This is a genomic window from Amycolatopsis sp. TNS106 (assembly GCF_019330265.1).
In the GTDB taxonomy this organism is placed as follows: domain Bacteria; phylum Actinomycetota; class Actinomycetes; order Mycobacteriales; family Pseudonocardiaceae; genus Amycolatopsis; species Amycolatopsis lurida.
In genome coordinates this window covers 8,713,168-8,770,838 of sequence record NZ_CP024972.1, presented here as the reverse complement: position 1 = coordinate 8,770,838, position 57,671 = coordinate 8,713,168, and the positions used below count along the sequence as shown (strand labels likewise).

Genomic DNA, 57,671 nt, shown 5'->3' with positions numbered 1-57,671 from the left:
CAGTTCCATCGCGAGGAAGGTCGCCTCGGTACACGAATTCGTCGAAGTGACGTGCGAGCGTCCGACGCCGAGGTGCGCCGCCCAAGCCTCTTCGAACTCCGCGACCTTGCTACCGCGCCCGATCCAGGAGGTCTTGAACACCTCGCCGACGGCGGCCAGTTCGTCGTCCCCCAGCGACGGCTGGAAGACGTTGATCATCTTCGGCTCCATCACGCCGCCCTGGTGACGGTGGCGTCGGCCTTCAGCGGCTCCCACCAGCTCCGGTTGTCGCGGTACCACTCGATCGTCGTCGCGAGGCCGTTCTCGAACCGGACCCGCGGCTCGTAGCCGAGTTCGTCGCGGATCTTGGTGATGTCCAAGGAATAGCGGCGGTCGTGCCCGAGCCGGTCCGGCACGTGCCGCACCCGGTCCCAGCCCGCGCCACAGGCCTCGAGCAGCCGCTCGACCAGACCGTTGTTGTCGAGTTCGGTACCGCCGCCGATGTGGTAGACCTCGCCGGCGCGACCGCTGTTCAGCACCATCGCGAGCGCGCGGCAGTGGTCCGAGACGTGCAGCCAGTCACGGACGTTGCGCCCGTCGCCGTAGAGTGGGATGGACTTCCCGTCGAGGAGATTGGTGATGAACAACGGGATCACCTTCTCTGGATACTGGTAATGCCCGTAGTTGTTCGTGCACCGGGTGACGATGACGTCCAGCCCGCGGGTGCGGTGGAACGCCAGCGCCAGCAGATCCGAACCGGCTTTCGCGGCGGCGTAAGGGACATTCGGGTCCAGCGGTGACTGCTCGGTCCACGAGCCCGAGTCGATCGAGCCGTAGACCTCGTCGGTCGAGACGTGCACGAACCGGCCGACGCCGTGCCGCTGCGCGGCCTCCAGCAGCAGCTGGGTCCCGGCGACGTTGGTCTGCACGAACTGCGCCGCGCTCACGATCGAACGGTCGACGTGGGTCTCGGCGGCGAAGTGCACGATGGCGTCGTGCCCGGCGACGATTTCATCCACCGCGTGCGGATCGGCGGTGTCCCCGCGGACGAACCGGTATCCCGCCGCTTCGGCGACCGGAGCGAGATTGGCCAGATTCCCCGAATAGGTCAGTTTGTCGAAGACGGTGATCTCGGCCTCGGAAAGCCCCGGCAGTTCGCCGCGCAACGCCGCGCGGACGAACTCCGAGCCGATGAATCCGGCCCCTCCGGTCACCAGGATCCTCATGTCGCTTCCTCTCGTCTCAGGCGCGGTTCTCGGCGGTCAGCCGTTCCAGGACACCGACGATCTCCGTCGGCCCGGGCGTGGCCAGCCAGCCCCGCCGCAGAGCCGCCGCGCCTTCGGCGTGGGACGGCTCCTCGATCACGCGGCGGACGCGATCCCGGATCTCCTCCGCGCTCTGCTTCTGGTGATCGATGCGAAAACCGGCGCCGTGCCGGGTGACCACCTCGGCGGTCTCGGTGGCGGTGAGCTGCTTCTGGCAGTCGAACCGCCATTCGATCCCGTCTTCGGTGGGCTTCCCGTAGCACCGGACGGGCTCGTCGGTGTCGCAGATCAGTTGCGGCACCCCGAACGCCGTCGCCGAGGCGAAGGTGCCGGTCGAGCCGTGATGGATCAGCGCGGCACAGGTCGGCAGCAACTGGTTGAGCGGGATGTAGTCCACGGTGCGGACGTTCGACGGCACGCCTGCCGGGCGGTCGGCGAGCTGGTTCTTGTCGAGGGTGGCGATCACGTCGACGTCGAGATCGGCGACGGCGTCGAGCAGCTTCGCCGTCCGGCCCCAGTCGCCCTTCATGAACTTGCGGACCGAAACCCCCAGCGACAGGCCGATCCTCGGCCGATCGGAAGGAGTGTGCAGCCAGTCCGGCGCCGGCGCCGCGCCGTTGAACGGCACGTTGCGCACCGACACCGACGGGACCCGGCTCGGCAGCCGCAGGCCGTCGGGGAAGGGATCGACCGTCCACTGGCCGAGCAGCAGCTCCTCGTCCAGGGTGAGGCCGAAGTGCTCGGCGAGCGGCCGGACGGTCGCGGTCAGCGGATCCTCCGGCACGTCGACGCCTTCGGCCCGCCTCCGCGCGATCCGGTCGAGCACGAAACCGGAGTAGTCGGGGGCGTTCAGCACCCGTGCGTGCGCCGCGCCGGAAACCCGCGCCGCCACGGCACCGCCCGGGAGCCACGGATCCCACAGCACCAGATCCGGCCGCCACTCGACGGCGAAGTCCACCAGCGCCAGCACGTCCTGCCGGGGCTTCGGCGGATGGTAGTCACGAGCCGCGAGCACCTGGAAGCAGTGGAACATCTCCCAGACGTGGAGGCCGGCGGCGTCGAGGTCGAGCACCTCGGAGAACCGCTCGGTCTCCGCCTCGGTCGGCAGCAGGTCAAGCCAGCCCGGATGGCCGCGGTCGTGCACCGCGAGCGGCTCCGGCTCCCCGCACACCGCCGGGATCAACCCGGTGGCCGTGACCACCCGGTCGAAATCGACCGAGGTGATCCCGGTGTCCTGCCCCGACGGTGCGGCGATGCGCACCTCGTGTCCCGCCGCCTGGAGCGCCCAGGCGTAGGAGACCAGCGGCAGGAAATGCGCCGGTGCGGGGAAAACGCAGAACATCACCCGCATCGTGTTCCCTTTCCGTGTCAGAACTGTTGTCGCACAAGCATTCCTGCTCTATCCTCGGACAGGAGCACCCGTCGGGACGTCTCCACGTTTGCGGCGGAGACTCAGACCGGTTTCGTCGCGTAGATCATGAAGATGTCGGACGCCGAAAGCTCGGTCTCCTGCTCCGTCTCGCAGGTGAAACCGCGTTCCTTCAACAGGGTCAGGACCTGATGCAGCCGATCGTCGAAGTCGTGGATCTCCATGACGACGTTGCGGATGCGGCCCCAGTCCGGCTCCTCGATCCCCGCCAGTACTTCGATCTCGCTCTTCTCCACGTCGATCTTCAGCAGATCGACGTGGTCGACCGCGTGCTCGCGGATCAGCGCGGACACCGTGGTCGTCCGGCAGTCGATGTAGGACAGCTTGTGCCGGGACTCGGCGACCGCCTCGGCCTGAGCCGGGGAAAGCCCCCGCTCCACCAGGAGACGGCGCGCGAGTTCCGTCTCGCTGTCCTGGTCGGCGTAGAACCCCGACTCGGCCGTGGCGTTCGGGTAGTAGCCGAGCCGCCGCGTGCCCTCCCGGTCGGCCAGCGCGACGTTGTGCGTGACCCCGCCGCGCACGTGCCTGCGGAAGTTCTCCGTCAGCGCGGCGAACGGCTCCGGCGCGGGCTCCGCCGCGACGATGAACGCGTCCGGGAAGGTCTCCGCGAAGAACATCGAAGCCATGCCGATGTTGGCCCCGATGTCGAAGATCACTTCCGGCGTGGGATTCGGGAACCCGTCACGGAGATAGGACCGCTCGACGAAGATCTCCCGGTAGAGGAACGCGGCCTCGCCCGGATCGACCTGCGCGATTTCCCACCCGTTGGGCAGCCTTCGCAGCGGCATGCCGTCACGCCGCTTTACGGCTGCGGGAAAGCACGTCCTGGGTGAACGTGGCGAGATCCGGGTCCTCGAAGAGATCGCCGATGTCGAGGGAGACACCGAACTCCGCCTCGATCCGCTCGACGACGAAGACCGCGGTGACCGACTGCCCGCCCAATTCGAAGAACGTGTCCTCCTGGCGGATCTCCTGGACGTCCAGCACGTCCTTCCAGATCGCCTCGATCCGACCGGCTGCGCTGACGTTCTCACTGGTCATTTCTGCTCCCACTTTCGACGTGTACCTGCTCGGAGACGGGCGACCGCCCGGTATCGGCGGCCGGCTTGGAATTGCGAAGGACACGGAGGATCATCGACGGGCGCATCAGCGCCTGCGGCGGATCCACCAGACCGGCGACCCGGAAGAAGGCCTCGGTGACCCGGGGATCGCGCGTCGCCGCGGTGTGCAGCTTGCCCATGAACGCGTTGCCCATGCGGACCTTCAGCGTGCGCGGTCCTTCCACACCGGGGAAGTTGAGGTCACCGCCCGCCGAGATGTCCCACGGGGAGTCGATCAGCGGCGCGATCGCGCGGAAGAACTGGATCGCGTCCGGCTCGATCCCCTGGCCGAGCTGCTCCCGCAGCACCGTCGCCTCCAGCGCGGCGACCGTCATCCCCTGCCCGTAAACGGGGTTGAAGCTGCACACGCCGTCGCCGATCACCAGGAACCCGCGCGGGAACTCGACCAGCCGTTCGTAGCGGCGTCGCACGCTGGCCGGGTACTTGAAGGTGACCGGGTCGTCCAGCGGTTCCGCGTGCTTGACGGCTTCGTAGATCTCAGGCGCGGCAAGGGTTTTCGCGAAGGCGAGGAACCCTTCGGGGTCGGTGGGCGGGTGGTCGCCGAGCATCCCGGTCAGCGACAGCATCGAGCTGCCGTCGTGGAGCTTCGGGAAGAACCCGCCACGCGGATTGTCGAGCGAGGCCACCGGGTTGATGGAAAGGTCCGCGCCGTACGGATCGGAGTTCAGCAGGAACCGCCGGGTCGTGTACGCGAGGTTGATGACGATGCGATCCTCTTCGGGCGGGGCGAAACCCAGTTCCTTCAACCAGACCGGCGACCGTGAGCCGCGGCCGGTCGCGTCCACCACGAGGTCGGCGGCGAGTTCCTCGATCTCGCCGTCATCGCCGGCGATCGTCACCCCGATGATCCGCCCCTGGCCGCCGGTGCGCAGGCCGCGCACGGCGAACGGCGTCTTGAAGCTGACCTGGGGCAGCGCCGCGACCCGGGTACGCACGTGGGACTCCAGCACCGGACGGGTCGACGAGACGCTCATCAGCCCGGACCGCGCCGGCGCCAGCCGCTGCCCGTTGAAGTACCACCGGAGATCACCCGCGAGGTCACCGGCGGGCACGTTGGACGCGGCCAGTTCCCCGTCCAGGCCGGGAAAGAGCTCCTGCAGGATCTGCTGTCCCTTGGCGAGCAACGCGTGCGCGTGCCGCCCCTGGGGCACACCGCGGCGTGCCCCTTCGACTCCCTCGACGTCGTCCCGGTCGACGATGACGACACTCCGGTAGGACTCCGACAGCACCCGCGCCGTCAGCAGTCCAGCCATGCCAGCGCCGAGCACGACGGCCCGGTCTCCGATCAGTTGCCCCATCCGGATTCGCCTCCACCCTTGGCCGTTCGACCGGCCGTTCCTTGGTCCGGGCAGACTTCACCCGCGATACCGTGCCCACTTGGTCGTGCTGTCGCCGTCGGCTCAGCCGCGGGTCGGCACCGAGTCGGGCGACTGGCCCGCCTCCACCTCGTCCCCCGCTTCGGTCCCCGCCTCTTCGTGGTCGACGGGCCGGACGTTCCGAAGCAGGAAGGCGGCGAGCGCCCCCAGCGCGAGGAAGAGGAAAACACTCAGCCCGGCGATGGTCGTCAGGCCGCTGGTAAAGGCTTCTCGCGCGGAATCGAGCAGCGAAGCCCCGACGGCGGGCTCGAGCTCGCCCGCGACGGTGACGGCACCGCTGATGCTTTCTTCCGCCGCACCCGCGGCCGGCGCGGGAACGCCGTCCGGGATGAGCAGGGTGCTGCCGTACACGGCCGCGCCGATGCTGCCGAACACGGCGATCCCGCCCGCGACACCCAATTCGCCACCGGTGGCCGAAAGCGATGCCGCGGAACCCGCCTTCTCCGGCGGGGTCGAATCCATCACGAGGTGGTTCAAGAGCGCGGAAGCCGGCCCGACACCGAGGTAGCCGACGCTCACGCCGATCACGAGCAGCGCCAGCCCGTCGGCACTGTCCACTTGGGTCAGCAGGAACTGTCCCACCGCCGAGACCGCGAGCCCGGCGGCGAGCACGTAGCCCGGCCGGAAGCGCTGGGCGAGCTTCGGCGAGACGTTGATGCCGATGACGAGCGCCGCGTTCGGGACGAGCAGCCACAGCCCGGCCTGCAAGGGTCCGAATCCCTCGACGGTCTGCAGATACAGCGCGATGTACAGCCCGGTGCCGCTCTGGACGGCGCCCACGATCAGCCCGATCAGCACCGCCGCGCTCAGCTGGCGGTTGCGGAAGAGTTTGAGATCCAGCAAGGGATCTTCGAGCCTGCGCTGGCGGAGCACGAACAGGGTCGCGGCGGTCGCGCCGATGACGATGGCGACGATCGGCAGCACGACACCTGCGCCCGTCCTGGTCAGCTCCTTCAGGCCGTAAACCAGCGGCAGGATCGCCAGCAGGGACAGCGCCACGCTGCCGAGGTCGATCCGTCCCGACTCCGGTGCGCGGCTTTCCGGCAGCAGCAGCGGTCCGGAGATCAGCAGGATCGCCAGCAGCGGCACGGCCATCAGGAACACCGAACCCCACCAGAAGACCGAAAGCAGGATGCCGCCGACGACCGGGCCGAGCGCGACGCCCGCCATGAAGGCCGTCCCCCAGATGGCCATCGCGACGCCCATCTGCCGCGGCACCTGGAACATCGTGCTGATCAAGGCCAGCGTCGACGGCAGCAGGGTCGCGCCGGCGAAACCGAGGATCGCCCTGGACACGATCAGCATCTCGGGGCTGCCGGAGAAGGCGGCGAGCACCGACGCGGCACCGAACCCGGTCGCGCCGATCAGCAGGAGCTTGCGCCTGCCGATGCGGTCACCGAGCGTGCCCATGGTGACCAGGAAACCCGCGATCAGGAAGCCGTAGATGTCGGTGATCCACAGCTGTTCCGTGGCGCTGGCGCCGAGATCGGCGGCCAGATGCGGGAGCGCGAGGAAGAGGACGCTGATGTCCAGCGAAACGAGCATGGTCGGCAAGGCCAGGACGGCGAGGCCTATCCACTCGCGGCGCCCGGCGGCTCGGGGGGCAGCTGTATCCATAGTCACTCCCCCACTATGGGCGCGTCGTCCGGCCGCCCGCACCTTCAGACTTGCGGCTCCGTCCGGCCTGGTCCGCAAAGGAAAAGTAGCCCCGAACAGGTGAGAACGTATGTGCTGGAGCGGCAGCGTAATCGCACTTGGAGGGATACATGCGCCCGATCCGCAGAACGCCGGACGGCCGCGTCGTCGTGCGCGTCTGGTTCGCGGACTACCCGTTCCAGACCTACGACGGCAGGCCGTTCCTCGATCCCGTCCGGGATCGAGCCGAGGAATTCGGCCGGGCGCACCCGGACTACCTGATCGAGGTGACCGGGCATCCCTTCCCCGCGATGGCGGAGGAGGTCGCCCGCGCCGCCGAACCACCCGACGTGGCCGGCTATTACGCCAGCGCGAGCAGGCTCGCCCTCGACACGCTCGACCGGGATGGCCTGCCGATGTTCACCTCGGTGGAGCGCGCGGTCGCCGGACGCGAGGAGATCCTCGGCGAACCGGTCGTGCTGAACGACCTCGAACCGGCCTTGCGCGATGCCTACACCGGGAGCGGCGGGGAACTCGTGTCCCAGCCGTTCAGCGTGACCACTTTCCTGTTGTACGCCAACATGGATCTCTTGCGCGCGGCGGGCATCACGGAGATTCCGCGCACCTGGGCCGAAATCGCGGCCGCCTGCCAGAAGATCGGCCCCGGTTCGATCACCTGGCCGATCCACGGCTGGCTGATGCAGCAGGCCGTCTCCGCCCAGGGCGGGGTGTTCGCCGACAACGGGAACGGCCGCGACGGCCGCGCGAGCCGGGTCGGACTGGACTCACCGGAGATGCTGGCGTGGGTGGACTGGTGCCGCCGCCTGCACAAGGACGGGCTCTATCACTACACCGGGACCCAGGGCGACTGGATGGGGAACTTCCAGGCGTTCGCGAGCGGCCGGACGGCGTTCGTCGTCGATTCGTCGAAGGCGGCGTGGGATCTCGTGCGGACGGGACGCGACCAGGGCTTCGAGGTCGGCGTCGGCCCGATGCCGCGCAACGAAAACGCGCCTTACGCCGGGAATCCGGTCTCGGGTGATTCCCTGTGGCTCGCCAGGGACATCGACCCGGTCACCCGGGACGGCGCGCTGGCCTTCCTGCAGTATCTCGCCAATCCGGTCAACGCCGCCGCCTGGCATCGCGCGCACGGTTTCGTGCCGGTCACCGAGACCGCGGACTTCCTGCTGGCGGACGAAGGCTGGTTCACCGAACACCCGTACCAGCGCGCGGGCACCGAGCAGCTCCGGGCCGGCGACGGCTCGGCCGCCGCACGAGGACCGATCATCGGCCCGTCGGCCGGGGTGAACGCGGCGATGACGCAGGCGCTGGAGGACGTGCTCGTCCGGGACGCCGTTCCGGCCGAACGGTTCCGGCAGGCCACCGAAGAGGCACAACGGCTGCTCGACGACTACAACGCCGACTGCGACGTGCCGCGTACCCCTAGTTCCCTTTCGATCGGCTGAGAGCGGGCGAAATGGTGTCCGAACTGGTCCACGAGCTCGTCCGCGCCCACGCCGACCGGACCCCGGCGGCCGCGGCGATCCACTGGGAGGGCGGGAATCTGTCCTATCAGGAACTGGTGGACCGCGCCGACGCGGTGACCGCCGCCCTCGGCGGCACCGACGAAGCGGTCGCGGTCCGCCTGCCGCAGGGGGAGACGCGGATCGCGGCGCTGCTCGGCGTGCTCGGCGCCGGCGCGCACCTGTCCTGGCTCGGCACCGGCGACCTCGGCGAGCGGGGCCGGGTGATCCTCGGCGATCTCCGCCCGGCGTACCTGCTGATCGACGGCGACGGCGCGGACGACGCGCTGGCGTCGTGGTACCGGGACGAGTGCGGCGGCAAGCTCGTCGACGCCGGCGGGCTCGGCACCGAAGGGCTCGCCGCACCATCCACAGTGGAACCATCCGGGCGGGCCTACGTCGCGCACACCTCCGGGTCGACCGGCGTGCCCAAGGGCGTACCGCAGACGCACGCCGCGTTCGCGCAGTTCACCACCTGGTTCGCCGCGGAGTTCGGCATCGGTCCGGGCTCCCGGGTCGCGCAATGGGTCACCCCGGAACACGACCCGGCGCTGATCGAACTCTTCGCCACCTTGGTCGCGGGCGGAACCGTCCATCCGGTCCCGGAGGGCGTCCGGGCACATCCGGTGAAACTGGCGGAATGGCTGGGAGACAACGGGATCACGCATCTCCAGACGATTCCCAGCTTCGCCGCCGAGATCGTGCGCGCGATCGAAAAGCACGACCTCGCCGCCCGGCTGACGTCGCTCGGGCAGTTCGTGCTCATGGGCGAAGCCGTGTCCGGCGACCTCGTGCGCGGGCTCCGCGCGGCACTGCCCGCCGCCCGGCTGGTCAACCTCTACGGACCGACCGAGACGATCGCGGCGACCTGGCATCCGATCACCGAGCCGGACACCGAGGCCGTCCCGATCGGGCGGGCCATCCCCGGACGGCGGATCCTCGTCGTCGACGAGCACGACCGGCCCTGCCCCGACGGCGTCACCGGCGAGATCGTCGTGCTGAGCCCCTACGTCTCCCCCGGCTACACCGGCGCCGCCGCCGACCGGGACGCCGCCTTCCGGCCGCTGCGCACGGAATCCGGGCTCGACGAAGGCATCCGCACCTACCGGACGGGGGACCTCGCCCGCCGCCGCGCCGACGGCGCACTGGAGTTCCGCGGCCGCAGCGACAACCAGGTCAAGGTCGCGGGCCATCGCATCGAGCTCACCGACATCGAACTGACCCTTTCGGCGCAGGCGACGATCGTCGAATGCGCCGTCGTCGCCAAGACCGACCACCACGGCCTGGCGGCCCAGCTGGTCGCCTATGTGGTGCCCGCGCCCGGCGCGGCACCGGACGGGCGGCCACCGCGGGCTTGGCGGACGGCACTGCGTGAACGGCTCGGGCGGGACATGCCGCCGATCCTGTTCACGGTCCTGCGGGAACGGCTCCCGCGCAACGCCATCGGCAAAGTCGACCGGCGGCGACTCCCGGCACCAGAAAGGCGATGAACATGGCTGAGCTGCAGCACGTGGGTCCGGACGCGGATCTCGATCACGTCACCGAGATCATGGAACGCGACGGCGCGATCATCATCGAGAACTTCGCGGATTCCGAGACACTGGCGGGATTGTGGGAGGACCTCGGCCCCGATCTGCAGGACTCGGACTACTGCGAGGTCGGCTACGACGGCCACCGCACGCGCCGTATCTCCTCGCTGTTCGCGCGCACCACGCGGCTGACGCCGATCGTGACCCAGCCGCTCTACCTCGGCGCGTCCCGCCGCCTGATCCAGAAGCCCGTGCCGATCTGGATCGGCCGGTCGCAGATCGAGATGACGCCGAGCATCCAGATCAGCGCCAGCCAGGCGATCCAGATCGACCCCGGCCAGGGCAAGCAGCCGCTGCACCGCGAGGACACCCTGTACCTGCGCCCGCATCCCGGCCCGGTGATCCGGATGCAGCTCATGCTCGCGATGAGCGACTTCACCGCGGAGAACGGCGCCACGCTGGTCATCCCGGGCAGCCACCTCTGGGACGACACCCGCGCCCCGCGCTACGCCGAGTGCGTGCCCGCCGCGATGCCCGCGGGATCGGGCCTGATCTTCCAGGGCGGCACCTACCACAGCGGTGGCCGCAACGACACCGACAAGCCGCGCACCGGGCTGACGCTTTCGCTGGACCTCGGCAGCCTGCGGCAGGAGGAGAACCAGTATCTCGCGGTGCCGAAGGAAAAGGTGCTGGCGTACCCGGAAGAGGTGCGGCGGCTGCTGGGTTACGACCGGTGCGCACCGGGCGTCGGCTGGTTCGAACTGCAGGACCCGCACATGGTCCTCGAACACGACGACATCGACGCCGCCCGCGCCGCCGCCGACCAACTCGGCCTCAACGCCGCGGCCTGAGTCACCGTGGTCGTGAGTGGTAAGTGTCGTTAGAACGACACTTACTACTCACGACCACCTGGACCCTGCGCAAGACCGGCGGCCGTGTCGTTCGACTTTCCTCCCAACGCAATCGGCAATCAGGAAGTCGTGATCCGGGCTGACCGCCAGCGACGATGGTGGTCAGGCCGTCCCCTGAACGGAAAGAGGTGGAGAACCGGTGAGTTCGCCGCAGTACGACGTCATCGTGGTTGGAGGAGGGCCGGCCGGTTCGACCGTGTCCACCCTCGTGAGCAAGGCCGGACACCGGGTTCTCCTGCTGGAGAAGGAAAAGTTCCCCCGCTACCAGATCGGCGAGTCGCTGCTGCCCGCGACGGTCCACGGCGTGATCCCGATTCTCGGCGTCGAGAAGGAAGTCGCCGAAGCCGGTTTCACCGTCAAACGCGGTGGCACGTTCAAATGGGGCAAGCGCCCGGAGCCGTGGACCTTCGAGTTCGCGGTCTCCAGCAAGATGCCCGGCCCGACGTCGTTCGCGTATCAGGTCGAGCGGATGAAGTTCGACGACATCCTGCTGCGCAACGCGCGCAAGCACGGTGTCGAGGTCCGCGAGGAAAGCTCCGTGGTCAAGGCGATCACCGACGAGACCGGCCGGGTCCACGGCGTCCACTACAAGGATTCCGACGGCAAGGTGCACGAGGTGTTCGCGCGCTACGTCGTCGACTCCTCGGGCAACACGAGCCGTCTTTTCAAGGCCTCCGGGGCGGAACGCCACTACTCGCCGTTCTTCCGGAACCTCGCGCTCTTCACCTATTTCGAGGGCGCCGGGCGGCTTCCGGCGCCGAACGCGGGCAACATCTTCAGCGTCGCCTTCGAGCACGGCTGGTTCTGGTTCATCCCGCTGAGCCCGGACCTGACCAGCGTCGGCGCCGTGGTCCACCAGGACTCCGCCGAACTGGTGCAGGGCGACCCCGACGAGGCGATGCGGCGGTTCATCGACGCCTGCCCGCGGATCAAGGACATCCTCGGCGACGCCAAGCGGATCACCGAGGGACCGTACGGTTCGTACCGCGTCCGCAAGGACTGGTCGTACTGCAACTCCCGCTTCTCCGGCCCGGGCATGGTGCTGGTCGGCGACTCGGCGTGCTTCGTCGACCCCGTGTTCTCCTCCGGCGTGCACCTGGCCACCTACGGCGGTCTGCTCGCGGCCCGGTCGATCAACGGCTGCCTCGCCGGAACGGTCGACGAGGACGCGGCCTTCGCCGAGTTCGAAAAGCGATACCGGCGCGAGTACGGCCTTTTCCACGAGTTCCTCATCGGGTTCTACGACATGAACAAGTCCGAGGACTCCTACTTCTGGCAGGCGCGCAAGGTCTCCGAAAGCGCTTCGAACGACGTCGAGGCCTTCGTGGAACTGGTGGGCGGCGTCGCTTCGAACGATCTCCGGCTCACCGCCGACGACCTCGCCGCGACCGTCGAATCGGTGGAGCACAAGCCCGGCGGGGCCGCGAACGGAACGGTCCTCACCCGGATGCTCAAAGCGGGCGCCGGCCTGCAGGGCAGGGCTTTGCTCGGTTCCAGGTCCGGCGAAGGCGCGGCGCTCGAACCCGGTGGCCTCCGTGCCTCGGACGACGGGCTGAGCTGGGTCCGTTCCTGACGTCCGGAAAAAGCATTCTCATCCACCGCGGCCGCCAAGGAAAGGTGCAGCCATGTCCGTCACGGACGCTCCCACGGACCGAATTCCGCTCACCGCAGCCCAGGAATTCCTGCGCATGTTCGACGCGGGTCCCACCGACGGACCGTTCGGCCCGCTCTACCACGTCGTCGGCGCGTGGCAGGTCGAGGGAAGTCTCGACCTCGACCTGCTGCGCCGGGCGCTGTACGACGTCGTCGCCCGGCACGAGGCGCTGCGCACGGTGGTCGTCCGTGATCAGGATCCACCGCACCAGTCGATCCAGCCGCCGACGCAACCCCGCCTCACGGTGCGTGAGCTTTCGCCCACCGGGGACCGGCAGCGGCAGATCGAAGAACTGCTCAACGAGGTCGAGGCCGAGGGCAACGACGTCAACGAACTCCCGTTGGTCCAAGCGGTCCTCGGCCGGTTCGGCGAGCACGACTCGGTCCTGATGCTCAACGCGCACCACACCGCGGCCGACGCGTGGGCGATGGACCGGATCGCGGGCGACATCGGCGCCTGCTACCGGGACCGGAGCGCGGGCAAACTGCCCGAGCTGCCGGAAACCCTGCAGTATCAGGACTACGCGCGCTGGGAAAGCGAGCACCTGGCGAGCCCGGCGGCGGACAAGGCGCGCGCCTACTGGCGCAGGACGCTGGACGGCGCCGGGGTCACCACGCTGCCCACCGACCTGCCGAGGTCGAGCGGGATCCCGAAAGAGACGGCGTGGCACCGGTTCCGGATCGACGCCGATCTCGTCGCCGCGACCACGGAGCTGGCGAGCAAGACGAAGTCGTCGCCGTTCATGGTCCTGTTCACCGCGCACCAGCTCCTGCTCCGGAAGCTGACCGGGGTGACCGACGTGGTCACCCCGACCTTCACGCCGGGCCGCGGGCACAGCAGGTTCCGCGACACCGTCGGCTCGTTCGTCAACTTCATGCCGCTGCGCACGGATCTGCGGGACTGCGCCACGGTCGGCGACGCGATCGCGCTGACCCGGCGGGTCTGCGTCGAGGCGTACTCGCACGACATCCCGTTCATGCACCTGATGGCGGAGGCACCGCAGCTGATGGTGCCGGCGATGGACGAGCACCGTCAGGTCGGCGCGTTCCAGGCGCTTCGGTCGCCGCACATGATGAAAGCGGTCGAGGTGGGCGACCTCAAGTTCACGAAGCTGTGGCGCCGCGAGTTGTCGCAGCCGGCGGGCTCCGACGTCCCGGACGGCATCCTCTGGACGCTGCACCTCGGCCCCGGCACGGACGCGGTCGGCAGTCTCGGGTTCAACACCAACCGGTTCACCGCGGACACGATGTCGGATCTGCTGGCCGACTACCTGACCGTGCTGCGCAAGGTCGTCACGAACCCCGACGCGACGCTGGGTTCGCTGTGACCGCGCCCGGCACGCGGCCCTTCACCGGGGACGAGTACATCCAGAGCCTCCAGGACGGCCGGGAGATCTACCTCTACGGCGAGCGGGTCAAGGACGTGACGGCCCATCCCGCGTTCCACAATCCCGTGCGGATGATCGCCCGGCTCTACGATTCCTTGCACGCGCCGGAAACGCACGACGTGCTGACCCGGCCGACCGACTCCGGCGACGGCTACACGCACCGGTTCTTCACCACGCCGCACAGTGCCGAAGACCTCGTCGCCGATCAGCAGGCGATCGCGACCTGGGCCAGGGCGTCCTACGGGTGGATGGGCCGCAGCCCCGACTTCAAGGCCTCGTTCCTGGGCACGCTCGGCGCCAACGCCGACTTCTACGAACCCTTCGCCGACAACGCGCGCCGGTGGTACCGGGAATCGCAGGAGAAGGTGCTCTACTGGAACCACGCGCTGGTGCACCCGCCCGTCGACCGGGACCGCCCGCCGGACGAGGTCGCCGACGTCTTCGTCCATGTCGAGAAGGAGACCGACGCCGGCGTCGTGGTCAGCGGCGCCAAGGTGGTCGCGACCGGGTCCGCGCTCACCCACTACAACTTCCTCGCGCACGTGGGCCTGCCGATCAAGGACCGCAAGTTCGCCATCATGGCCACCGTGCCGATGAACGCGCCCGGCCTGAAGCTGGTCTGCCGTCCTTCCTACAGCGCGTCGGCCGCGGTGATGGGCAGCCCGTTCGACTACCCGCTCTCGTCGCGGATGGACGAGAACGACACGCTCATGGTGCTGGACAAGGTGCTCATCCCCTGGGAGAACGTCTTCGTCCACGGCCACCTCGGCAAGGTCCAGGTGTTCTCCAGCCAGTCGGGGTTCATGGAGCGCGCCGCGTTCCACGGCTGCACCCGGTTCGCGGTCAAACTCGACTTCATCGTCGGGCTGCTGATCAAGGCCCTCGAACTGACCGGCACGCTGAACTTCCGCGGCGTGCAGACCCGCGTGGGCGAGGTTCTGGCCTGGCGCAACCTTTTCTGGGGACTCTCCGACGCGGCCGCGCGCAATCCGGTGCCGTGGAAGAACGGCGCGGTGCTGCCCAACCCCCAGTACGGCCAGGCCTACCGGTGGTTCATGCAGCTCGCGTATCCGAAGATCAAGGAGATCATCCAGCAGGACGTCGCGAGCGGGCTGATCTACGTCAACTCCACCACGGACGATTTCCGCAATCCCGAGATCCGGCCGTACCTCGACAAGTACCTCCGCGGCTCGCACGGCGCCGACGCGGAGGAACGTGTCAAGGTGATGAAACTGCTTTGGGACGCCGTCGGGACCGAATTCGGCGGCAGGCACGAACTGTACGAACGCAACTACTCGGGCAACCACGAGTCGGTCCGGCTCGAGCTGCTCGCCGGCCAGCGCGCGGGCGGGCAACTCGACGAATACCGCGAGTTCGCCGAGAAGTGTCTCGGTGAGTACGACCTGAACGGCTGGACGGTGCCGGACCTCTCGTCCTTCGACGACCTGGCCCGGCTGCGCTCCACGATGTTCAACGGCTGACCCCGCCGCACCGATCCCTCCCCCGATCCCCTCCGGCTCCCCTTCGCCGGAGGGGATCTTTCCTGTCCGCCCCATCACGCGAGTCGTCCGTTCAAGCACGCGAGTCGGCCACCTGATCACGCGTGCCGGCCGAGCCGAACTCGTGACTCACGTGATCAGAGACGTAACTCGCGTGCTTGAACGGCGAACTCGCGTGATCAGACGGCCGACTCGAGAGTTCCGCGCCTGATCACGCAAGTTACGTCTCCCATCACGCGAGTTACGGCCCTGATCACGCGAGTTCGCCCCTCGGCACCACCTCTGAGTACGTGAAGGCCCCCTTCACTGCGCCTGGCGCAGTGAAGGGGGCCTTCACGTACTCAGATCACTCGGCCGAGGCGGCCACCAGCAGCGAAGAACGCGGACCGCGGTGGACCTCCACCAGGTCGAAACCACCCTCGACGAGCAGGCCGCGCCATTCCGCTTCCCCGCGTTCGCGCCCGCCGAGCAGCACGAGCATGTGCAGGTCGAGCAGTTTCTCGGGATGGGGCCGGTCGTCGTCGGGAATGATCTGTTCCAGGATCAGCAGCCTGCCGTGCGGCGGGATCGCCTCCCGGATCCGGCGGAGGATCAGGACGGCGTCCTCGTCGCTCCAGTCGTGCAGGATCTGCGCCAGCAGGTAGACGTCGGCGCCGCCGGGGACCGCGGCGAAGAAGTCCCCGCCGACCACCTCGCAGCGATCGGCGACGCCGGCGCCGTGCGCGGTCAGGTCGGCGTGCTCGACGACGTGCGGCTGGTCGAACAGCCGCCCGGTCAGGTGACCGTGGCGCGCCAGCAGCGCGCCGAGCAGGGTGCCGTTGCCGCCGCCGACATCCACGACCGACGACGTACCGCTCCAATCCCACCAAGCGGAGCCCAGGAGCGGCTCCATCCGCTTCGCCACCAGACCTGCCTGCGCGGCATCGAAGTCGGCCGCCTGCGAAGGGTGCGCGGCCAGCCATTCGAACAGCGGCTTGCCGAACACGGCGTCGAACCCCGCTTGGCCGGTGCGGAGTGAATGCCCGGCGTCCTGCCAGGCCAGGTACGACTCCCCCCGCATCAGCGTGACCAGGTGCCGCAGCGAACCCGGTTGGTCGGATCGCAGGAGTTCGCCGCTCGCGGTCAACCCGAAGGTGCCACGCGGCTCTTCGACGAACAGGTCCTCGGCGACGAGGACGCGCAGGAAGCGGGTCAACGCGTCCGCGTCCACCCTGGCTTCGCCGGCGAGGGTTTCCACCTCGACCGGCCCTTCGGCGAGTAGGTCGACGACGCCGGCTTCGGTCACCGCGAAGATCGCCTGGGAGACGATGTATCCCATGATCTTCCGGCGCAGCGCGCGGTAGTCGTCCTCGTGCTCAGGCAATCCGGTCCCTCCAGTCGTCTTGCCGCGGATGCAGCACGGGGAACAGCGGACGAGCCGCCGCCTGCTCCAGATAGGCCGCACCGGCGGTGCCCCCGGTGCCCGGCACCCTCCCGATGACCTTGAGGGTGATGCCCCAGTGGGTGCGCTTCATCAACCGCCACGCCGAGTCGAGGCCGCGCATCGTCTCGGTGAGATAGCTCAGTGACGCCGGTCCCCCGGTGGCGAGCCGCGCTTCGTACACCTCTTGCAGCGACGGTCCGGGAAGCTCGCTTCCGTCCGACGGAGCGCTGTACTGCTCCACCAGCCGGAACGACCGGGACTGCACGGCGCTGCGGCCGTGTGTGTAGGCGCGGATGATCGCGAACGCGTCCGGCGGCATGGACGTGAGGATCCGGTACAGCATGCTCGTCGCGGTGATCCGCCTGGTCGCGTCCCGCAGTTCGTCCGACGCCGCGGCCGGACGGCCGGCGTCCAGCGCGGCGGTCGCCCGTCCGAGGCAGCGCGCCACCTGCCGGTAGACCACTTCGAACGATTGGATGCTGCGGATGAACATGACTTCGTCGTGCAGCCAGGTCGTCGGGAGCATCGCGAATTCGACCGCGTCCCGCATCGCGGGGGACGCCGCCGACCGCACGGCCCGGGACAGTTCGGCGCCGCGCGCCAGGAGATCGTCCCTGCCGAGATCGCGGATCGCGTTGTCCCCCAACGGATTCGCCGGAACCAGGCCGCGGGCTCGCGGGGCGAGCTCGTCGGCCCGCGCCAAGGCGCGCAGACACGCCTTGACGCGGACCTGCTGACGCAGCAGATCGGGTTCCTCGACGAGGGCCGACGTCTCGTAGCGCAGCAGATCGGCCAGGAGGACGACCTGCATGGCGTCGAGCGTGTCGTCGACGACCTCGCCGGAGCCGTACGAGTCGGCCAGCAGGTTCAGCAGCGAGACACCGGCGTAGGTGTCGTAGTCACCGTCCTCCTGGTCGACCGTGCTGGGCAGCCACTGCCGGAGAACCAGCGCGCGGACGTCGTCATGGCCCGCGGGCAGCACGTCGCGCGCCGCACGCAGGGTGGCGACGAGGCCGGGGTCCGCGTGATTGCGGCCCACCGCCTGGAAGTGCCCGAGGACCGGCCGGTAGGGGAAGGAAGCCGCGGACGCGCCACCCCGCCACCACCGGTGGAGGTGATTGAGCGCCTTGACCGGGGACCGGTGCCTCCCCGGGCGCCTGACGCCCCCCACCCCGACACCGTCCCTTATGGACGACGCATCCACCGCTTCCACCTGACGTCCTCTCCTAGTCCGCCGCCCACCCGGTGTCCCGCACGTGCCACAGCGCGGGAAAGGACGGCTTGAAAACGGATTCACGCAGGTACGCGGCACCGGTGGAGCCACCGGTGCCGGTCTGGTCCCCGATGACCCGCCTGGCGAGCACGGAGTGCCGGAACCGCCATTCCTGCAGCAGCTGGTCCAGATCCACGAATCGCTCGCAGATCTGTGCCGCCACCCCGTCGTCGCGATACGCGGCGCGCAGCGCCTTCTGGATCTCGGGACTGTCCGGAGCCACCCGCGCGCCCCGCGGCGCCGGGAGATAACCCGACGCCGCGAGGTAACGAAGGAGGGAATCGAACAACGCGGGCTCCCCGAGCCTGCCCTCGATCCGCTTGCGATCGGGGCTGCCCGGTGCGAACTGCTCGGCGGCGAACCGGTCGCTTCGGCCGAAGACGACCTCGATCTCCCGGAACTGCGCGGACTGGTGCCCGCTTCCACCGAGCAACTCACGGAACGCGTCGAACTGTTCCGGTGTGATCGACTCGAGTACGTCGATCTGGGTGATCAGGACCCGGATGATGGACCGGGTGCGCCTGAGCGCCCGGAGGGCGGGGCCGTCGGCCGCCGAGGCCAGGCTCCTCTGCGCGTTACCGAGCTCGTGCAGCAACTGCTTGAACCACAACTCGTGGATCTGATGGACGATCACGAAGAGAAGTTCGTCGTGCTGTTCGGTTTTCGGCCGCTGGATCGCGAGGAGCGTGTCCAGCGCCAGATAGGTGCTGTACGCGGTGTCGTGGGACCCCTCGGCGGTCGTCGCCTCGCCCGGAGTGGTGACGGCGACGTCTTCGGCGTCGCCGTCACCACGGGGTTCAGCTGACGTGCTCGCGGACAACTTCCGCAACCTTCTCGAAGAGGCTGTAGTCGCCCATCGTGATGCGGTTCTTGTTGACCGCGATGGCCGTGCCGGTCGCGATGTCGATCGAGGCGGCCGACCCGTTGAGACCACCCGCGCCGAACTCGCTCGGGGTCTCGGCGGCGTTCTTGAACGGCATGCCGAAGTCGTAGCCCAGCGTCTTGGTGGCGGGGAAGCCGAAGATCTGGTCTTCGTCCGTCGCCGCGGGCTTGGCGACCTCGTGGAGACGCTCGTCCGAGATGAGCCGGACGCCGTCGACCTCGCCCGCCAGCGCCGCGAACACGCGGGCGACGCCGCGCGCGGTCATGGTGCCACCACCGGGGACGTTCGCCTTGAGGTAACCGGGACGGTTGTAGATGTCGGCCTGCGGCGCCACGCCCAGCGGGACGGCCTTGAACAGCGGCATGTCGGCGGGCATGGAGGCGAGCGCCTCGGCCGCGCCTTCCACGTCCTCCAGCTTGGCCACGCGGCCCAGCTCCGACTCCGGCACACCGAAGAAGACCTCTTTCGAGATCCCGAGCGGGCCGGCGACGACCTCGTCCAGCACCTCGTCGATCGGCTTGCCGGTCTTGCGCCGCACGACCTCGCCGATGATGTAGCCGAAGCTGAGCGCGTGGTAACCGGTCTTGGTGCCCGGCGTCCACCACGGCTCGGAGTCGGCGATGAAGGAGCAGACCGCGTCCCAGTCGGCGAGGCCCTCGGGGGTGATGTCGCCCGGCATCTCCGGCAGCCCGATGGTGTGGGAGAGCGCCTGGCGCAGCGTCGCGTTCTCCTTGCCGTGCGCCGCGAACTCCGGCCACGACTTCGCGATCGGCTCGTCGTAGTCGAGGACGCCGCGCTCGGCGAGGACGTGGACGATCGTGGAGGTCAGGCCCTTGCCGGTGGAGGTGGCGAAGAACAGCGTGTCCGGCGTGACCGGCGTGTTCGACTCGGCGTCGGTCACGCCGGCCGCGGCGTCGACCACCAGCTTGCCGTTCTGGTAGACGGCCGCCTGCACGCCTCGCTCCGCGCCGGATGCCACGGCTTCGTCGAGTACCTGCTGGACTTTCGCCTGGATGTCACTCATCGGTTTCCTCTCTGAAGATTCCCGAAAATAGGAGTCCGAATCAGGACGACCTCATAGGCCGCCTCGAAGCGAACGATAGGGTCGCCCGATTCGGTGAAGCATCTCCTCGGTTGCTGCATTCCGATCCACGCCTCAGGCGGCACGGGTGTCCGGCTGCGGCTGCTGGTCACCGGTAACACTCAATGGGGTGACAGGCGCCTTGGCGCGACGGTGACGCAACCGCTGCGCCGGACGTTCGATCAGGTAATAGCTGAGCGTCGCGGCGACCACGGTGAAGCCGAGAACGAACGCGAGCATCGGCCAGAATCCGGTCGTACCGCGGAAAACGATGTCGTGCACGGCTTCGACACCGAAAATGCTGCCATTGGCGAACCAATATTCGACGATCACCACGTGCCAGAGGTAGATTCCGAACGAAATCTTGCCCGCGAACCGGATCGGCCGATTGGCCAGCACCCGCTCCTGGAACTTCGACGTGGCACCCGGCACCGAAAGCGGCAGCACGAGCAGCACCGCGAAGGCGAGGCCGAGGAAGAAGCCGAGGAACTCCTGCAGCATGGCGGGAACGTCACCCATACCGGGGATGCCGATGGGCTTCCAGGTGTAGACCGCGAACAGCGCCAGCGCGACGACCCAGAACAGGTTCGGCCGCTTGAGCACCATGCGATAGATCGCGGGCTTCCGCGGCGCGACCTCCGCGTAGGCCGCCAGCACCGCCAGCGCCATGCCGACCGCGAACACCGGGAAGAAGTAGATCGGCCAGAACCACAGCTGGGACGGCGCGGTGAAACCCGGGAAGTTGGTCAGCAGGATCCAGCCGAACCCGATCAGCGAGAATCCGGCGAGCGGGATCAGCATCCGGCGAGCGCGCTGCGCCGGCGTCGCACCGTTCCGCGCGAATCGGTGTGCCATCCACCCGAGAATCGGCATGAGCAGATAGAACGTGAATTCGGCGGGCACCGTCCAGGTGTGCTCGAGCCCGATGACCGGCTGACCTTCCCACCAGAAGAAGTGCAGCATCGTGAGCGGGCGCAGAATGTCACCGGCACTGTCGATCGCCGTGAAGTTGATCGTGAGCAGACCGACGATCACCAGGACCCAATACCCGGGAAGAATGCGCAGCGCCCGTCCCCAGAGAAAGGACTTCGTCGACGGCTTCTTCGTCCCGAGGACGGTGTTCCGCGCATGTGCACGGAAAAGAAACATGCCGGACATCACGAAGAACGGCGGCAAAAGGATCATCAGGCCGTCGATTAAGACACCCCAGAACGGGTGGCCGGGCTGATCGATGAAACTGGCTACTCCGGTCATGAAGGCGACGTGATAGAGCAGAATCCCGAGTGCGAGCACTCCGCGAAGTCCCTCTAATGTCCCGACACGCCCGGCCTTTCCACTGGACATGATTATGGCCCCTCTGCTGATCGGCCCGGTTATTACGCGATTAATCCTGTCCGAATCGCCGGTTTGGTGACGTCTTCTGGACTGCGCCCTTGGCGCCATACCCCATGCGCCGTGCGGACCCTGCGCCACAACCGCTCACGGTCCGCACCGGAAAGGTCACCGAGACCTATTCCGAAGAGGTCACCGAGCGCGTCGAACCATTCCTCGCGACGGGCCAGTTCGAGGGAACCGGCATCGGCGCCGGCCCCGATCCGGGAAAGCACGCAACCGCGGAGCGCGTCCGCCCCGGTCGCGTCCCGGCGATGCGCCGAGAACACCTGGACGAACCGGGAATTCGGCGCGGACGAGAGTTCGATGTGCCGGGCCGCGAAATCCGCGGGCACGGCGGGTTCCCTCAGGAAGTCCATCGCCACGAAGGCCCCCGCGGGGTCGTGGCCCAGCCGCCACCCGTCCGGGACCGCCGGCGACGGCCGGAGGTCGTAGGTGAACGGGCCCTGCCGGTACTCGCCGGCGACCAGCGGCAACGGTTCGTGGAGCGCGTCGCCGAGACCGACGTCGACCAGCCACTCCCCGCCCGGGTTGTCCTCGCTCGGCAGGTCGCGCACGGTCAGCGCGTGATGGTTGCCGAGCGCGGGCATGGGCAGGTCCTGGCGGATCAGGACGGCGCCGCGATGCCGCCGCACCCGGTACCCGAGTGCGTCCAGCAGCGCGCCGAACGCCCCGTTGAGCACCAGGCAGTACCCACCCCGGCCGAGCCGGACGATCCGGTCCGCGCTCGCCCGCGGATCGACCGAGGTGAGCCTGCCGAGGTGGATGTCGACCGTCTGATAGGCCACGCGCTCGACATGGGCGCGGTGCAGTGCCCGCAGTCCGTGCGGCGAAGGATGGCGCTCGTCGAGCACCCCGAGCCGGGCCAGGTAGCCGGCGACATCCACCTCAAACATCGTGAGGCTTCCTTTCCCCGCGCAGCGCGCGCCGGTCGAGCTTGCCCGAAGGTGTCTTCGGGATGACGTCGACGAACCGGAAGTCGTGCGGGCGCTTGTGCGGCGAAAGGTTCGCCTTGGCGAAGTCCCGCAGGTCTTCGGCTTCCAGCGGATCCGAGGTGATGACGTAGGCGCGCAGCTTCGTCAATCCCTCGTCCTCGTAGCCGACCACCGCGCAGGACACGACCGCCGGGTGCGCCTGCAGGGAGTTCTCGACCTCGGCGGGCGCGACCCATACGCCGCGGACCTTGAGCAGGTCGTCCGCGCGGCCCCGGTAGTAGAAGTAGCCTTCGGCGTCCCGCTCGAAGAGATCCCCGAACCGGATGGTGTTCTCCGCGACGAAGGTCTCCGCGGTCTTTTCCGGCGCACCACGGTATTCCCTCGCCGACGTCGGGCCGACGAGCTCCAGCCGCCCGATTTCGCCGTCCGGCACCGGCTGCCCGGAATCGTCGACCAGGGTGGCCTGGTACCCGGGCACGAGCCGCCCCAGGCTGCCGCTGCGGATCTGCCCCGGCTGGTTGGAAAGGTAGGCGTGGTACCCCTCCGCCGACCCCAGGCAGTCGATCACCTCGACCCCGAAGACCTCGTTCCACCGCCGGTGCAGGTCGGGCGGCAGTCCCTCACCCGCGGAAAGGCAGGCGCGCAGCGAGCTGAAGTCCTGCTTCGCCGCGTCGGGATGCGCGACCATCGCGCTCATCATCGTCGGCACGTTCACCAGGATCGTCGGCTTGTGCCGCGCGACCAGTTCGAAGATCTTCTCCACGGTGGTGCGCTCGTTGAAGATGATGCCCGTCGCGCCGACCCGGAACGGATAGAGCGCGACCATGTCCCGCGCGTAGCCGAAGAAAAGCTTGGGAACGGCGAGAACGACGTCGTTCGGGCCCAGGTCGAGCACGCCACGGGCGAACCAGTCGTAGTTGAGCAGCGGGCTCCGCGTCGGATGCGGGCATGCCTTCGGCGCGCCGGAACTGCCCGAGGTGAACTTCCAGATGGTCTCTTCGTCGCTGAGGGTCGCGACGGCCTCGAGCTCGGAGGGCCAGTCCGCGGTCATCTCGTCGAAGGCGCATTCGTCGTCACGCAGCTCCTCCGCGGCCACTCCGGCCACGAGGAGGTTCTTCGCCCCCGCCTCCCGCATTTTGTCCACTGTGGACGCGTCGGCCACCACGACGGCGGGCGACACGTAGTCCAGGTAATAGCGGAAGTCCTTCGGGTGCAGGAAACTGTAGATCTCCGCCGTCACGGCGCCGATCTTCTGCGCGGCGAACCAGCTGGCGACGAACTCGACGCCGTCGTTGAGCGCGAGCAGGACCCGGTCGCCCCGGCGGACCCCCATGTGCCGGAGCGCGTGCCCCACCTGATTCGTCACGGCCTTGAGCTCGCCGTAGAACACCGGTTCGCCGTCGTCGATCAAGGCGATCCGGTGATCCTCGGCGTGATCGAGGAAGTACTCGGTGACATTGAATCGTTCGGGCACGTCTTCGACACGTATCCGTTCGTACATAGTGTTTCCGCTCTCTCCCCTAGATATGGATCGGTCATTCCCAGGCCCCCCGGCCTAGTCCCCCAGCGAGATCACGAACTTCCGCACGTCCTCCACGAGAAGCCCGGGCTGCTCCAGCGCGGCGAAGTGGCCGCCCTGGTCGTATTCGGTCCACCGCGCCAAAGTCGGCAGGCTGAGCTCCGCGAACTTGCGGATCGGCCGGGTGGCGTCGGCGGGGAACACGGCGACCCCGACCGGCATCGTCAGCGGCCACGGCCCGCCCCACGTGCTGATGAACTGAGGGGTGAGATGCGTTGTCTCGTAATAGATCTGGGCGCTCGAACCGGCGGTACCGGTGAGCCAGTAGAGCATCACGTTGGTCAGCAGGTCGTCCCGGTCGAAGACCTCTTCGGGCACCGTCGTCGAGCCGCTCCACTCCTGGAACTTCTCCACGATCCAGGCCAGCTGCCCGACCGGCGAATCCGTCAGCGCGTAGGAAAGGGTCTGCGGCCGGGTGGACTGGATCTTCTGCCAGCCGATCCCGTCGTCGGCGAACCACTGACCGTGTTCCAGCCGCGCGAGATCCTCACTGTCCAGATCCGCCATCGCCGCGGGATCCGGCGGCGGGAACGTGACGAGCATGTTGAGGTGCACACCGGCGACGTGCTCGGGGTCGGCGAGCCCGACCTGCAACGAGATCACGCTCCCCCAGTCGCCGCCCTGCGCGACGTACCGGTCGTAGCCGAGCCGGCGCATCAGTTCCGCCCACGCGCGCGCGACCCGCGGCACGTCCCAGCCCTCCTGACCGGTGGGGCCGGAAAAGCCGAAGCCGGGAATGGTCGGGATCACCAGATGGAAGGCGGGATCCCCTTGGGTCAACGGTTCGACGATGCCGAGGAATTCCACAAAGGACCCGGGCCAGCCATGGGTGAGCAGCAGGGGCGTGGCGTCGGGCCGCGGCGAACGGATGTGGAGGAAGTGGACGTTCGCACCGTCGATCTCGGTGGTGAACTGGGGATGGCGGTTCAACCGCGCCTCGGCCGCCCGCCAGTCGTACCGGGTTCGCCAATATTCGGTGAGCTCCCGCAAATAGTCCAGTGGGACACCGCGTTCCCATCCGGAGACGGGGCCCGGATCCGGCCAGCGGACGTTGTCCAGCCGCCGGGCGAGGTCGTCGAGCTGGGACTGCGGAACATCGATACGGAAAGGACGCACGGCTCGTACCCGTCTGTCTGGGAGCTGGCCGGTGGGGAAGACGGCGCTCGGTTCGAGGTCTGCGGGAACGGGATTCCCTGTACTCACCATGATTCCGAGCGTCCGGCGGCCGTGCGTCTTCATTCCTGCCTTTCGGAGCGGGGGCCGTCCGCCGAATTCGTAGGCCGCTCGTTGTGGCAAGGTCGGTCCTGTGGACAAGGACGCGTACCTCGAAGGCGCGATCAGGGACGTGCTGAGCGGTGACGACGCGACGCTCGACGATCGGATCGCGCACGCGGCGCTGCTGTTCGCCGTTTCCGGGGCGATGGCGGAGGCCGACAGGCTGATCACGCATTGGCACGCGCTCACCGAACGCCCCGTCACCGCGCTCGTGCCCGGCGCGGTGCGGGCCCGCGCGTGGGCGATGCTCTTCGAGGCGCGAGGGACGCGGCCGGACTGGGCCGCGGCGCTGACTCCGCTCGATCTCGACGCCGAGGAACGCGCGCACGACGAGTACCTCGCCCGGCGGGCGTCCGATCTCGACGGTCTGCTCGGCGGCTCCCCGATCGGCGAGGCCGTCGCGCAGCTCGGGCCGTCGCGGCCGGACCGGTTGCGCGAAGCCGTCGCGCGAGGCGACCTGGGCGCCTGGGCGGAGATCGCGTCGCGCCAGGGCCGCCCCGACGTCGCCGTGCTCGCCGCGACACGACGGCTCGCAGCACGTCTGGTCGCGGGAGCCGACCCGCTCGGGCTCGGCGAGTGGCCGGAAGTCTGTGCCGGGGCGCTGGTCGCGGCGCTGTACGAACGCTACCCGCCGGACACCGGCTCCTGGCGCGAGCTGATCGCGGGCATCCTCCGGCTGCGCGGCGGCGGCACCGCTCCCCCGGCCGCGTCCCTTCGCACCATCGGCGCCGCCGAAGCGCGGCTAGGGCTCCGGCTGCCCGACGACTACCGCGAGTTCCTGCAGACCTGCGACGGCCTGCCCGCCGACGTCGTCTTCCCGCGGCTGCTCGGGACGGCGGAACTCCGCGCGGAAGGCGGCGTCGTCGTGATCGCGGACCCGGCCGTCGTGCTGCTGACGGCCGCGGGCGACGCGTGGCGGACGGTCGAGATCGACCCGGCGCTGGGCACGACGGTGCATCCGACGTTCCGGGCGCTGCTGGAGCGGCACCTACTCCTTCTGGCGCAATCCGCGTGAAAGTCCGTGAAGGCCTCCTTGAGGGACTCTGGGTCCCTCAAGGAGGCCTTCACGGACAGCACGCCGATCCCGCCTCAGGCTTCGCCGCGCTTCTTCCGCTCGGTGTACTCCCGCATCCGCTTCGGGTAGCCGACCCTCGCCACCTCGTACACGGGGATCGACCGTTTGTGACCGAACTGCTGCGCCGCGTCCAGGCTCTCGATCCGGCGCCGGGTCCACTCGCCGTCGTGGGCGATGAGGACGACAGTGGTCTCCGTGACGTTGGTCTTGGGCTCGACATAGGCTTCGACGCCGGTCCTCGAAGCGGCCCACTCTTCGAGATGCTTGAAGTCGTTTGAAGAGGCTTTTCGCAGCGTACCGGGCTTCTGCCCGCCTTTGGAGCGCCGGCGCAGCGAGTCGAACAGACCCACTCCGACCACCTCACTTCCCACTCTCGTCCAGTGTCCATTATCCCGACCCGCGTGTGTGCTCACCGTGGCGACCCGGGCGGGTCGTGTCCCGTGGGTCACAGGACGCGGCCTAGGTCGCAGGCTCTCCACACGTAGTGACAAGATGGCAAGTGTCCGCGCGCGCGTATACCGCGCGAAGCGGCGCCAGAGCACCACCCCTACCGCTTGCCGAGGAGTTATTGAAGTGACCGACACCTCCGCCGACCTTGTGATCCTGGGTGGCGGATCGGGCGGCTACGCCGCCGCGTTCCGCGCGGCCGAGCTGGGCCTTTCCGTCACCCTGATCGAAAAGGACAAGCTTGGCGGGACGTGCCTCCACCGAGGCTGCATCCCGACCAAGGCCCTCCTGCACGCGGCGGAGGTCGCCGACGAGACCCGCGACGCCGAGACCTTCGGTGTCAAGGCCGTGCTGGAAGGCATCGACATCGCCGGCGTCAACAAGTACAAGGACGGGATCGTCTCGCGCCTGTACAAGGGCCTCCAGGGCCTGGCCAAGGCGCACAAGGTGAACCTCGTCGAGGGCACCGGGACGTTCGTCGGCGGCACGACCGTCGAGGTCGACGGCACCCGCTACACCGGCAAGAACGTCATCCTGGCCACCGGCTCGTACTCGAAGACGCTGCCCGGCCTGGAACTGGGCGGCCGCATCATCGCGAGCGAGCAGGCGCTTTCGCTGGACTACATCCCGAAGAAGGTCATCGTCCTCGGCGGTGGTGTCATCGGTGTCGAATTCGCGTCCGTCTGGGCGTCCTTCGGCGTCGACGTCACCATCGTGGAGGCGCTGCCCCGCCTGGTCCCGAACGAGGACGAGTACGCGTCCAAGCAGCTCGAGCGCGCTTTCCGCCGTCGCAAGATCGCCTTCAAGACCGGCGTCCGGTTCACCGGCGCCAAGCAGGACGACAACGGCGTCAGCGTGTCGCTGGAGTCCGGCGAGACGCTCGAAGCCGACCTGATGCTGGTCGCCGTGGGCCGTGGCCCGAACTCGGCCGGGCACGGTTACGAGGAGGCCGGTGTCAAGATGGAGCGCGGCTTCGTCCTCACCGACGACCGCCTGCGCACCAACCTGCCGAACGTCTACGCCGTCGGTGACATCGTCCCCGGCCTGCAGCTCGCGCACCGCGGGTTCCAGCAGGGCATCTTCGTCGCGGAGGAGATCGCCGGCCAGGAGCCGCGCGTGATCGACGAGAGCGGCATCCCGCGCGTCACCTACTCGCACCCCGAGGTCGCTTCGGTCGGCCTCACCGAGTCGCAGGCGAAGGAGAAGTACGGCTCCGACGTCACCACTTTCACCTACGACCTCGGCGGCAACGGGAAGAGCCAGATCCTCAAGACCTCCGGTGGGGTCAAGCTGATCAAGGCTCCGGAAGGGCCGGTCGTCGGCGTGCACATGGTGGGCGACCGCGTCGGCGAGCTGATCGGCGAAGCGCAGCTGATCTACAGCTGGGAGGCGTTCCCCGAGGACGTGGCTCCCCTCATCCACGCGCACCCCACCCAGACCGAGGCCCTCGGTGAAGCGTTCCTCGCCCTCGCGGGCAAGCCGCTGCACGTCCACAGCTGACGTCTCACCGTCGAAGAACCAGACCAAGCAAGACATATCAAGGGAGTCAGCGAACGATGGCCTACTCCGTCACGTTGCCGGAGCTCGGTGAGAGCGTCACCGAGGGCACCGTCACCCGGTGGTTGAAGCAGGAGGGCGACACCGTCGAGGTCGACGAGCCGTTGCTCGAGATCTCCACGGACAAGGTCGACACCGAGGTCCCGTCCCCGGTCGCCGGCAAGGTCGTGAAGATCAGCGCGCAGGAGGACGAGACCGTCGAGGTCGGCGGCGAGCTCGCCGTCATCGACGACGGGACCGGCGGGGTGCCGGAGTCCTCCGGTTCCGCCGAGCCGGCCGCCGAAGAGGCGCAGCCCGAGCCGGACCCGGAGCCCGCGAAGGAAGAAGCCTCCGCTCCGTCCCAGCCGGACACCGCGCCGGCTTCGGGCGGCGAAGGCACCGAGGTGAAGCTGCCCGAGCTGGGCGAGAGCGTCACCGAGGGCACCGTCACCCGGTGGCTCAAGCAGGTCGGCGAGAGCGTCGAGGTCGACGAGCCGCTGCTCGAGATCTCCACGGACAAGGTCGACACCGAGGTCCCGTCCCCGGTCGCCGGCACCGTGCTGGAGATCCGCGCCGGCGAGGACGAGACCGTCGAGGTCGGCGGGGTGCTCGCGGTGATCGGTGCCGCCGGTTCCGCCCCGGCCCCGAAGGCCGAGCCGAAGCCGGAACCCAAGCCCGAGCCGAAGCCGGAACCCAAGCCGGAACCGAAGCCCGAGCCCAAGGCCGAAGCGGCTCCCGCGCCGAAGCCCGCCCCGGCTCCGCAGGCCGCCCCGGCTCCCAAGGCCGAGGCCCCGAAGCCGGCGGCGAGCAGCGACAACGGCTCGGACAACGCGCCGTACGTGACGCCGCTGGTCCGCAAGCTCGCTTCGGAGCACGGCATCGACCTGTCGTCGCTGACCGGCAGCGGTGTCGGTGGCCGCATCCGCAAGCAGGACGTGCTCGCGGCCGCCGAGGCCAAGCAGAAGGCCGCCCCGGCTCCCGCCGCGCAGCCCGCTGCCGCCGCCCCGGCCCCCGCCGCCGCCCCGTCGGCTCCGCGCAAGGCCGCGGTTTCGCCGGAGCTCGCGGCCCTGCGCGGCACCGTGCAGAAGGCCAGCCGGATCCGCCAGATCACCGCCACGAAGACCCGCGAGTCGCTGCAGGTTTCCGCGCAGCTCACGCAGGTCCACGAGGTGGACGTCACGAAGATCGCCAAGCTCCGCCAGCGGGCGAAGGCGGCCTTCAAGGAGCGCGAGGGCGTCAACCTGACGTTCCTGCCGTTCTTCGCGAAGGCCACCGTCGAGGCGCTCAAGCAGCACCCGAACGTCAACGCGTCCTACAACGAGGACACGAAGGAGATCACCTACCACGGTGCGGTGCACCTGGGGATCGCGGTGGACACCGAAAAGGGTCTGCTGTCGGTGGTCATCCACGACGCGGGTGAGCTCAGCCTCGCCGGTCTCGCGCACCGCATCGCCGACCTGGCGGGCCGCGCGCGTTCGGGCCAGATCAAGCCGGACGAGCTGTCGGGTGGCACCTTCACGATCACGAACATCGGCTCCAACGGCGCCCTGTTCGACACGCCGATCATCGTGCAGCCGCAGTCCGGCATGCTCGGGACCGGCGCGGTCGTGAAGCGCCCGGTCGTGATCGCGGACGCCGACGGCAACGACACGATCGCCGTCCGGTCGATGGCGTTCCTGCCGCTGACCTACGACCACCGCCTGGTGGACGGGGCCGACGCGGGCCGCTTCGTCACGACGATCAAGCAGCGTCTGGAAGAGGGCAACTTCGAGGACGAGCTCGGTCTCTGATCCTCCGGTAGTCCGTGAAGGCCCTCGTCCCGCTTCGGCGGGGCGGGGGCCTTCCTCTTTCTCTGCCGCAATTCGTCATCTGGTTGCGGTAGTTGGCATGACCAACTACCGCAACCAGATGACGAATTGCGGGGTTTGACAGCCGCCTCGGACTCTAGTATTCCGGAATTACGGAAAACAAGAGGGAGGGGTTTCACCCATGCTGACAAGACGTCATCTACTGGCGAGTGCCGCCGCGGGATCGGCCGCGTTGCTGCTGCCGGGAACCGCGACCGCGGCCCGGCCGGACACGACGACCGAACAGGGCTGGCTCGACTGGATCGCCGCGCACCGGCGCGACGTCTCCATCGTGATCGACGACGGCGCGGGTCGTCGCGCCTCGCGCAACGCCGGCACCCGGCGACTGCTGGCGTCCTCGATCAAGGTCGTGCACCTCGGCGCGTACGCCGTGGCGGTCGCCGAGGGCAGGCTCGATCCGGACGAACAGATCAGGGTCGGCGACTGGGACGCCCACCACCCGTTCGTCTCCGACGGCCGCGCGCATTTCCACGCGCTCGAGTGGCTGGGCGTCCCCTGCGACGACTACGGCATCGCCAAGGACCCCGAACAGCGTGTCCCGCTGGCGAGGATCCCCGAAGCGATGATCTTCTTCAGCGACAACGCCGCCACCGACTACCTCCGCACCCGCCTCGGCGACCCCGCCCTCCAGCGGGCGGCGGCACGCGGCGGCTGGGTGAAGCCGGACACCCGTTCGCTGGGCGGCGAGGTCCTGATGCTGATGCTGCCGGAGTACGCGCCGCCACCCGGCAGCCCGGTCGCGGTCCGGCGGGCGATGGGTGACGCGGTCGCGCGGCGGTTCGTGGCCGACCCCGCTTTCCGCGCCGAAGCGTTCGAACGCATCCCGGAGATGCCGTCGACACCGGACGCGCAGTGGCCCTGGGTCAAGGGCCACGCCAGGGGTACCGCGTCGGAGCTGTTCTCTCTGCACCGCGGTATCGCCAGGGGTCTCTACCCGCAGGCCCGTGAAATCCTCGCCCGCCCGCTTTCCGGCCGCGTCCCGCCCGGCGCGAGCGAAGTGCTCATCAAGGACGGAGCCCTGCCGCGCACGCTCACCATGGGGCTTTCCGTCCGCTGGCCGGACGGCCGTTCGGGCACGGCGGCCGTCCTGCTCCACGGTGTGACCGATCAGGACATCCAGAACGAGCTGCCACTGATCGACCTCGTCCTCGCGGCGCTGTCCTCCCCTGCGCGGTTCACGGCCCTGGAACGAGCGCTCGGCTGAGCGACGGTATAGATAACCGGTATGAACGCCGAGCTCGCCGACCGGATCGCCGCCCTCGAAGCACGGGTCGCCGCGCTTGAAGACCAGCGCGGCGAGCACCTGGCCGAGCCCGCGGCGAGCCCCGGCGGCCTGGTCGGCTATCACGGCGAGCTGACCGAGCCGTTCGAACTGAGCTGGGCGATCAACGTCACGCCCGGTCCGATGCTGGCGTTCGCGGACGGGCCGCGGGTCGAAGTGCTCGCGGCCCTGTCCAGCACCGCACGGGTGGCACTCGTGCGGACGCTGGCCGAGAAGGGCGCGCAGACCGCGCCCGCCCTTCAGGAGGCCGCCGAACTCGGTTCGCCGGGCCAGCTGTACCACCATCTCAAAGCGCTCACCGGCGCCGGGATCGTCGAGCAGGACAAACGCGGCAGTTACCGGCTCCGGCCCGCCGCGACGATCCCGGTGCTGGTGCTCCTCACCGCCGCGTCCGACGTCGCCGGGCAACTGAAGAACCTGAGCGTGCGCCCGGATCGCGGATAGGACACGATCGGATCATGCGAGTTCTGATCGCGGGCGCGAGCGGACTGATCGGCACCTCCCTCACGACACGGTTACGCCGTTCCGGACACGACGTGGTCCGGCTCGTCCGCCGGGAGGAGCGGGCGGCCGACGAACGCCGCTGGGATCCTCCCGCCGGCGAGATAGCGGACGGCGCGCTCGACGGGGTCGACGCCGTCGTGAACCTCGCGGGAGCGCCGCTGCTGCCCGGGCGCTGGAGCGCGGCCCGCAAACAGGTCCTCCTCGACAGCCGGGTCGAACCGACGGAGGTCCTCGCGGAAGCCGTCGCCGAACACGGCATCCCCGTGCTGGTCAACGCCTCCGCCGTCGGCTACTACGGCGACGCCGGTCCGTCCCTTGTGGACGAAACGAGCCCGGCGGGCCGGGGCTTCCTCGCCGAACTCTGCACCGCGTGGGAAGGCGCCACCGAGACGGCGGCCACGGCCGGCGCCCGGGTCGTGCGCATCCGCACCGGGCTGGTGCTCGCGCGCGAAGGCGGGCTACTGGACGTCCTGCGGCCGCTGTTCCGCCTGGGGCTCGGCGGAAAACTCGGTGACGGCAAGCAGTACATGCCGTGGATCTCGCTCGACGACGAGGTCGGCGCGATCGTTTTCGCGCTGGAGACCGAAACGCTGTCCGGCCCGGTCAACCTCTCCGGACCGCAGCCCGCCACGAACGCCGCCTTCACGAAGGCGCTGGGCCGCGCCGTGCACCGACCGGCGATCTGGCAGGTGCCCGGTTTCGCCATGAAGATCGCGCTCGGGCAGGCGGCCGAGGAGATGGCGCTGTTCGGGCAGCGCGCCATGCCGCGCGCACTGGAGGAGGCGGGTTACGCGTTCCGCCATCCGACCCTCGAGGACGCGCTGGCCGCCGCGACATGACCGTGCGGCGCGGTCTGCACATCCTCGCCGGGGTCCTGCTGCTGGTCGGCTTCGTCATCCTCGGCCTGTCCGTCGACGAGCGGCCGCCGCCGGTGGACGTCGCGCTCGCCGACGCGTTCCGCGGCCAGCACACCGAGCCCGCCGGTCAGGTGGCGGGCCTGGTCACGAACGTCCTCGGCCCGGTCCTGCCGTTCGTGCTGGGCGCGGTGCTGGTGGTGCTCGCCTGGCGCCGCCGGGACCTGACCGTGTTGTGCGTCAAACTCGCCGTCGTCCTGCTGCTGTGCCGGATGACCAGCCTGGTCGCGAAGCCGGTCTTCTACCGGGAGCGGCCCCGCGAATTCCCCGATCTGAGCTATCCGAGCGGGCACGTGGTCGCCGTCGCGTGCACCGGGTTCGTCGCGGTGCTGCTGTGCGCGTGGACCCGTCCGCACCTCGCGCGCCTGGCGATCGCGATCGCCGCCGCGGCGACGGTGGCCGGTGCCCTCTGCCGCATCGTGCTCGGCGTGCACTGGCTGACCGATACCGCGGGATCCGTGCTCGCGGTGGGTGGTGTCGGCCTGATTTCGGCGGCCGGACTGGGCCTGCTCCCCCTGCCGAAAGACCCGGCGTAGTGTCGCTGACGTGAGCTCTTCGACCACGTCATGCCGCGCCGCCACCGAGCCCGTCGACGTCCGCGAGATCGGGACGATCGACTACACCGAAGCCTGGGAACTCCAGCGAAAGCACGTGACAGCCCGTGCCGACGGTGACGGCCCGGACACCATGCTGCTCCTGGAGCACCCGTCGGTGTACACCGCGGGCAAGCGCACCGAAGCCGAGGACAGGCCGACCGACGGCACCCCGGTGATCGACGTCGACCGCGGCGGCAAGATCACCTGGCACGGGCCGGGCCAGCTGGTCGGGTACCCGATCGTCAAACTCGCCGACCCGATCGACGTCGTGCACTACGTGCGGCGGCTCGAAGAGGCCTTGATCACCGTCTGCGACCAGCTCGGCGTGCACACCGGCCGGGTCGAGGGCCGCAGCGGCGTCTGGATCCCCGCCGACGACCGCGGCCCGGAGCGGAAGATCGCCGCGATCGGCATCCGCGTCCAGCGTGGCGTGACCATGCACGGATTCGAGCTGAACTGCAACGCCGACCTCGGCGCCTTCGACAAGATCGTCCCGTGCGGCATCCGGGACGCGGGCGTGACATCGCTTTCCTACGAGCTCGACCGCGAGGTCACCGTGGCGTCGGTGCTGCCGATGGCGCGCGAAGCCGTGCTCGCGGCGCTGGAAGGCGACCTTCCGGTGAGCGACGAGCGCTGGCTGCCGCGCCCCGAAGCCCCGGCCGCCCCCGGCGTCACCTTCGCCCTGCAGAACTGAGAAGCGCGTGAAGGCCCCCTTCCCTCGGCTGAGCCGAGGGAAGGGGGCCTTCACACACGAAAACGTCAGTCCAGCTGAGGGGCGACCTCGGACGCGATCAGCTCGATCTGATCCAGATCCGACAGGTCCAGCAGCTGCAGGTAGAGCCGGGTGATCCCGGTCTTCTCCCGCCACTGCCCGACCTTCTCGACGACCTCCGACGGCGTCCCCGCGAGCCCGTTCTCCTGCAGCTCGGAGACCTCGCGGCCCAGCACGCCGGCGCGCTTCGCGACCTCGGCGTCGTCGCGACCCACGGCGACGACGAGCGCGGCCGAGCGGATGATCTCCTTGGGGTCGCGGCCGATCTCGCGGGCGGCGGCGTCGACGCGGCCGAACTGCTCCGCGGCGGCGTCCGGGCCCACGAACGGCAGGTTGAACTCGTCCGCGTAGCGGGCGGCGAGCGCCGGGGTGCGTTTCTTGCCGCCACCGCCGATGATCACCGGCGGCCGGGGCCGCTGCGCCGGCTTCGGCAGGCCCGGCGAGTCGACGAGCTGGTAGTGCTCGCCGTCGAAGGAGAACGTCTCCCCTTCCGGCGTCTCCCACAGCCCGGTGACAACGGCGAGCTGCTCGGCGTAGCGGTCGAAGCGCTCCTTCATCGGCGGCAGGTCGAGGCCGTACGCGGTGTGCTCGTCGTCGTACCAGCCGGAACCGAGGCCGAGTTCGACGCGGCCGCCCGACATCTGGTCCACCTGCGCGACGGAAATCGCGAGCACCGACGGATGCCGGAAGGTGGCGGCGGTGACGAGGGTGCCCAGCCGCACACGGCGGGTCTCACGGGCGAGACCCGCGAGGGTGATCCACGCGTCGGTCGGTCCGGGCAGCCCGGTCGCCGAGCCCATCTTCAGGTAGTGATCGCTGCGGAAGAAGGCGTCGTAACCCGCGTCCTCGGTGGCCTTGGCCACCCGGAGCAGGTCTTCGTAACTGGCCCCCTGCTGGGGTTCGGTAAAGATCCTGAGGTCCACGCCGTCACCCTAGCCAGGGCGCGGTCAGCTCGCTTTCCCGTGCTCGGCGGGCGGGACACGGCGGAATCCGACGAGCAGCCGCACCAGGACCTCCTCGACCTGGGCGCTGACCTTCTTCGGCTCCGGCGAACTCGCGATCTCGATGGCGGCGCTGGACAACGCGCCGAACAGCAGCCGCGCGGTGACGTCCACCGGGACGTCGTCGACCTCGCCGACCTCGATGAGCGACTGGATCCCGGTGCGGACCAGGCCGAAGCTGCACCGCTCCTCGGCCTCGCGCCAGCGTTCCCAGCCCATGACCACCGGCGCCTCGTGGATCGCGATGCGCTGGTACGCCGGGTCGAGACAGCTCTGCAGGAAGCCGCGCAGCCCGGAGAGCGCCCGTTCCCACGGCGAGGCCGGACCGGTCATGATCTTCTCGAGCCGGTCGAAGACCTGGCTCTCGACCGTGTCGAAGGCGGCTTCGAACAGCGCCTGCTTCCCACTGAAATGGTGGTAGAGCGCACCCTTCGTCACCCTGGCCCGTTTGGCGATCTCATCGAGAGACGTGCCGGCGTACCCGCGTTTGGTGAACAGCTCCACGGCACTCTCGACGAGCGCCGACCGGGTGGACTCGGAATAGTCCAGCCGCCTTGACCTCAATGTCGCCACCTTCACAACTTTACGCCGCCGGTCCCGGTCCATACCCATGGTATGTTGACTGCTGTCAGGTCCGTACCGGGAGTATGCCGCAAACCGGCGGTATGAACCGGATCACGGAGGGGAGCCCACATCATGAGCTGGAACGACTTCTACCGACGGCGCGACATCCTCGAAGCCGCACTGCGCCAGGCGGGGCACCACCCGTCCGACGCGATCTCACTCGAAGAAATCCCTGGCGCCACCAAGTACTTCGCCACCGAGGATGAGCTTCTGCTCGCACTTCGGTACAAGTGGAACCAGGTGTTCGCCGGTCACCTCCGCGCCGAGATGACCGACCCGGATTACGCCGATCAGGATCTCGCGCTCGACCGGGTCGAGGCCGTCACCCGCGCCTGGAACAGTGCCACTGCCGAGCACGAGACGCTCCGCGCCGTTCTCGACGCGGCCCTCGAACGGTGCCCCGCGCTGATCCCGTCGCACGAAGCCGAACTGCGCACTCTCGCGCTGACGGCGGGGCTGGCCGACGGCGACGAACCGGCCGAGGAGATCACCAAGGTCGGCAGCGCGTTCGCCACCCTGCTCCGGCACGGACGGCACGCGAAACCCGCCCGCCGCCGCAGCCCCATGGGTCACTTGCTCCGGTTGCTCGCGCCGAGCGCCTGACCTGGCGTAGCGGCACGGGCGACGATGTAGTTAGGTGACCGGCATGGCTGCTCACGCTCGCTGGACCGAGGCCGACATCCCGGATCAGACCGGCCGGACCGTGTTCGTCACGGGGGCGAACTCAGGCCTCGGGCTGCGGATGTCCGAGGTACTCGCGGGCAAGGGGGCCCGCGTGCTGCTCGGCTGCCGATCACCGGAGCGCGGCGCCAAGGCGCTCGAACAGGTGCGGGCGGCCGCGGCCGGGGAAGCGCCCGAACTCGTGCGGCTGGACCTCGCCGATCTCGGCTCGGTCCGCGAAGCCGCGAAGAAGGTCCAGGAATTGTCGGGCGGCAAGCTCGACGTCCTGGTCAACAACGCGGGCGTGATGGCGACCCCGCGCGGCCACACCAAGGACGGCTTCGAGACCCAGTTCGGCACGAACCATCTCGGGCACGCGGTGCTGACCTGGCTGCTGATGCCGTCCCTGCGCAAGGGCTCCGCGGCGCGTGTCGTCACCCTGTCGAGTGTCGCGGCGACCGGCGCGCGCATCGACATCGCCGACCCGAACTTCGAGCGCCGGATGTACAACCCGGGCTCGGCCTACGGCCAGTCGAAGCTCGCCAATCAGGTGTTCGCGCTCGAACTGGACCGCAGGCTGCGCGCCGCGGGCGACGACGTCATCAGCGTGGCGGCGCACCCGGGCTACACGTGGACCGGGCTCGGTTCCGGGATGGCCCGCTCCTACCGCAACCCCGTGGTGCGCGCGCTCGTCGCCGGCGGCAACCGGATCGGCGAGATCTTCATCGCGCAGAACGCCCGCCAGGGCACGCTCCCGCAGCTGTTCGCGGCAACGGCTCCCGAGGTCGAAGGCGGCGACTACATCGGCCCGCGAGGCCTCGGCGGGCTTCGCGGCGCGCCGGTCAAGGTACGGCCTTTGGCCGCCGCGAGGAGCGAGTCGCTCGGCGCCGCGTTGTGGGACGTGACCACCAAGTTGACGGGCGTCACCCCCGACCCCGCGTGAGCGGCGGCCGCTGCTCCGGCGGGCGTAGGGTGGCGGTGTGAGTGCTGCCCCAGATGGCCGCAAGTTGTTGCGGCTCGAGGTCCGGAATTCCCAGACTCCCATCGAAAAGAAGCCGTCGTGGATCAAGACCCGCGCGCGGATGGGTCCGGAGTTCACCGAACTCAAAGGCCTGGTGCGCCGCGAAGGCCTCCACACCGTCTGCGAAGAAGCCGGTTGTCCCAACATCTACGAGTGCTGGGAGGACCGTGAGGCGACGTTCCTGATCGGTGGGGACCAGTGCACCCGGCGTTGCGACTTCTGCCAGATCGACACCGGCAAGCCCGCCGAGCTGGACCGCACCGAGCCCCGCAAGGTCGCCGAAAGTGTCCAGGCGATGGGCCTGCGCTACTCGACGGTGACCGGTGTCGCGCGTGACGATCTGGAGGACGGCGGCGCGTGGTTGTACGCCGAGACCGTGCGCCAGATCCACGCGCTGAACCCGGGCACGGGTGTCGAGCTGCTGATCCCGGACTTCAACGCGGATCCGGAGCAGCTCGCCGAAGTCTTCGGCTCCCGCCCCGAGGTGCTCGCGCACAACGTCGAGACGGTGCCGCGGATCTTCAAGCGCATCCGCCCCGGTTTCCGCTACGCGCGGTCGCTGGAAGTCATCACGAAGGCCCGTGAGGCCGGTCTGGTGACGAAGTCGAACCTGATCCTGGGCATGGGCGAGACACCCGAAGAGGTCGCGCCCGCGATGAAGGACCTGGTCGACGCGGGCTGCGAGATCCTCACGATCACCCAGTACCTGCGCCCGTCGCCTCGTCATCACCCGGTGGACCGGTGGGTCAAGCCCGAAGAGTTCGTCGAGCACTCGAACGCCGCCGAGGCGATGGGCTTCGCCGGAGTCATGGCCGGACCGCTGGTCCGTTCCTCGTACCGTGCCGGACGCCTGTTCGCCCAGACGAAGGCCCACCGCGGCGAGCCGCTGTCGGAGAACCTGGCCCACCTCGCCGCCGAAGGGCCCGCCGCTCAGGAAGCCAGCTCGCTGCTGGCCAGGTGACTCCGGTCACCCTCTTCGCGACATCGCCACCCACCAGGTCACGAATCAGTAAAGTGACCTGGTGGCGTTGGTAACTGATCTTCTGAACTGGCTGCAGAGCCTCCCGGAACCGGGACTGGTCGCGGCGACCGGCGGACTGGTGTTCGCCGAGTGCACCATCGGGCTCGGCTTCATCGCCCCCGGTGAATCGGGGCTGCTGGTCGCGGCCACGACGGCGACGTCGGTCTCCCGTTTCCTGACTCTGTGGGCCGTCGTGACGGTCTGCGCCGCACTCGGCGACTCGCTCGGCTACGCGATCGGCAAACGCTTCGGTCCGCGTCTGCGCGAGACGAAACTGATCCGCAAGTACGGCCTCGACGCCTGGGACAAGGCGACGGGCGTGCTGGAACGGCGAGGCGCGTGGGCGGTGTTCTTCGCGCGGTTCCTCCCGGTGATCCGCACGCTGACTCCGGCGGCGTCGGGCACGTCGGGCCTGCCCTTCCGCAAGTTCCTGCCCGCCGCCGCAGCGGGCGCGGCCTGCTGGTCGGCCATCCACATCGGCATCGGCGCCGCTCTGGGTGAAGCCGCCAAGAAGGTCGAAGGCGCGCTCAACACCGGTGGCCTGATCATCGTCGGCGTGCTCGTCGGCGTCGCCGTGTACTTCCTGCTGCGCTACAAAAAGAAGAAGGCGCTCGCCGTCACAGCCGAGGAAGCCACCCCGGCGAAGATCGGCGCGGACGACTAAATTCCGGGTATGGCCGCCCTGAACCTGCCCCAGCCCCTCGGTTTCGTGCTCGGTGGCGGCGGCAGTCTCGGGGCCATGCAGGTCGGGATGCTGCGTGCCCTGACCGAAGCCGGGATCACCCCGGACCTCATCGTCGGCACCTCGGTGGGTTCGCTGAACGCCGCCGTACTCGCCCTCGGGGGTGAATCGGGTGCTCGGCTGGACCGGATCTGGTCGCGGATGACCCGGCACGAGGCGTTCCCCGGCGGCGTGTTCAGCCAGGTGCGGACGCTCCGGCACAGCAAGACCAACCTGTTCCCCAACACCGGTCTCGCCGCGATCGTCGACGAGCACATCGGCGAGGGCGCCCGGTTCGAAGATCTCGCGCTGCCGCTGGGTGTCGTCGCGACGGACGTCGACACCGCCGAGCCGCTCCTCATCCGCTCAGGGCCCGTTCTGGCGCCCCTGCTGGCCAGCTGCGCGATCCCGGGGATCTATCCGCCGGTGCCGTTCGGGGAGCGCATGCTCTACGACGGCGGCCTGGTCGCCAACGTGCCGATGCGCCAGGCGCTCGCCATGGGCGCGAAATCGCTCGTCGTCCTCGACTGCGCCTTCCCCGGCAAGATGCCCGGCACTCCGCAGACCTTCGCCGAGGTGCTGATGTTCACCGCGATGATCAGCATGCGGAACCAGGCGGTCCTGGAGGCGCCGATCGCCGCGGCCGAAGTGCCCGTGGTATACGTGCCCGGGCCGAAGCCGGTGCGGGTCAGCCCGCTGGACTTCAGCCACACCACCGCGCTGACCACCGAAGCTTATGAGGCCGCGAAGACCTATTTGGGTGAATTGAGCATCAATGGCCCCGGTCTTTACGGTGCTCCCGGTCTCGTTGTGGAGTGACGAGCAACCGACCGGCATCGATCACGTCTTCTTCGTCGCGTAGTTTTGAAAGAGAACTTTCCGCTGATAGCGCGACATAAAAAGAGAACCATATGTTTCCCAAGAAGACATTACTTTCGACGGCCGGAATTCTCGCCGCGGTGGTGCTGATCTCGGCATGCTCGCCTTCGGGCGGCACCGATTCACCCGGCACCGGCACCGAACCGGACACGAATCCGGTTTCGGTGACCATCGATCCGGCAGGCGGGACGAACGTCAACCCGGCGACCCCGGTGGTGGTCAAGGCCGAGCACGGCAAGCTGATCGACGTCACCGTCAGCAACGCCGACAAGGGCAACCAGGTGAAGGGCGAACTGGCGAGCGACGGGCTCAGCTGGAAGACCACCGAACCGCTCGGCTACGGCAGCACCTACAGGATCGTGGCACATGCCCAGGGCACCGACGGGAAGCCCGTCGAGCAGCAGAGCAGGGTTTCCACGCTGAGCCCGAAGCAGCAAGCGAATCCGAACCTGATCCCGGCTCCCGCGGCGGTGACGTCCGCCGGCGTCGGCGTCGGGCAGCCGATCGTGTTCGCCTTCGGCCAGCCGGTGAAGAACAAGGCCGAGGTGGAGAAGAAGCTGTCCGTGGAGTCCACGCCGAAACAAGAGGGCTCCTGGTACTGGATCGACGACAAGAACGTCCACTACCGCCCCAAGGTGTACTGGCAGCCGGGGACGACGCTCAAGGTGTCGGCGATGATCTACGGCGTCGATTTCGGCAATGGCGTGTACGGCGCGACCGATCGCACCGAAACGTACAAGGTGCACGATTCCTGGGTGGCCAAGGCCGACGGCGACACCGAACAGATGCAGATCTTCCACAACGGCCGGCTCGCTAAATCGATGCCCATTTCGATGGGCAAGGACGCCACACCGACGCATTTGGGCGCACACGTCATTTCGGACAAACACGAGAATTACGTGATGGACTCGTGCACCTACGGCGTCTGCCAGGGCCAGCCGGGGTACTACAAGGCGAACGAGAAGTGGTCGCTGCGCATCTCCAACGACGGCGAGTTCGTCCACGAGAACCCGAACAGCGTCGGCGCGCAGGGCAGCTCCAACGTGTCGCACGGCTGCATCAACCTCAACGCGGCCAACGCCCAGTGGTTCTACCAGAACATGGGGCTCGGCGACGTCGTCGAGGTGACCAATTCCGGTGGCCCGCAGCTGCCGGTGTGGGACCTCTACGGCGACTGGTCCAAGTCGTGGGCGGACTGGCAGGCGGGCAGCGCGCTCAAGTAGGGGCATGATGGGCCGGTGACCAGCACCCTGAGCACCGCCCGCTCACTCGTGGCCGGTGCCGGCCGGGTCGTCGCACTGACCGGCGCCGGGATCTCCACGGATTCGGGGATCCCCGACTTCCGCGGCCCGCAGGGCCTGTGGACCCGCGATCCGGCCGCGGAAAAGATGTCGAACCTCAAGGCCTACCGAGGCAGCCGTGAGGTCCGAGAGCGGACCTGGCAGGCGCGGCTGGTGCACCCCGGCTGGGACGCGACACCGAACGCCGCGCACTACGCGCTCGAACGCCTGTCGCCGACGTGGATCATCACCCAGAACATCGACCGGCTGCATCAGAAGGCGGGGTCTCCGCCCGAGCGGGTGCTGGAGCTCCACGGGACGATGTTCGAGTCCGTCTGCCTGTCCTGTGACGACCACCGGGACATGCGCTCGACGCTGGAGCGCGTCCGGGCGGGCGAGACCGATCCGCCCTGTCTGGTGTGCGGTGGCATCCTCAAGTCGGCCACCGTCTCGTTCGGTCAGCACCTGGACCAGAACCTGCTTCGGGCCGCACGGACCGCCGTCTCCGACGGCGATCTCCTGCTGGTGGCCGGGTCCTCGCTACGGGTACAGCCGGCCGCCTCGCTCGTGAGCGTCGCCTCCCGGTCCGGATCCGCCGTGGTGATCTGCAACGGCTCCGAAACGCCCTACGACTCCATGGCCACGGCCGTCGTCCGCGGCCCCCTCAGCGAAACCCTCCCCGCCCTGAGCTCGTAACCCGCGCCGGCTCGAGCACAGTTGCCGACGGCGACTCCATCACGATTGCGCTGCGGAGCAAACCATTCGGCGGGCCCGGACGACATCCCCTTAGTCACTCGCTTCGAAGTCACGTGGGGAGAAGATGTTCATGAGCACTGAATTCGCGGAGCACTCCTCGGAACAACAGATTCTGCAGCCCGGCGTCGGCGCGCCGTCCGCGGTCCGGCGATATTGGCATCCGACGGACAAGGACTGGATTTCGGTACCGGCACACGGCAACCAGCCGACCACGGCGAAGCTGCAGTCCTTCGGATACCAGGCCCCGACCGGGCCGCAGTTCTACGTCAGCCTGATCGGCAGCGGCGACATGGTCGAGGTCTTCCGCTGGTGGCACCCGGTGGACAAGGACTGGATCGACATGCCGGCCGGAATGGCCACCGATGCGCAGATGACCGCCTGGGGCTACCAGAGCAAGACGTTCCAGTACTACGCGTTTCCCACACAACGCCCCGGCACCGTGGCGGTGCATCGCTGGTGGCACCCGGCCGACAAGGACTGGCTCACCGTCCGCGCCGGGGAATTCACCGACGCGCAGCTGCAATCGTTCGGCTACCAGAGCAAGACCTTCCTGTTCTACGCCTTCGCGCAGCAGTCGCCGACGCAGGAACCCGGATACTTCGCCCTGAGCACACCGCAGAAGTCGGTGCTGAGCCCGGTTTCGTGGAGCGGCGAACACGACCACCCGCACACCTTCAGCGTGCTGGACGTCAACCCGGCGCAGGCGCCGTCCATCAACGGCGGCTTCCGCTATCTGGGCTACTTCGGGCACCACGAGTGCGCCGGCCTGGGCATCGCGCGAACGAACGATCTGAACACGACCGCGTGGACGCAATCGCCCACGCCGCTGTTCTCCGGCACCGGCGAACGCTGGGGCTGTGCGCTGCTGAACCCGGACAGCACGATCGGCCTGGTGCACAACGTCTACTGGTGCGGCGGCAACCCCGACGGCAGTGCCTACTACATCGTCGGGCGCAAGAGCACGGACGGTGTCAACGGCACACAGTTCACTTCCTTTGTCCCCCTGGTCAAGGAAACGATGGTGAACAACGGAAATCCGACCCTGTTCCGCGACCCGGCCACACAGACCGTGTACCTGTACTGGTTCCGCGAAGCGGGCGGCCGCAAGGAGATCCGCGTCAAAAGCGCGGCCTCCTTCGACGCGCTGCTTCAGACCGACCCGGCCGATCTCGGCACGCTCGTCGCCTACTCCCGGGACGTCGTGGCCGCACCACACGTGATCAAGGTCGGCTCGCTGTACTACCTGGCCGTGGAGACGTTGGAGCAGACCAATGTCTGGAAGACACGGGTGCTCACCGCGACCAGCCCGACGGGCCAGTTCTTCGAGCTCCCCACCGGGCCGGTCTACGGCAACGGATCGGCGTGCGTCTTCCAGCACGTCTTCGACAACACCCTGCACAGCTACTACTGCAACGAAGGGAACCCAGGCGTGGGCGACTGGACGCTCGACCACGTGAGCGCTCCACTGGCGTGACCTTGGCCCGCCCGACCACTCGGCCAGACTCCGGCAAGATCCCGCCCGCCCGCGGAACTCGCGTGCCCACCCCCGTCACTCGCGTGCCCAGCGCCGTAACTCGCGTGCCCAGCGCCGTATCTCGCGTGATCAGAGACGTATCTCGCGTGCTTGAGCGCGTATCTCGCGTGTCCCGGGACGTGACTCGCGGCTCAACCGGACGACTCGTGTGCGTGGGTGGACGACACGGCGTACGTACGCTCGGATCGCCGTGTCGTCCGTCTGATCACGCGAGATACGCGCTCAAGCACGCGAGTTACGTTTTTGATCACGCGTGTTGCGCGCTCGATCACGGGTGTTACGTCCCTGATCACGGGTGTGGCGGGTTTTGGGTATGAAAAAGGAGGGTTCAGGCGCCGGGAGAACTCGTGGTTCTCGACCGGGGCCTGGACCCTCCCTTTTCTAAGGTTAGTCCGGCGGTGTCCTACTCTCCCACAACCCTTCGGTTGCAGTACCATCGGCGCTGTCAGGCTTAGCTTCCGGGTTCGGAATGGGACCGGGCGTTTCCCTGACGCTATAACCACCGAAACACTGTGAAACACCCACACACGCTCACACATTGTGTGTGGTTGTGTGGTGTTTCAGAGCTGTAGAGTGGATGCGTAACATCTTTGTGGGCAAGTCCTCGGCCTATTAGTACCAGTCAACTCGACAACACATTACTGTGCTTCCATTTCTGGCCTATCAACCCAATGGTCTGTTGGGGGCCTTAACCCACAAGGGGTGGGATACCTCATCTTGGAACAGGCTTCCCGCTTAGATGCCTTCAGCGGTTATCCCTTCCGAACGTGGCCAACCAGCCATGCCACTGGCGTGACAACTGGCATACCAGAGGTTCGTCCGTCCCGGTCCTCTCGTACTAGGGACAGCCTTCCTCAAGTATCCTACGCGCGCGGCGGATAGGGACCGAACTGTCTCACGACGTTCTAAACCCAGCTCGCGTGCCGCTTTAATGGGCGAACAGCCCAACCCTTGGGACCTACTCCGGCCCCAGGATGCGACGAGCCGACATCGAGGTGCCAAACCATGCCGTCGATATGGACTCTTGGGCAAGATCAGCCTGTTATCCCCGGGGTACCTTTTATCCGTTGAGCGACACCCCTTCCACCAGGTGGTGCCGGATCACTAGTCCCGACTTTCGTCCCTGCTCGACATGTCTGTCTCACAGTCAAGCTCCCTTGTGCACTTGCACTCAACACCTGATTGCCAACCAGGCTGAGGGAACCTTTGGGCGCCTCCGTTACTCTTTAGGAGGCAACCGCCCCAGTTAAACTACCCATCAGGCACTGTCCCTGAACCAGATCATGGTCCGAGGTTCAGATTCCCAATCCGACCAGAGTGGTATTTCAACAACGACTCCACCAACACTAGCGTGCCAGCTTCACAGTCTCCCACCTATCCTACACAAGCCGAACCGAAAACCAATACCAAACTATAGTAAAGGTCCCGGGGTCTTTCCGTCCTGCCGCGCGTAACGAGCATCTTTACTCGTAGTGCAATTTCGCCGGGCCTGTGGTTGAGACAGCCGGAAAGTCGTTACGCCATTCGTGCAGGTCGGAACTTACCCGACAAGGAATTTCGCTACCTTAGGATGGTTATAGTTACCACCGCCGTTTACTGGCGCTTAAATTCTCAGCTTCACCCCGAAGGGTTAACCGGTCCTCTTAACGTTCCAGCACCGGGCAGGCGTCAGTCCATATACATCGTCTTGCGACTTCGCATGGACCTGTGTTTTTAGTAAACAGTCGCTTTCCGCTGGTCTCTGCGGCCACCCACCCCTAGTCCGCAAGGGACTTCAGAGTGTTTGGCCCCCCTTCTCCCGAAGTTACGGGGGCATTTTGCCGAGTTCCTTAACCACAGTTCACCCGATCGCCTTAGTATTCTCTACCTGACCACCTGTGTTGGTTTGGGGTACGGGCCGTGCACGCACTCGCTAGAGGCTTTTCTCGGCAGCATAGGATCACTCTACTTCGCCTCAATCGGCTACGCATCACGTCTCAACCTTGATGAGCGGCGGATTTGCCTACCACTCGGTCTACACGCTTACACCAGTACTACCACTCACTGGCGGAGCTACCTTCCTGCGTCACCCCATCACTCGACTACTACGGAATCAGATCCCACGCTCCACACAGAAACCTCCGTCCGAAGACATCGGTAACCGGCTTTGGGTGGTTAGTATCAACCGCCTCATCCTGGGCGCACGTGCTCGGGTACGGGAATATCAACCCGTTATCCATCGACTACGCCTGTCGGCCTCGCCTTAGGTCCCGACTTACCCTGGGCGGATTAGCCTGGCCCAGGAACCCTTGGTCATCCGGCGGCAGAGTTTCTCACTCTGCATTCGCTACTCATGCCTGCATTCTCACTCCCACACCCTCCACGACTGGCTTCCGCCGCCGCTTCCCTGGATGCAGGACGCTCCCCTACCCATCCATACCACTGCATCACACTCTCAAGGAGGTGATGGATGTACATGTATGAATGACACAGCTTCGGCGGTGTGCTTAAGCCCCGCTACATTGTCGGCGCAGGACCACTTGACCAGTGAGCTATTACGCACTCTTTCAAGGGTGGCTGCTTCTAAGCCAACCTCCTGGTTGTCTGGGCAATCCCACATCCTTTCCCACTGAGCACACACTTAGGGGCCTTAGCTGGTGTTCTGGGCTGTTTCCCTCTCGACGACGAAGCTTATCCCCCGCCGTCTCACTGCCACACTCTCACACCACGGTATTCGGAGTTTGGTTGATTTCGGTAACCCGGTAAGGCCCCTAGACCATCCAGTAGCTCTACCCCCGTGGAGAAACATGTGACGCTGCACCTAAATGCATTTCGGGGAGAACCAGCTATCACGGAGTTTGATTGGCCTTTCACCCCTACCCACAGCTCATCCCCTCAGTTTTCAACCTAAGTGGGTTCGGCCCTCCACGTCGTCTTACCGACGCTTCAGCCTGGCCATGGGTAGATCACTCCGCTTCGGGTCTAGACCACGCGACTCAATCGCCCTATTCAGACTCGCTTTCGCTACGGCTACCCCACACGGGTTAACCTCGCCACGCAGCACTAACTCGCAGGCTCATTCTTCAAAAGGCACGCCATCACCTCAACATCACAAGGATGTGCTCGGGCTCTGACGGCTTGTAGGCACACGGTTTCAGGTACTCTTTCACTCCCCTCCCGGGGTACTTTTCATCTTTCCCTCACGGTACTAGTCCGCTATCGGTCTTCAGGAAGTATTTAGGCTTACCGGGTGGTCCCGGCAGATTCACAGCAAATTCCACGAGCTCGCTGCTACTCGGGAACACCAAACAAACAATCCACAACGTGTTTTCGCGTACGGGACTCTCACCCACTCCGGTCGCCCATCCCAAGACGTTCCACTAACACGCGCGATCATTCCGAGGACTGTCAGATCCTCGACGCTGGGTCCCACAACACCGCTCATACAACGCCTGACAGCTTGACATATAAACGGTTTAGCCTCTTCCGCTTTCGCTCGCCACTACTCACGGAATCACGGTTGTTTTCTCTTCCTACGGGTACTGAGATGTTTCACTTCCCCGCGTTCCCTCCACACACCCTATATATTCAGATGCGGGTAACACCACATAACTGGTGCTGGGTTTCCCCATTCGGAAATCCTCGGATCACAGCTCGGTTGACAGCTCCCCGAGGCATATCGCAGCCTCCCACGTCCTTCATCGGCTCCTGAAGCCAAGACATCCACCATGTGCCCTTAACAACTTGACCACAAAGATGCTCGCATCCACTCTACAGTTCTCAAACACCACACCAGAAACAAACGTCCCGGGGCGTAAGCCCCTCGGCGTGTTGCCTCAGGACCCAACAGCATGCCAGCGAACAATCCCTCCGACTCCCCAGAAGCACCCGTTCCACGCACCCGAAGATGCAGTACTTGAGCGTCCCAGCAGAAGCCGGCGACACCATAACCAGTAGTTCCACAATTCCTTGAGCAAGCCCGGCAACACCACATTCGGGTGTTGAGCCGTGCCCACTCCACCACCGTTGCTCCGGGTATCCCGGCGGGGTGGATGTGTTGCTCCTTAGAAAGGAGGTGATCCAGCCGCACCTTCCGGTACGGCTACCTTGTTACGACTTCGTCCCAATCGCCAGTCCCACCTTCGACCACTCCCTCTGCAAGCAGTTGGGCCATGGGCTTCGGGTGTTACCGACTTTCATGACGTGACGGGCGGTGTGTACAAGGCCCGGGAACGTATTCACCGCAGCGTTGCTGATCTGCGATTACTAGCGACTCCGACTTCACGCAGTCGAGTTGCAGACTGCGATCCGAACTGAGACCGGCTTTAAGGGATTCGCTCCACCTCGCGGTATCGCAGCCCTCTGTACCAGCCATTGTAGCATGTGTGAAGCCCTGGACATAAGGGGCATGATGACTTGACGTCATCCCCACCTTCCTCCGAGTTGACCCCGGCAGTCTCCCACGAGTCCCCGCCATCACGCGCTGGCAACGTAGGATAAGGGTTGCGCTCGTTGCGGGACTTAACCCAACATCTCACGACACGAGCTGACGACAGCCATGCACCACCTGTACACCAACCACAAGGGAAGCCCTATCTCTAGGGATGTCTGGCGCATGTCAAGCCCAGGTAAGGTTCTTCGCGTTGCATCGAATTAATCCACATGCTCCGCCGCTTGTGCGGGCCCCCGTCAATTCCTTTGAGTTTTAGCCTTGCGGCCGTACTCCCCAGGCGGGGCGCTTAATGCGTTAGCTACGGCACGGACAACGTGGATGTCGCCCACACCTAGCGCCCAACGTTTACAGCGTGGACTACCAGGGTATCTAATCCTGTTCGCTCCCCACGCTTTCGCTCCTCAGCGTCAGTATCGGCCCAGAGACCCGCCTTCGCCACCGGTGTTCCTCCTGATATCTGCGCATTTCACCGCTACACCAGGAATTCCAGTCTCCCCTACCGAACTCAAGTCTGCCCGTATCGCCCGCACGCTCCACGTTAAGCGTGGAGTTTTCACGAACGACGCGACAAACCGCCTACGAGCTCTTTACGCCCAATAATTCCGGACAACGCTCGCACCCTACGTATTACCGCGGCTGCTGGCACGTAGTTAGCCGGTGCTTCTTATCCAGGTACCGTCACTTGCGCTTCGTCCCTGGCGAAAGAGGTTTACAACCCGAAGGCCGTCATCCCTCACGCGGCGTCGCTGCATCAGGCTTGCGCCCATTGTGCAATATTCCCCACTGCTGCCTCCCGTAGGAGTCTGGGCCGTGTCTCAGTCCCAGTGTGGCCGGTCACCCTCTCAGGCCGGCTACCCGTCGTCGCCTTGGTAGGCCATTACCCCACCAACAAGCTGATAGGCCGCGGGCTCATCCTGTACCGCCGGAGCTTTCCACCAAACCCCATGCGAGGCCCGGTCATATCCGGTATTAGACCCAGTTTCCCAGGCTTATCCCAAAGTACAGGGCAGATTGCCCACGTGTTACTCACCCGTTCGCCACTAATCCACCCCGAAAGGCTTCATCGTTCGACTTGCATGTGTTAAGCACGCCGCCAGCGTTCGTCCTGAGCCAGGATCAAACTCTCCAACAATGTCAAATTTGATCGAGGCAAATTTACTTGCTCTCAAAGGAACCTCAAACGAGGTTCAAATACATAAGCTCTACTGGCTTAGTTCACTAGCACACTGTTGAGTTCTCAAGCAACACACCCCAGATCGCACCGCGGCTACACGGCCTTATCCGAAGCAGTCATTTCTTGGCTTTTGTCCGGAGCACACTCTAACACCTGCTCGAAACTGCCGTTTCAGCGGGGGTAGAGTTACCTCTCCGGTTCGGGACCACCCACTCTACCACCATCCGGTGGGAGCTTGGTTCGTGTTCCCGGCGGCCGCTCGGTTTCCCTGGCGACGAAGAGAACATTACACGGCCCGAAACCGGCGTTTACAGGGGGGTCCCTTTTTTCGCGCCGGGGCTCTGACCTGCATCGATCGGGCCCTCACCCGGAACGGGCTCTCCGTGGGTGGCGACCACCGTCAGGACGACCAGGGCGGCGGCGAGCCCGGCGGTGATGTGGATGGGCGCCGGCGTGAACGACGCGCCGAGCACGAGCACCGCGGTCAGTGGGAAGCCGATCGCGATCGGGCGGCATTCGTTGGTGGGCCCGATGTGCATCAGCCAGACGCTGAGCAGATAGATCGCGACGGGCACGGTCGTCGCCATGGCGGCGGGCAGGGACGCGACGTGCCCGGTATGGGTGTCGTAGTCGACCGCGACTTCGAGGCCTGCGCCGAGCGCGGCCGCCGAAGCGAAGATCAGGTAGTGCCCATAACCCCAGCTCGCGACAGTGAACAGGCTTTTCGCCTTCTCTAGGCGAGCATGGCCCGGCTGGTCGAAGTACAGCCACCAGAGGGAGAACACCAGCACGAGCCCGGCGGCGGCGAGCGAAATCAAGCTGCCGGTGTGCTTGCCTTCGTCCAGGCCTTCCTTGATCGCGGTGGTCGCGCCGAGGATGGATTCACCCAGCACGATGATGGTGAACAGGCCGTAGCGCTCGGCGATGTGATGCGGATGCCAGCCCGTCCAGCGCTTGCGTTCGGCGAGCACCGGGACCGCGAGCTCGGCCACCAGGAGCAGGAAGAACGACGGCAGCGCCAAGGACTCCGGAAGACCGAGGCGGACGACCCACAGGATCTGGACGATCGTGATGCCGACGGCGTAGCGCAGCGCGGCCGGACGGCAGTGCGGATCGGTCCGTGCGGCGCGCAGCCACTGCACGACCATCGCCAGCCGCATCAGGACGTAGCCCGCCACCACGATCCCGAAGTCGCCTTCGAAGGCCGAGGAGACACCGGCGGCGACGGTCAGCCCGCCCGCGATCTGGACCAGCGTCACCAGCCGGTACGGAACGTCGTCGGTGTCGAACGACGACGCGAACCAGCTGAAGTTCAGCCAGCCCCACCAGATCGCGAAGAACACCATCCCGAAGCTGAGCACCCCGTGCCCGATGTGGTTTTCGGCGATCGCGTGATGCAGACCGGCGGCGGCCTGCGCGACGGCGACCACGAAACACAGGTCGAACAGCAACTCCAACGGGGTCGCGACCCGGTGCCCTTCACCGGAATCGCGCATCTTCATCGGCCGGTACCAGACCCGCAGCCGACTCCGCCGTGCAGAACTCTCCGCCATCAGTGCTCCTCGCCATGTCGATCTGCGGAGATCTTCGCAGCCGAAGGCGATTCATACACTCGGAGGAACGCGCGGCGGGTGGGTCCGGGCCGGGTGCACCTCCCCAGGCGACCCCGCGCGAACCCACCCGCGCGAATGCCTCACCGGAACTCGGCCCGCCAGTGGTGTTGAGCCGGCCGCCGCCGAACGGTCCCCCGCGGACGCCGACGGCTGTCCACCGGTTCGTGACCGCGGGTGTCCATTCCTGAGAACTCCGGACTCACCACGATCGCTCCCGCCGATCGATCCATCCCCGATCGATCGACAGAAATACCACTGTCGGTAGCCAAGTCACAGCGGTGAAGGCTCCGTTAGGTGTACCCGGTTGCTCTGAGTAGCACCAGAGGATGACTGCTTCAGTCACTCGGATGGAGCATCCGATCTTGCCGAAAGTAGTCATCGGCACGGGCGGAAGACTCAACCGCGTTGACTGTCGGCGGCAGCCCGCTCGGCATCCTCCCGCTCGGTGAGCAAACGCCGCTTCCGACGTGCACGAAGTTCGATCACGGCGAGTAAAAGCGCCGAGCTCGTCAGGACGGCGGCGCACAGCATCGCCGCGGTGAGGGCCGCCGGGTAGCCGCCGTTCGCGCCGAGTACCGCGTGGAAGACCGAGGCCAGCACGACCGTGCCGATCGCGGTGCCGATCCGCTGTCCGGTCTGCAACGCTCCCCCGGCCACCCCGGCCATCGACGTCGGGACGCATTCCAGGGTCAACGTGGTGTTGGGCGAGATGACCATGCCGCCACCGACACCCGCGACGAGCAACGGCAGCGCGAACCACCATCCCGCCGCGGCGCCGGGGTCCTGACCGGCGAGAACGGCGACCGTGACCATCCCGGCGATCACCATCACCAGCCCGGTGACGGTGAGCTTGCGGCCCCACTTCGGCACCAGCCGTCCCGCGATCGCCGCCGACACGGCCGAGCCGAGGGCGAAGGAGGTGACGGCGAGCCCGGACTGCAGTGGCGTGTAACCGAGGCCTTGCTGGAAGAAGATGGCGAAGACCAGCCACATCCCGGTGAACCCGCTGAAGTACAGCGCGCCGACGGCCGCGCCCGTCGCGTAGCCCGGGGTTCCGGTGAACAGGCGGGTGTCCAGCAGCGGCGGACGACCGCGCCGCACCATCGAGCGTTCCCAGCGCACGAACGCGAAACCGAAGACCACCGCGACGAGGAACAGCCACCACAGGCTGCTGAGCCCGCCCTGTTCGGATTCGATCAGCGGAAGCAGGACACCGAGCACGGCGACACCCAGCAGCATGATGCCGACGAAGTCGATCTCGCCCCGCAGGCTTCTCGCCGGTGTCTCCGGTTTCGGCAGCCATCTCAGGGCCAGCGCGAACGCGAGGATCCCGATGGGCACGTTCACGTAGAAGACCCAGCGCCACCCTTCCGGGTCACCGAAGACGGCCAGGATCACGCCGCCGAGCACCGGCCCGACCGCGGTCGAGATCCCGACGGTGGCGCCGAACATGCCGAACGCGCGGCCCCGTTCCGCGCCGCGGAACAGGTCCTGGATCATCCCGCTGTTCTGCGGCGTCATCATGCCCGAGGCGAATCCCTGCAGGAGCCGCGCGATGATCAGCGTCGTCTCGTTCGGTGCCGCGCCGGCGAACGCGCTGGTCAGCACGAACGCGGCGAGCGCGAACAGGAACATGCGGCGGCGGCCGAGCGCGTCACCGAGCCTGCCGCCGGACACCAGCACCAGCCCGAAGGCCAGCGCGTAACCCGAAACCACCCATTGGATCCCGCCGCTCGACGCGCCGAGGTCCTTCTGGATCGAGGGCAGCGCCGTGTTGACGATGCTGACGTCGAGCAGCCCCATGAACCCGGCGGCGAGGGAGACGGCGAGCGCCTTCCAGCGCCGCGGGTCGGGTTCGTAGGCGCTCATCAGGTGCTGGCGGCGATCCCGGGGATGCCCTTGAGCTCACCGATCAGCATCGACGTCACCTTGACCGGGTAGTCGTAGAGCGCGAAGACCGTCTGGTTCTTGCCGACCAGCTTGAGGTGCACCGGCGTCTCGCCCTTGTGCGCCAGCAGGGTCTGCTTCAGCTCGCTGACCACCGACTGGTCGATCTTCTCCGCCGCGGCCAGCAGGACCAAGGGCAGGTCGTCGTCGCCGTTGCCGACCTCGGACAGGTCGAGCGGCACGAGCCCGCCGCCGAAGATGGACATCTTGTCCTCGCGCCAGTTCACCCGGCCCTTGACCAGCACCGCGTTGTCCTCGATGAGGTCGGCGGAGAACATCGCGTACGACTTCGGGAAGTACAGCACCTCGAGCGAGGCGTCCATGTCCTCGATGGTGCAGATCGCCCAGGGCTCGCCCTTCTTGTTGACCCGGCGTTCCAGCGAGGTGATCAGCCCGGAGACGACCAGCTCGCCTTCCTTCGGCGGGTCGGCGAGGATCGCGGCGATCGGCCGCGGCGCGTGTTTGCGCAGGATGCGTTCGGCGCCGTCCAGCGGATGCGCCGAGACGTACAGGCCGAGCATCTCCCGTTCGTAGGCCAGGAGCTGCTTGCGCGGGTACTCCTCTTCGCCGAACTTCAGATGCGCGAGCGGCGAAGAGGACACCGAGGCTTCGGCGTCGTCGTCCCCGCCGAAACCGAAGAGGTCGAACTGGCCCATCGCCTCCTGGCGCTTGAGCGGGACCACGGCCTCGACCGCGTCCTCGTGCACCTGGATCATCGAGAGCCGCGTGTTGCCGAGCGAGTCGAACCCGCCAGCCTTGATCAGCGATTCGATGACCCGCTTGTTGCAGGCCACCAGCTCGGACTTGTCGAGGAAATCGGTGAAGGAGGAGTACTTCCCCTTCTCCTCGCGGGTCTTGATGATCGACTCGACGACGTTCGCGCCGACGTTGCGGACGGCACCCATGCCGAAGCGGATGTCCTCCCCGACGGCCGCGAACCTCAGCGCCGACTCGTTGACGTCCGGCGGGAGCACCTTGATCCCGAGGCGGCGGCATTCCGAGAGGTAGACCGCGGACTTGTCCTTGTTGTCACCGACCGAGGTGAGCAGCGCGGCCATGTACTCCGGCGTGAAGTTCGCCTTGAGGTACGCGGTCCAGTAGGAGATCAGGCCGTACGCGGCCGCGTGACTCTTGTTGAACGCGTAACCGGCGAACGGGAGGATCGTGTCCCAGAGCGCCTTGATCGCCTCGGACGAGAACCCGCCGGGGAGGAGGTCGCTCGACTTCATCCCGGCTTCGAAGCCCTCGAACTCCTTCTCGAGGACTTCCTGCTTCTTCTTACCCATCGCCCGGCGGAGCACGTCCGCGCGACCCATCGAGTAGCCGGCCACCTTCTGGCCGATGTGCATGATCTGCTCCTGATAGACGATCAGGCCGTAGGTGTCGGCCAGGATCTCCTTCAGGGGCTCGTCGAGCTCGGGATGGATCGGCTTGACCTTCTGCCGCCCGTTCTTGCGGTCGGCGTAGTCGTTGTGCGCGTTCATGCCCATCGGGCCGGGGCGGTACAGCGCGCCCACCGCCACGATGTCGTCGAACTGGGTCGGCTGCATGCGGCGCAGCAGGTCACGCATCGGCCCGCCGTCCAGCTGGAACACGCCGAGCGTGTCACCGCGGGACAGCAGTTCGTAGGTCGCCTTGTCGTCGACGCCGAGGGTGTCGAGGTCGATGTCGATCCCGCGGTTGGTCTTGATGTTGTCGATCGCGTCACCGATGACGGTGAGGTTCCGCAGGCCGAGGAAGTCCATCTTCAGCAGGCCGATGGCCTCGCACGACGGGTAGTCCCAGCCGGTGATGATCGAACCGTCGTCACGCTGCCACAGCGGGATGGCGTCGGTCAGCGGGTCGCACGACATGATGACCGCGCAGGCGTGGACGCCGGCGTTGCGGATCAGGCCTTCGAGACCGCGCGCGGTCTCGAAGATCGTCTTGCACTCTTCGTCGGTCTCGACAAGGGCGCGGACTTCGGCCGCTTCGCCGTAGCGCTCGTGCTTCGAGTCGACGATGCCCGAGAGCGGGATGTCCTTCGCCATGATCGGCGGCGGGAGGGCCTTCGAGATCCGGTCCGCGATCGCGTACCCCGGCTGGCCGAAGTGGACGCGGGCGGAGTCCTTGATGGCCGCCTTGGTCTTGATGGTGCCGAAGGTGATGACCTGCGCGACCTTGTCGACGCCGTACTTCTCGGTGGCGTAGCGGATCATCTCGCCGCGACGACGGTCGTCGAAGTCGATGTCGATATCGGGCATCGAGACGCGCTCGGGGTTCAGGAACCGCTCGAACAGCAGCTTCTGCGGGATCGGGTCCAGGTTGGTGATACCGAGGACGTACGCGACCAGCGAGCCGGCGGCGGAACCACGGCCGGGGCCGACGCGGATGCCGACCTTACGGGCGTAGTTGATGAGGTCGGCGACGATGAGGAAGTAGGCGGGGAAGCCCTTCCCGATGATGACGTCGAGCTCGATCTCGATGCGTTCGTTGTAGTACGGGTCCGGGACGCCGTCCGGGTACCGCCACTTGAGGCCGCGCGCGACCTCTTCCCGCAGCCAGGTGCCCTGGTCGTAACCTTCGGGGACCTCGAAGAAGGGCAGCCGGTCCTTGTGCGTGTACACGTCCTTGTAGGACTCGACGCGCTCGGCGATCAGCAGCGTCGAGTCGGCGGCGCCGGGGACCTCCTTGTCCCAGTACTCGCGCATGTCGGCGGCCGACTTCAGGTAGTAACCGTCGCCGTCGAACTTGAACCGGTTCGGGTCGTTCAGCGTCTTGCCCGCCTGCACGCACAGCAGCGCGGAGTGGGTGTCGGCCTGGTCCTTGGTGACGTAGTGCGAGTCGTTGGTGGCCAGCGGCTTGAGGTCGAGCAGCTTGCCGATCTCGAGCAGGCCTTCACGGACCGACCGCTCGATCGGCAGCCCGTGGTCCATCAGCTCGAGGAAGAAGTTGTCGGCGCCGAAGATGTCCTTGTAGTCCGACGCGGCCTGGATCGCCTCGGTGCGCTGCCCCAGCCGCAGCCGCGTCTGCACCTCGCCCGAGGGGCAGCCGGTGGTCGCGATGATGCCGTGATGGTTCTCCGCGATCAGCTCGCGGTCCATCCGGGGCTTGCGGTAGTAGCCCTGCATGCTCGCGAGTGAGGAGAGCTTGAACAAGTTGCGCAGACCGGTGGAGTTCTCGGCGAGCATCGTCATGTGGGTGTAGGCACCACCACCGGAGACGTCACCGCCCTCACCGAACTCGTCGGCGCCACGCTGGTTCGACTGCCCCCAGAAGACCGGCTTCTTGTGGAAGCGGCTCTCCGGCGCGACGTAGGCCTCGATGCCGATGATCGGCTTGAGGTCGTGTTTGACCGCCTGCTGGTAGAACTCGTCCGCGCCGTACATGTTGCCGTGGTCGGTCATCCCGACCGCGGGCATGCCCAGCCGCGCCGCCTCCTTGAACAAGGGGGCGATCTTCGCCGCACCGTCGAGCATCGAGTACTCGGTGTGCACATGCAGGTGGACGAAGGAATCGTTCGACACCAGCGAAAACCTCCCCTAGGCAGACGGATCCCTGGCTGCTTGACGCGGGCCGGTCCTCCCACCTTATGCGCCGAGTCTCGACGGCGCCCGGGCGGGATGGCACCCCGGCGAGGGCCAGTCTCCACCTCCGGCCCGCCCCCGCCAAGCACCGACGCGGTGCGGTTCGCGATGACCTCGGTTACCCCCCGAACGGGGCGCCGGATCAGCTCGGCCGGGCCAGCCGCTCGTTGACCACCTCCCTGTCGAACCACTCCGGATCGAACCCGAAGCCGCCGAGCTCTTCGAGCAGTTCCTCGTTCTCTTCGCCGTCCGGATCGCGCAGTGCCTCCAGCAACATCTCGTAACTCCGCTCGTCTTCGCATTCCGGCGGAGGCGCGGCGCGTTCACCGTCGAGGCAGCTCGGGGCTTCGGGGAGGGAGACCCGCCGCTCGACGCGGATCCAGTGCCGCCAGCTCTCCGCCTCGTAGACGAACCGGTGGCCTGGCGAGCTGACCACCTGACCGAGTGTCACTTCGTCGTCGAAGCGGTCGCCTTCACAGCTCTGCGCGTCGACGCTGAAACCTCCGTAGGCGGTCTCGAACCGGTGATACTCCCGTTCGTCCCGGTCGAACGCGGCCGCGAGGATGCGGTGCAGGCCGGCGAGGGTGACGTCGGAGCGGACTTCGAGCCGCCGCCAGATCGCGTCGTCCGGCTCGGCCAGGGCGACCGCCAGCCAGAGCCCGGTGACCGGCGCGGGCGGGGGCAGGACGAGCGGCAGCGGATCGGCCGACGGTATGCGCGGCAGCGGATCGTAGTCGGGAAGACCGAGCCACCGGCCCAGCTGGGCCGCACGCTCCGGCAGATCGGGCCTCGGATCTCTGCCCAACTTCAAGAGGTCGGGGATCCTCTCCCGAATCCAGGCGGCGCTGTCCGCCCTGACGATCAACGCCGCTTCGACCTGGCTTCGGAACTCCTCAGGGCTCAGCGGTGCCTCGGTCACCTCGAAGCCGCCGCGAAGCACCGCGAGGGCGTCCTCGGGTTCGGGATGGAGCTCGATCACGTCGACCTCGCGACCGTTGACCACCACCTCGACACCCACCGAGCGGTTGCCGGCGGTCAGCGTGGCGGCCAGGACGACCAGGTCCTGATCCACCCGGCCTTGGACGACACAGCCCGAGAGCTCGATCGGCCCGTGGAGCAGCTTCGGCCAGCGCTCCACTCTGGCCACGTCCAGGGGCGGACGTGGCAGGCGGGAGCGCCGGTTCTTCGGTCGTTTGGCGGGCTTGCGGCCGCGGCTGACGGGGGACACGGAACGAGTATCGGCGGAGGCACCGACAGTTTCGGCGCCGTGAGCAGCGCCGATCGGAAAATGCTTGCCGA

At 67.4% G+C, this 57,671-nt stretch carries 44 protein-coding genes and 3 rRNA genes (1 of these 47 running past the window's edge); 22 read left to right on the top strand and 25 right to left on the bottom strand.

Annotated elements, in window-relative coordinates; translation table 11 throughout:
• From CVV72_RS40735 to CVV72_RS40705, 7 genes are all read right to left on the bottom strand, one after another.
• On the bottom strand, positions 1 to 198 hold the 5' portion of the coding sequence (locus CVV72_RS40735) for a DegT/DnrJ/EryC1/StrS family aminotransferase (RefSeq protein WP_219150078.1). The gene continues 945 nt to the left of window position 1, outside the view; only the first 198 of its 1,143 coding nucleotides appear in the window; its start codon is at positions 196 to 198; the stop codon falls past the left edge of the window.
• Positions 199 to 209: 11 nt separating this feature from the next.
• Complete coding sequence (rfbB, locus tag CVV72_RS40730; protein WP_219150077.1) at positions 210 to 1,205, bottom strand: dTDP-glucose 4,6-dehydratase; 996 nt, start codon at positions 1,203 to 1,205, stop codon at positions 210 to 212.
• Between the two features lie 16 nt (positions 1,206 to 1,221).
• Positions 1,222 to 2,586, bottom strand: coding sequence for a nucleotide disphospho-sugar-binding domain-containing protein (locus CVV72_RS40725; protein ID WP_219150076.1), 1,365 nt, complete (start codon positions 2,584 to 2,586; stop codon positions 1,222 to 1,224).
• Between the two features lie 110 nt (positions 2,587 to 2,696).
• Positions 2,697 to 3,461: an FkbM family methyltransferase gene (locus CVV72_RS40720; RefSeq protein ID WP_219150075.1), complete on the bottom strand. Its 765-nt coding sequence runs from the start codon at positions 3,459 to 3,461 to the stop codon at positions 2,697 to 2,699.
• Between the two features lie 4 nt (positions 3,462 to 3,465).
• The gene (locus CVV72_RS40715; protein ID WP_034324473.1) at positions 3,466 to 3,714 is read right to left on the bottom strand and encodes a phosphopantetheine-binding protein; all 249 of its coding nucleotides are present in this window, start codon (positions 3,712 to 3,714) and stop codon (positions 3,466 to 3,468) included.
• Positions 3,704 to 5,092: an FAD-dependent monooxygenase gene (locus CVV72_RS40710; protein ID WP_219150074.1), complete on the bottom strand. Its 1,389-nt coding sequence runs from the start codon at positions 5,090 to 5,092 to the stop codon at positions 3,704 to 3,706. The genes CVV72_RS40715 and CVV72_RS40710 overlap by 11 nt, the downstream gene beginning before the upstream one ends.
• A 102-nt stretch (positions 5,093 to 5,194) precedes the next feature.
• Positions 5,195 to 6,787: an MFS transporter gene (locus tag CVV72_RS40705; RefSeq protein ID WP_219150073.1), complete on the bottom strand. Its 1,593-nt coding sequence runs from the start codon at positions 6,785 to 6,787 to the stop codon at positions 5,195 to 5,197.
• A gap of 149 nt (positions 6,788 to 6,936) precedes the next feature.
• Between CVV72_RS40705 and CVV72_RS40700 the strand changes: the two genes are divergently transcribed.
• The 6 genes from CVV72_RS40700 (at position 6,937) to CVV72_RS40675 (ending at position 15,290) form a co-directional block, all read left to right on the top strand.
• Positions 6,937 to 8,271 carry an extracellular solute-binding protein gene (locus CVV72_RS40700; RefSeq protein WP_219150072.1) on the top strand — a complete coding sequence of 445 codons (1,335 nt, stop codon included), beginning with the start codon at positions 6,937 to 6,939 and terminating at the stop codon, positions 8,269 to 8,271.
• A gap of 11 nt (positions 8,272 to 8,282) precedes the next feature.
• Complete coding sequence (locus CVV72_RS40695; protein ID WP_219150071.1) at positions 8,283 to 9,818, top strand: amino acid adenylation domain-containing protein; 1,536 nt, start codon at positions 8,283 to 8,285, stop codon at positions 9,816 to 9,818.
• Between the two features lie 2 nt (positions 9,819 to 9,820).
• Positions 9,821 to 10,708: a phytanoyl-CoA dioxygenase family protein gene (locus tag CVV72_RS40690; protein ID WP_219150070.1), complete on the top strand. Its 888-nt coding sequence runs from the start codon at positions 9,821 to 9,823 to the stop codon at positions 10,706 to 10,708.
• Between the two features lie 199 nt (positions 10,709 to 10,907).
• Positions 10,908 to 12,341, top strand: a complete 1,434-nt coding sequence (locus CVV72_RS40685) for a tryptophan 7-halogenase (RefSeq protein ID WP_219150069.1) — start codon at positions 10,908 to 10,910, stop codon at positions 12,339 to 12,341.
• A gap of 52 nt (positions 12,342 to 12,393) precedes the next feature.
• Entirely contained in the window at positions 12,394 to 13,749 is a 1,356-nt protein-coding gene (locus tag CVV72_RS40680; RefSeq protein WP_219150068.1) for a condensation domain-containing protein, read from the top strand.
• Positions 13,746 to 15,290: a 4-hydroxyphenylacetate 3-hydroxylase family protein gene (locus CVV72_RS40675; RefSeq protein WP_219150067.1), complete on the top strand. Its 1,545-nt coding sequence runs from the start codon at positions 13,746 to 13,748 to the stop codon at positions 15,288 to 15,290. The genes CVV72_RS40680 and CVV72_RS40675 overlap by 4 nt, the downstream gene beginning before the upstream one ends.
• A 364-nt stretch (positions 15,291 to 15,654) precedes the next feature.
• Here the strand turns inward: CVV72_RS40675 and CVV72_RS40670 are convergent, their stop codons facing one another.
• The 8 genes from CVV72_RS40670 to CVV72_RS40635 all read right to left on the bottom strand — a co-directional run bounded on the left by CVV72_RS40670 (position 15,655) and on the right by CVV72_RS40635 (position 24,990).
• On the bottom strand, positions 15,655 to 16,671 hold the full coding sequence (locus CVV72_RS40670) for a methyltransferase (protein ID WP_255632421.1): 1,017 nt from the start codon (positions 16,669 to 16,671) through the stop codon (positions 15,655 to 15,657).
• Entirely contained in the window at positions 16,664 to 17,902 is a 1,239-nt protein-coding gene (locus tag CVV72_RS40665; protein WP_219150066.1) for a hypothetical protein, read from the bottom strand. Before CVV72_RS40665 ends, CVV72_RS40670 begins: the two co-directional genes overlap by 8 nt.
• A 55-nt stretch (positions 17,903 to 17,957) precedes the next feature.
• Positions 17,958 to 18,824 carry a tryptophan 2,3-dioxygenase gene (locus tag CVV72_RS40660; protein ID WP_091599181.1) on the bottom strand — a complete coding sequence of 289 codons (867 nt, stop codon included), beginning with the start codon at positions 18,822 to 18,824 and terminating at the stop codon, positions 17,958 to 17,960.
• Positions 18,802 to 19,911: a serine hydrolase domain-containing protein gene (locus CVV72_RS40655; RefSeq protein ID WP_219150065.1), complete on the bottom strand. Its 1,110-nt coding sequence runs from the start codon at positions 19,909 to 19,911 to the stop codon at positions 18,802 to 18,804. The genes CVV72_RS40660 and CVV72_RS40655 overlap by 23 nt, the downstream gene beginning before the upstream one ends.
• Positions 19,912 to 20,043: 132 nt before the next feature.
• Complete coding sequence (locus CVV72_RS40650; protein WP_219150064.1) at positions 20,044 to 21,261, bottom strand: acyltransferase; 1,218 nt, start codon at positions 21,259 to 21,261, stop codon at positions 20,044 to 20,046.
• 83 nt (positions 21,262 to 21,344) lie between these two features.
• Entirely contained in the window at positions 21,345 to 22,256 is a 912-nt protein-coding gene (locus CVV72_RS40645; RefSeq protein WP_219150063.1) for an arylamine N-acetyltransferase, read from the bottom strand.
• Positions 22,249 to 23,769: a benzoate-CoA ligase family protein gene (locus CVV72_RS40640; protein WP_255632420.1), complete on the bottom strand. Its 1,521-nt coding sequence runs from the start codon at positions 23,767 to 23,769 to the stop codon at positions 22,249 to 22,251. Before CVV72_RS40640 ends, CVV72_RS40645 begins: the two co-directional genes overlap by 8 nt.
• Positions 23,770 to 23,850: 81 nt before the next feature.
• On the bottom strand, positions 23,851 to 24,990 hold the full coding sequence (locus CVV72_RS40635) for an epoxide hydrolase family protein (protein ID WP_255632419.1): 1,140 nt from the start codon (positions 24,988 to 24,990) through the stop codon (positions 23,851 to 23,853).
• 190 nt (positions 24,991 to 25,180) lie between these two features.
• Between CVV72_RS40635 and CVV72_RS40630 the strand changes: the two genes are divergently transcribed.
• The gene (locus CVV72_RS40630; protein WP_219150060.1) at positions 25,181 to 26,164 is read left to right on the top strand and encodes an SMI1/KNR4 family protein; all 984 of its coding nucleotides are present in this window, start codon (positions 25,181 to 25,183) and stop codon (positions 26,162 to 26,164) included.
• 74 nt (positions 26,165 to 26,238) lie between these two features.
• On the opposite strand, the gene CVV72_RS40625 is transcribed toward CVV72_RS40630, so the two are convergent.
• On the bottom strand, positions 26,239 to 26,583 hold the full coding sequence (locus CVV72_RS40625; protein WP_191257430.1) for an oxidoreductase: 345 nt from the start codon (positions 26,581 to 26,583) through the stop codon (positions 26,239 to 26,241).
• Positions 26,584 to 26,797: 214 nt separating this feature from the next.
• Between CVV72_RS40625 and lpdA the strand changes: the two genes are divergently transcribed.
• The 7 genes from lpdA to lipB all read left to right on the top strand — a co-directional run bounded on the left by lpdA (position 26,798) and on the right by lipB (position 34,065).
• Positions 26,798 to 28,171 (top strand): dihydrolipoyl dehydrogenase, encoded by a 1,374-nt coding sequence (gene lpdA, locus CVV72_RS40620; RefSeq protein WP_219150059.1) that lies wholly within the window; start codon positions 26,798 to 26,800, stop codon positions 28,169 to 28,171.
• A gap of 56 nt (positions 28,172 to 28,227) precedes the next feature.
• The gene (sucB, locus tag CVV72_RS40615; RefSeq protein WP_219150058.1) at positions 28,228 to 29,997 is read left to right on the top strand and encodes a 2-oxoglutarate dehydrogenase, E2 component, dihydrolipoamide succinyltransferase; all 1,770 of its coding nucleotides are present in this window, start codon (positions 28,228 to 28,230) and stop codon (positions 29,995 to 29,997) included.
• A gap of 199 nt (positions 29,998 to 30,196) precedes the next feature.
• Entirely contained in the window at positions 30,197 to 31,279 is a 1,083-nt protein-coding gene (locus CVV72_RS40610; RefSeq protein WP_219150057.1) for a serine hydrolase, read from the top strand.
• 21 nt (positions 31,280 to 31,300) lie between these two features.
• Positions 31,301 to 31,801, top strand: a complete 501-nt coding sequence (locus CVV72_RS40605; RefSeq protein ID WP_219150056.1) for a helix-turn-helix transcriptional regulator — start codon at positions 31,301 to 31,303, stop codon at positions 31,799 to 31,801.
• A gap of 14 nt (positions 31,802 to 31,815) precedes the next feature.
• Complete coding sequence (locus tag CVV72_RS40600) at positions 31,816 to 32,700, top strand: TIGR01777 family oxidoreductase (protein ID WP_219150055.1); 885 nt, start codon at positions 31,816 to 31,818, stop codon at positions 32,698 to 32,700.
• Complete coding sequence (locus CVV72_RS40595; protein WP_219150054.1) at positions 32,697 to 33,311, top strand: phosphatase PAP2 family protein; 615 nt, start codon at positions 32,697 to 32,699, stop codon at positions 33,309 to 33,311. Before CVV72_RS40600 ends, CVV72_RS40595 begins: the two co-directional genes overlap by 4 nt.
• Before the next feature lie 10 nt (positions 33,312 to 33,321).
• Positions 33,322 to 34,065, top strand: coding sequence for a lipoyl(octanoyl) transferase LipB (lipB, locus tag CVV72_RS40590; protein ID WP_219150053.1), 744 nt, complete (start codon positions 33,322 to 33,324; stop codon positions 34,063 to 34,065).
• A 65-nt stretch (positions 34,066 to 34,130) separates the two neighbouring features.
• Here the strand turns inward: lipB and CVV72_RS40585 are convergent, their stop codons facing one another.
• Both CVV72_RS40585 and CVV72_RS40580 read right to left on the bottom strand, forming a co-directional pair.
• Positions 34,131 to 35,066, bottom strand: coding sequence for an LLM class F420-dependent oxidoreductase (locus CVV72_RS40585; RefSeq protein WP_219150052.1), 936 nt, complete (start codon positions 35,064 to 35,066; stop codon positions 34,131 to 34,133).
• A gap of 24 nt (positions 35,067 to 35,090) precedes the next feature.
• A complete protein-coding gene (locus CVV72_RS40580; RefSeq protein WP_219154426.1) occupies positions 35,091 to 35,708 on the bottom strand; it encodes a TetR/AcrR family transcriptional regulator in 618 nt (205 codons plus the stop codon).
• A gap of 132 nt (positions 35,709 to 35,840) precedes the next feature.
• On the opposite strand from CVV72_RS40580, the gene CVV72_RS40575 reads away from it, so the two are divergent.
• From CVV72_RS40575 to CVV72_RS40540, 8 genes are all read left to right on the top strand, one after another.
• Positions 35,841 to 36,371 (top strand): hypothetical protein, encoded by a 531-nt coding sequence (locus CVV72_RS40575; RefSeq protein ID WP_219150051.1) that lies wholly within the window; start codon positions 35,841 to 35,843, stop codon positions 36,369 to 36,371.
• A gap of 43 nt (positions 36,372 to 36,414) precedes the next feature.
• Positions 36,415 to 37,371 (top strand): oxidoreductase, encoded by a 957-nt coding sequence (locus CVV72_RS40570; protein WP_219150049.1) that lies wholly within the window; start codon positions 36,415 to 36,417, stop codon positions 37,369 to 37,371.
• A gap of 37 nt (positions 37,372 to 37,408) precedes the next feature.
• On the top strand, positions 37,409 to 38,410 hold the full coding sequence (gene lipA, locus CVV72_RS40565; protein WP_038510106.1) for a lipoyl synthase: 1,002 nt from the start codon (positions 37,409 to 37,411) through the stop codon (positions 38,408 to 38,410).
• 61 nt (positions 38,411 to 38,471) lie between these two features.
• Complete coding sequence (locus CVV72_RS40560) at positions 38,472 to 39,134, top strand: DedA family protein (RefSeq protein ID WP_034324095.1); 663 nt, start codon at positions 38,472 to 38,474, stop codon at positions 39,132 to 39,134.
• A gap of 9 nt (positions 39,135 to 39,143) precedes the next feature.
• Entirely contained in the window at positions 39,144 to 40,010 is an 867-nt protein-coding gene (locus tag CVV72_RS40555) for a patatin-like phospholipase family protein (protein WP_219150047.1), read from the top strand.
• A 92-nt stretch (positions 40,011 to 40,102) separates the two neighbouring features.
• Positions 40,103 to 41,293 carry an Ig-like domain-containing protein gene (locus CVV72_RS40550; protein ID WP_219150045.1) on the top strand — a complete coding sequence of 397 codons (1,191 nt, stop codon included), beginning with the start codon at positions 40,103 to 40,105 and terminating at the stop codon, positions 41,291 to 41,293.
• A 15-nt stretch (positions 41,294 to 41,308) separates the two neighbouring features.
• Positions 41,309 to 42,046 (top strand): Sir2 family NAD-dependent protein deacetylase, encoded by a 738-nt coding sequence (locus tag CVV72_RS40545; RefSeq protein WP_219150043.1) that lies wholly within the window; start codon positions 41,309 to 41,311, stop codon positions 42,044 to 42,046.
• A gap of 130 nt (positions 42,047 to 42,176) precedes the next feature.
• Entirely contained in the window at positions 42,177 to 43,580 is a 1,404-nt protein-coding gene (locus tag CVV72_RS40540) for a hypothetical protein (RefSeq protein WP_219150041.1), read from the top strand.
• A gap of 450 nt (positions 43,581 to 44,030) precedes the next feature.
• Here the strand turns inward: CVV72_RS40540 and rrf are convergent.
• The 7 genes from rrf to CVV72_RS40505 form a co-directional block, all read right to left on the bottom strand.
• Positions 44,031 to 44,147: ribosomal RNA gene (rrf, locus tag CVV72_RS40535) — 5S ribosomal RNA — on the bottom strand.
• Positions 44,148 to 44,232: 85 nt separating this feature from the next.
• Positions 44,233 to 47,369 (bottom strand): 23S ribosomal RNA (locus CVV72_RS40530).
• A 318-nt stretch (positions 47,370 to 47,687) separates the two neighbouring features.
• Positions 47,688 to 49,204 (bottom strand): 16S ribosomal RNA (locus tag CVV72_RS40525).
• The 16S, 23S and 5S rRNA genes sit together here, the layout of an rRNA operon.
• 350 nt (positions 49,205 to 49,554) lie before the next feature.
• Positions 49,555 to 50,799 (bottom strand): low temperature requirement protein A, encoded by a 1,245-nt coding sequence (locus CVV72_RS40520; protein ID WP_219150039.1) that lies wholly within the window; start codon positions 50,797 to 50,799, stop codon positions 49,555 to 49,557.
• Between the two features lie 456 nt (positions 50,800 to 51,255).
• The gene (locus tag CVV72_RS40515; RefSeq protein ID WP_219150037.1) at positions 51,256 to 52,728 is read right to left on the bottom strand and encodes an MFS transporter; all 1,473 of its coding nucleotides are present in this window, start codon (positions 52,726 to 52,728) and stop codon (positions 51,256 to 51,258) included.
• Entirely contained in the window at positions 52,728 to 56,312 is a 3,585-nt protein-coding gene (gene dnaE / locus CVV72_RS40510) for a DNA polymerase III subunit alpha (protein WP_219150035.1), read from the bottom strand. Before dnaE ends, CVV72_RS40515 begins: the two co-directional genes overlap by 1 nt.
• A 202-nt stretch (positions 56,313 to 56,514) precedes the next feature.
• Positions 56,515 to 57,600 (bottom strand): plasmid pRiA4b ORF-3 family protein, encoded by a 1,086-nt coding sequence (locus CVV72_RS40505; RefSeq protein ID WP_255632418.1) that lies wholly within the window; start codon positions 57,598 to 57,600, stop codon positions 56,515 to 56,517.
• Positions 57,601 to 57,671 lie beyond the last annotated feature (71 nt).

What these genes read in the sequence shown, in the direction of transcription:
- CVV72_RS40715 (WP_034324473.1), bottom strand. Translation starts at nt 3,714, where the DNA reads ATGACCAGTGAGAACGTCAGCGCAGCCGGTCGGATCGAGGCGATCTGG.
- CVV72_RS40725 (WP_219150076.1), bottom strand. Translation starts at nt 2,586, where the DNA reads ATGTTCTGCGTTTTCCCCGCACCGGCGCATTTCCTGCCGCTGGTCTCC.
- CVV72_RS40705 (WP_219150073.1), bottom strand. Translation starts at nt 6,787, where the DNA reads ATGGATACAGCTGCCCCCCGAGCCGCCGGGCGCCGCGAGTGGATAGGC.
- CVV72_RS40700 (WP_219150072.1), top strand. Translation starts at nt 6,937, where the DNA reads ATGCGCCCGATCCGCAGAACGCCGGACGGCCGCGTCGTCGTGCGCGTC.
- CVV72_RS40610 (WP_219150057.1), top strand. Translation starts at nt 30,197, where the DNA reads ATGCTGACAAGACGTCATCTACTGGCGAGTGCCGCCGCGGGATCGGCC.
- CVV72_RS40555 (WP_219150047.1), top strand. Translation starts at nt 39,144, where the DNA reads ATGGCCGCCCTGAACCTGCCCCAGCCCCTCGGTTTCGTGCTCGGTGGC.
- CVV72_RS40645 (WP_219150063.1), bottom strand. Translation starts at nt 22,256, where the DNA reads ATGTTTGAGGTGGATGTCGCCGGCTACCTGGCCCGGCTCGGGGTGCTC.
- CVV72_RS40680 (WP_219150068.1), top strand. Translation starts at nt 12,394, where the DNA reads ATGTCCGTCACGGACGCTCCCACGGACCGAATTCCGCTCACCGCAGCC.
- CVV72_RS40515 (WP_219150037.1), bottom strand. Translation starts at nt 52,728, where the DNA reads ATGAGCGCCTACGAACCCGACCCGCGGCGCTGGAAGGCGCTCGCCGTC.
- CVV72_RS40690 (WP_219150070.1), top strand. Translation starts at nt 9,821, where the DNA reads ATGGCTGAGCTGCAGCACGTGGGTCCGGACGCGGATCTCGATCACGTC.
- CVV72_RS40720 (WP_219150075.1), bottom strand. Translation starts at nt 3,461, where the DNA reads ATGCCGCTGCGAAGGCTGCCCAACGGGTGGGAAATCGCGCAGGTCGAT.
- sucB (WP_219150058.1), top strand. Translation starts at nt 28,228, where the DNA reads ATGGCCTACTCCGTCACGTTGCCGGAGCTCGGTGAGAGCGTCACCGAG.
- CVV72_RS40575 (WP_219150051.1), top strand. Translation starts at nt 35,841, where the DNA reads ATGAGCTGGAACGACTTCTACCGACGGCGCGACATCCTCGAAGCCGCA.
- CVV72_RS40595 (WP_219150054.1), top strand. Translation starts at nt 32,697, where the DNA reads ATGACCGTGCGGCGCGGTCTGCACATCCTCGCCGGGGTCCTGCTGCTG.
- CVV72_RS40655 (WP_219150065.1), bottom strand. Translation starts at nt 19,911, where the DNA reads ATGAGTGACATCCAGGCGAAAGTCCAGCAGGTACTCGACGAAGCCGTG.
- CVV72_RS40550 (WP_219150045.1), top strand. Translation starts at nt 40,103, where the DNA reads ATGTTTCCCAAGAAGACATTACTTTCGACGGCCGGAATTCTCGCCGCG.
- CVV72_RS40570 (WP_219150049.1), top strand. Translation starts at nt 36,415, where the DNA reads ATGGCTGCTCACGCTCGCTGGACCGAGGCCGACATCCCGGATCAGACC.
- CVV72_RS40520 (WP_219150039.1), bottom strand. Translation starts at nt 50,799, where the DNA reads ATGGCGGAGAGTTCTGCACGGCGGAGTCGGCTGCGGGTCTGGTACCGG.
- CVV72_RS40600 (WP_219150055.1), top strand. Translation starts at nt 31,816, where the DNA reads ATGCGAGTTCTGATCGCGGGCGCGAGCGGACTGATCGGCACCTCCCTC.
- rfbB (WP_219150077.1), bottom strand. Translation starts at nt 1,205, where the DNA reads ATGAGGATCCTGGTGACCGGAGGGGCCGGATTCATCGGCTCGGAGTTC.
- CVV72_RS40540 (WP_219150041.1), top strand. Translation starts at nt 42,177, where the DNA reads ATGAGCACTGAATTCGCGGAGCACTCCTCGGAACAACAGATTCTGCAG.
- CVV72_RS40710 (WP_219150074.1), bottom strand. Translation starts at nt 5,092, where the DNA reads ATGGGGCAACTGATCGGAGACCGGGCCGTCGTGCTCGGCGCTGGCATG.
- CVV72_RS40605 (WP_219150056.1), top strand. Translation starts at nt 31,301, where the DNA reads ATGAACGCCGAGCTCGCCGACCGGATCGCCGCCCTCGAAGCACGGGTC.
- CVV72_RS40695 (WP_219150071.1), top strand. Translation starts at nt 8,283, where the DNA reads ATGGTGTCCGAACTGGTCCACGAGCTCGTCCGCGCCCACGCCGACCGG.